Raw genomic sequence first — 57671 nt, forward strand, 5'->3', positions numbered from 1 at the left:
GCTGATAGAAACAGAAGCCACTGGAGCACCTCAAAAACACCATCATACACTAAATCAGTAAGTTGGCAGCATCACCATTAATTACTGAGATATATAGATGTGAATTATCCCCCACCCGGTCAGGCAGGGGATAACGTTTACGCCATTAATGGCAGAAGTTGCTGATAGAGGCGACGGAACGTTTCTCGTCGTGGCTGATAAGCGGCATAACGCTGCGCATCTGGTAGATGCGACTGTTCTAACGGTAGCTGCGGCAACAACTCAATGAGCGATTTCTCTGGATTCGCCGCAATCTGCGCCAGCCTTGCTGCGCCCAGTGCTGGCCCCACATCCCCCCCCGTACGGTAATCGAGCTGCTGACCGCTGATATCCGCCAGCATCTGACGCCAGTACTCACTACGCGCCCCGCCACCAATCAACGTAACACTTTGCGGTTTAATGCCGCAGGCATGCACGACATCCATGCCATCTGCCAGCGCATAACCCACGCCTTCCAGCACTGCTCGCGCCAGTTCATTGGGGCCATGTTGATGAGTCAAACCAAAGAAAACCCCCTTCGCCTGGGGATTATTGTGTGGCGTACGCTCGCCGGAAAGATAAGGCAGAAACCAAACTGGCTCGGCACTTTCATCAGCCTGTTGAGCTGCAGCGATTAAAGCTGGGACATTGCTCAGGCCGGTTAATTTCGCGGCCCAATCCAGACATGACGCTGCACTCAGCATTACAGACATTAAATGCCAACGCTGCGGTAGCGCATGGCAAAAGCTGTGTACGGCGCTTTCTGGCTTGCTTAAAAACCCTTCGCTGACAGCAAAATAGACCCCCGACGTCCCCAGCGATAACATTGCCTGATTAGCATCAACCATTCCCACACCAACCGCACCAGCTGCATTGTCGCCACCGCCTGCGATAACTGGCACCGCCGCCATACCCCACGCTTTCGCAATTTCAGGTAACAAAGCACCAGTAATTTCGCTGCCTTCGTATAATGCGGGCATCTGGTCACGAGATAAGTCGCAAGCCTGCAGCATGACGTCACTCCAGTCACGCTTTGCGACATCCAGCCACATGGTGCCAGCTGCGTCAGACATATCGCTGGCAAACTCCCCCGTCATACGCAGACGCAAGTAATCTTTCGGTAATAATACTTTGTCGATTTGACGGAATATCTCCGGCTCATGCCGCTGGATCCATAGCAATTTAGGCGCAGTAAATCCGGGCATCATCAGATTGCCGGTAATCACTCGTGATTGCGGAACTCTCGCTTCCAGCAAAGTGCACTCTTGCGCACAGCGCCCGTCGTTCCACAAAATGGCAGGGCGCAATACCCGTTGTTGAGCATCCAGTAAGGTTGCTCCATGCATCTGGCCGGCAATACCCAATGCTTTAACGTCCTGCAGAGAATGCTGATCGCCCAGAGCTTTCATTGCGCGATCAGTTGCCTGCCACCACTGTTCCGGGTCTTGTTCCGACCAGAGTGGATGCGGGCGCGAAACGGTCAGCTTTTCCGTTTGCGAAGCAACCACCTCACCCTGCTCGTTAAGCAAAATAACTTTTACGCCCGAGGTGCCAAGATCTATCCCGATATACATATCGATCGTTCCTTAAAAAAATGCCCGGTATCGCTACCGATAACCGGGCCAACGGACTGCACAGTTAGCCGTTATTTGTCGAACAGATAATGATTTACCAGATTTTCCAGTTGCTCCTGGCGACCACTCTGATGCACCGGAGACAAATTATGTTCCTGAGCATATTTGGCTAAATCTGCCAGTGACATTTGGCCTTTCAGGATTTGCTGGCCTAATTCGCTATTCCAGCCGGAATAACGCTGCGCGATGCGTTTATCCAGCTCGCCATCTTCAATCATGCGCGCTGCAATTTTCAGCGCCAGTGCCATCGTATCCATCGCGCCGATATGACCGTAAAACAGATCATATTTATCAGTACTTTGACGACGTACTTTGGCATCGAAGTTCAGACCGCCGGTGGTGAAACCGCCTGCTTTGAGAATTTCATACATTACCAGCGCATTCTCTTCCACACTGTTCGGGAACTGATCGGTGTCCCAGCCCAGTTGAGCATCGCCACGGTTCGCGTCGACAGAACCAAACAGGCCAAGCGCAATGGCGGTGGCAATTTCATGATGGAAAGAGTGACCTGCCAGCGTCGCGTGGTTAGCTTCAATGTTCAGTTTAATCTCTTTTTCCAGACCAAACTGTTTCAGGAAGCCATAGACTGTCGCAGCATCGTAATCATATTGATGTTTAGTCGGTTCTTGCGGTTTCGGTTCGATAAGCAACGTGCCCTGGAAGCCGATTTTATGTTTATGCTCAACCACCATTTGCATAAAGCGGCCCAGTTGTTCACGCTCCTGACGCAAATCGGTATTTAACAGCGTTTCGTAACCTTCACGACCGCCCCACAGGACATAGTTTTCACCACCCAATTTATGGGTTGCTTCCATCGCTGTAACAACTTGCGTTGCCGCCCAGCTGAAGACTTCTGGATCTGGGTTCGTCGCCGCACCCGCGCCATAGCGAGGGTTTGTAAAGCAGTTAGCGGTTCCCCACAGCAGCTTCACGCCGCTCTCTTCTTGCTTGCCTGCCAGGACATCAACCATTTGCGCAAAATTATTGATGTACTCTTTTAACGACGCGCCCTCAGGGGAAACATCCACATCGTGGAAGCAATAAAATGGCACATGTAACTTGTGGAAAAACTCAAATGCGACATCTGCTTTACGCTTCGCCAACGCCAGTGCCTCACCAGGCTGCTGCCACGGACGATTAAACGCCCCCACACCAAACATATCCGCCCCGTTCCAGCAGAAGGTGTGCCAGTAGCAGGCGGCAAATCGCAAGTGCTCTTCCATACGCTTGCCCAACACCAGTTCGTCGGGATTGTAGTGACGGAATGCTAACGGGTTTGAGGATTTTGAGCCTTCATAACGAACGCGATCGAGCTGGTCAAAATAGGCTTGCATATTGAACTCCATAATCAGGTAATGCCGCGGGTGATGGATGATGTCGTAATATTGGGCACTCCCTTTCAGTTGCTCAATTATGTTATTTCACACTGCTATTGAGATAATTCACAAGTGTGCGCTCGCTCGCAAAATAAAATGGAATGATGAAACTGGGTAATTCCTCGAAGATAAAAATGCAATAAGTACAATTGCGCAACAAAAGTAAGATCTCGGTCATAAATCAAGAAATAAACCAAAAATCGTAATCGAAAGATAAAAATCTGTAATTGTTTTCCCCTGTTTAGTTGCTAAAAATTGGTTACGTTTATCGCGGTGATTGTTACTTATTAAAGCTGTCCTCTAACTACAGAAGGCCCTACACCATGAAAATAAAGAACATTCTACTCACCCTTTGCACCTCACTCCTGCTTACCAACGTTGCTGCACACGCCAAAGAAGTCAAAATAGGTATGGCGATTGATGATCTCCGTCTTGAACGCTGGCAAAAAGATCGAGATATCTTTGTGAAAAAGGCAGAATCTCTCGGCGCGAAAGTATTTGTACAGTCTGCAAATGGCAATGAAGAAACACAAATGTCGCAGATTGAAAACATGATAAACCGGGGTGTCGATGTTCTTGTCATTATTCCGTATAACGGTCAGGTATTAAGTAACGTTGTAAAAGAAGCCAAACAAGAAGGCATTAAAGTATTAGCTTACGACCGTATGATTAACGATGCGGATATCGATTTTTATATTTCTTTCGATAACGAAAAAGTCGGTGAACTGCAGGCAAAAGCCCTGGTCGATATTGTTCCACAAGGTAATTACTTCCTGATGGGCGGCTCGCCGGTAGATAACAACGCCAAGCTGTTCCGCGCCGGACAAATGAAAGTGTTAAAACCTTACGTTGATTCCGGAAAAATTAAAGTCGTTGGTGACCAATGGGTTGATGGCTGGTTACCGGAAAACGCATTGAAAATTATGGAAAACGCGCTAACCGCCAATAATAACAAAATTGATGCTGTAGTTGCCTCAAACGATGCCACCGCAGGTGGGGCAATTCAGGCATTAAGCGCGCAAGGTTTATCAGGGAAAGTAGCAATTTCTGGCCAGGATGCGGATCTCACAGGTATTAAACGTATTGCTGCCGGTACGCAAACTATGACGGTATATAAACCTATTACATTGCTGGCAAATACTGCCGCAGAAATTGCCGTTGAATTGGGCAATGGTCAGGAGCCAAAAGCAGATACCTCACTGAATAATGGCCTGAAAGATGTCCCCTCCCGCCTCCTGACACCGATCGATGTGAATAAAAACAACATCAAAGATACGGTAATTAAAGACGGATTCCACAAAGAGAGCGAGCTGTAAGCGTTACGCCCCAGCGCGGAGCGGGGGCGTGATTTCTCTCCATGCCGCGTGAATGAATTGGCTTAGGTGGAGTCGTTATGCCTTATCTACTTGAAATGAAGAACATTACCAAAACCTTCGGCAGTGTGAAGGCGATTGATAACGTCAGCTTGCGGTTGAATGCTGGCGAAATCGTCTCACTCTGTGGGGAAAATGGGTCTGGTAAATCAACTCTGATGAAAGTGCTGTGTGGTATTTATCCCCATGGCTCCTACGAAGGCGAAATTATTTTTGCGGGAGAAGAGATTCAGGCGAGTCACATCCGCGATACCGAACGCAAAGGTATCGCCATCATTCACCAGGAATTGGCCCTGGTGAAAGAATTGACCGTGCTGGAAAATATCTTCCTGGGTAACGAAATAACCCACAATGGCATTATGGATTATGACCTGATGACGCTACGCTGTCAGAAGCTGCTCGCACAGGTCAGTTTATCCATTTCACCTGATACCCGCGTTGGCGATTTAGGGCTTGGGCAACAACAACTGGTTGAAATTGCCAAGGCACTTAATAAACAGGTGCGCTTGTTAATTCTCGATGAACCGACAGCCTCATTAACTGAGCAGGAAACGTCGGTTTTACTGGATATTATTCGCGATCTACAACAGCACGGTATCGCCTGTATTTATATTTCGCACAAACTCAACGAAGTCAAAGCGATTTCCGATACGATTTGCGTTATTCGCGACGGACAGCACATTGGTACGCGTGATGCTGCCGGAATGAGTGAAGACGATATTATCACCATGATGGTCGGGCGAGAGTTAACCGCGCTTTACCCTAATGAACCACATACCACCGGAGATGAAATATTACGTATTGAACATCTGACGGCATGGCATCCGGTTAATCGTCATATTAAACGAGTTAATGATGTCTCGTTTTCCCTGAAACGTGGCGAAATACTGGGTATTGCCGGACTCGTTGGTGCCGGACGTACCGAGACCATTCAGTGCCTGTTTGGTGTGTGGCCCGGACAATGGGAAGGAAAAATTTATATTGATGGCAAACAGGTAGATATTCGTAACTGTCAGCAAGCCATCGCCCAGGGGATTGCGATGGTCCCCGAAGACAGAAAGCGCGACGGCATCGTTCCGGTAATGGCGGTTGGTAAAAATATTACCCTCGCCGCACTCAATAAATTTACCGGTGGCATTAGCCAGCTTGATGACGCGGCAGAGCAAAAATGTATTCTGGAATCAATCCAGCAACTCAAAGTTAAAACGTCGTCCCCCGACCTTGCTATTGGACGTTTGAGCGGCGGCAATCAGCAAAAAGCGATCCTCGCTCGCTGTCTGTTACTTAACCCGCGCATTCTCATTCTTGATGAACCCACCAGGGGTATCGATATTGGCGCGAAATACGAGATCTACAAATTAATTAACCAACTCGTCCAGCAGGGTATTGCCGTTATTGTCATCTCTTCCGAATTACCTGAAGTGCTCGGCCTTAGCGATCGTGTACTGGTGATGCATGAAGGGAAACTAAAAGCCAACCTGATAAATCATAACCTGACTCAGGAGCAGGTGATGGAAGCCGCATTGAGGAGCGAACATCATGTCGAAAAGCAATCCGTCTGAAGTGAAATTGGCCGTACCGACATCCGGTGGCTTCTCCGGGCTGAAATCACTGAATTTGCAGGTCTTCGTGATGATTGCAGCTATCATCGCAATCATGCTGTTCTTTACCTGGACCACCGATGGTGCCTACTTAAGCGCCCGTAACATCTCCAACCTGTTACGCCAGACCGCGATTACCGGCATCCTCGCGGTAGGAATGGTGTTCGTCATAATTTCTGCTGAAATCGACCTTTCCGTCGGCTCAATGATGGGGCTGTTAGGTGGCGTCGCGGCGATTTGTGACGTCTGGCTAGGCTGGCCTTTACCACTTACCATCATTGTGACGCTGGTTCTGGGACTGCTTCTCGGTGCCTGGAACGGATGGTGGGTCGCGTACCGCAAAGTCCCTTCATTTATTGTCACTCTCGCGGGCATGTTGGCATTTCGCGGCATACTCATTGGCATCACCAACGGCACAACTGTATCCCCCACCAGCGCCGCGATGTCACAAATTGGGCAAAGCTATCTCCCCGCCAGCACCGGCTTCATCATTGGCGCGCTTGGCTTAATGGCTTTTGTTGGCTGGCAATGGCGCGGAAGAATGCGCCGTCAGGCTTTGGGTTTGCAGTCTCCGGCCTCTACCGCAGTAGTCGGTCGCCAGGCTTTAACCGCTATCATCGTATTAGGCGCAATCTGGCTGTTGAATGATTACCGTGGCGTTCCCACTCCTGTTCTGCTGCTGACGTTGCTGTTACTCGGCGGAATGTTTATGGCAACGCGGACAGCATTTGGACGACGCATTTATGCCATCGGCGGCAATCTGGAAGCAGCACGTCTCTCCGGGATTAACGTTGAACGCACCAAACTTGCCGTGTTCGCTATTAACGGATTAATGGTAGCCATCGCCGGATTAATCCTCAGTTCTCGACTTGGCGCTGGTTCACCTTCTGCGGGGAATATCGCCGAGCTGGACGCAATTGCAGCATGCGTGATTGGCGGCACCAGTCTGGCAGGCGGCGTCGGGAGCGTGGCTGGAGCGGTAATGGGGGCATTCATCATGGCTTCACTGGATAACGGTATGAGTATGATGGATGTACCGACCTTCTGGCAGTATATCGTTAAAGGTGCGATTCTGTTGCTGGCAGTATGGATGGACTCCGCAACCAAACGCCGTTCTTGATTTTGATAAAAATTTTCTCAAAGCCGGTAACGTATTACCGGTTTTGAGTTTTTGCATGATTCAGCAGGAAAAGAACCATGTTTACTAAACGTCACCGCATCACGTTACTGTTCAATGCCAATAAAGCCTATGACCGGCAGGTAGTAGAAGGCGTAGGGGAATATTTACAGGCGTCACAATCGGAATGGGATATTTTCATTGAAGAAGATTTCCGCGCCCGCATTGATAAAATCAAGGACTGGTTAGGAGATGGCGTCATTGCCGACTTCGACGACAAACAGATCGAGCAAGCGCTGGCTGATGTCGACGTCCCCATTGTTGGGGTTGGCGGCTCGTATCACCTTGCAGAAAGTTACCCACCCGTTCATTACATTGCCACCGATAACTATGCGCTGGTTGAAAGCGCATTTTTGCATTTAAAAGAGAAAGGCGTTAACCGCTTTGCTTTTTATGGTCTTCCGGAATCAAGCGGCAAACGTTGGGCCACTGAACGCGAATATGCATTTCGTCAGCTTGTCGCCGAAGAAAAGTATCGCGGAGTGGTTTATCAGGGGTTAGAAACCGCACCAGAGAACTGGCAACACGCGCAAAATCGGCTGGCAGACTGGCTACAAACGCTGCCACCGCAAACCGGGATTATTGCCGTTACTGACGCCCGGGCGCGGCATATTCTGCAAGTATGTGAACATCTACACATTCCCGTACCGGAAAAATTATGCGTGATTGGCATCGATAACGAAGAACTGACCCGCTATCTGTCGCGTGTCGCCCTTTCTTCGGTCGCTCAGGGCGCGCGGCAAATGGGCTATCAGGCGGCAAAACTGTTGCATCGATTATTAGATAAAGAAGAAATGCCGCTACAGCGGATTTTGGTCCCTCCAGTTCGCGTCATTGAACGGCGCTCAACAGATTACCGTTCGCTGACCGATCCCGCCGTTATTCAGGCCATGCATTACATTCGTAATCACGCCTGTAAAGGGATTAAAGTGGATCAGGTACTCGATGCGGTCGGGATCTCGCGCTCCAATCTTGAGAAGCGTTTTAAAGAAGAGGTGGGTGAAACCATCCATGCCATGATTCATGCCGAGAAGCTGGAGAAAGCGCGCAGTCTGCTGATTTCAACCACCTTGTCGATCAATGAGATATCGCAAATGTGCGGTTATCCATCGCTGCAATATTTCTACTCTGTTTTTAAAAAAGCATATGACACGACGCCAAAAGAGTATCGCGATGTAAATAGCGAGGTCATGTTGTAGCGATGATGAGAATTGTCGGCGTCGCATCAGGTAACTCAGCACAACCACCTGATGCGATCAAAAGCCTTATCCGACCGACAATTCGGATAAGGCTCGAGGAAATACAATTACATATGCGCCGCGATTAACCGTTGGTTATCCTGGTACATTGCGAACAGGTAGTTGTTATAACTCTTCCCTTTGGTCGAGTAGCCCTTCAGCTTGTGAATCATCGCTGTGGCAGTCACTTCCTGATCCGCTTTACGCAGCTGTGCACGCGATTTACGGAACGAAGAGTAAGCCGGATGCGTATTGAGGTTAGTGACATAGGCGCTCACCGATTCTTTGACAGAACTAAACTGTGAGTACCCTTTCACTTTACCTGGCGCATTGGTACAACGTCCTTTCATGCATTTCATGCCGAACAGGTTGTTGTTGTTGCGCGCCAACTTCGACGTTCCCCAACCGCTTTCTGCTGCAGCCATCGTCGCCACCATACTGGTGGGGATAATGTCTACGCGTTCAAGCAAGGTATTCCACGGGATTTTTCGCGTATTACCAGACCACTTCACCTTGTAGCGTTTGGCGATGTCTTTCAGACGCGCACGCTCAGCAGGTGACCATTGGCCCTGATACTGTTTTGAAATCAGCCAGTTACGTTCTGCAGTAATGGCTGCATTTTGGCTGGTAATGTAAGGCATTACGGTCCGGAGAAACGCCTTTTTCCTTGGTGTTCCGGAAGGGTATTTTCGCAAATCAGGAAGTGAACTACTCTTTGCACTATTGCGAGAATACTCTTGTTTACTGCTTACCTGTTTATTACTAGCTTTAGTTAAGTGGGACTTTTGACTCGCTGTTGTTGTGTGCGTCTTCGCTAACACCTCACTCGAAAACACCAGAGTGAGTAACATAAGAATCATCGCCCCATATCGTCGTATGGGAGTCAAAATCATCAGGTCTCCTGGTCGGATTTAATCATTCCAACACCTTATATTTTTCACAAATTTGAGAGTTGAATCTCAAATCATATCAAAAATAGCTGTCAAGAGCACCCCAAGGAATAGTCCAAATCTGAAACTATGTCACGTGTTAACGATTCAGATTGGCGCTAAATCGCAGAAAATGTGGGGTTTATCGCAAAATTCAGCCGTTTTTTGCGCGAGATCGCTCACCCTTGCTTCTCATCCTGTGGACTTACCGCTCAGGGATGAGTTTTGTTTGGCTTATCGCTGGCAAACTGTCTGAAATCGCAGCAATAAGGACTCATCCGCCATGAAACTCGCCGCCTGTTTTCTGACACTCCTTCCTGGCTTCGCCGTTGCCGCCAGCTGGACTTCTCCGGGGTTCCCTGCCTTTAGTGAACAGGGAACGGGAACATTTGTCAGCCACGCGCAGTTGCCCAAAGGTACGCGTCCACTAACGCTAAATTTTGACCAACAGTGCTGGCAGCCTGCGGATGCGATAAAACTCAATCAGATGCTTTCCCTGCAACCTTGTAGCAACACGCCGCCTCAATGGCGATTGTTCAGGGACGGCGAATATACGCTGCAAATAGACACCCGCTCCGGTACGCCAACATTGATGATTTCCATCCAGAACGCCGCCGAACCGGTAGCAAGCCAGGTCCGTGTATGCCCGAAATGGGATGGATTACCGCTCACGCTGGATGTCAGCGCCACTTTTCCGGAAGGAGCCGCCGTACGGGATTATTACAGCCAGCAAATTGCGATAGTGAAGAACGGTCAAATAACGTTACAACCCGCTGCCACCAGCAACGGTTTACTCCTGCTGGAACGGGCAGAAACTGACACATCCGCCCCTTTCGACTGGCATAACGCCACGGTTTACTTTGTGCTGACAGATCGTTTCGAAAACGGCGATCCCAGTAATGACCAGAGTTACGGACGTCATAAAGACGGTATGGCGGAAATTGGCACTTTTCACGGCGGCGATTTACGCGGCCTGACCAACAAACTGGATTATCTCCAGCAGCTGGGCGTCAATGCTTTGTGGATAAGCGCCCCATTTGAGCAAATTCACGGCTGGGTCGGCGGCGGTACAAAAGGTGATTTCCCGCATTATGCCTACCACGGTTATTACACACAGGACTGGACGAATCTTGATGCCAATATGGGCAGCGAAGCCGATCTACGGACGCTGGTTGATAGCGCGCATCAGCGCGGTATTCGTATTCTCTTTGATGTCGTGATGAACCACACTGGCTATGCCACGCTGGCGGATATGCAGGAGTATCAGTTTGGCGCGTTATATCTTTCTGGTGACGAGCTGAAAAAAACGCTGGGTGAACGCTGGAGTGACTGGAAACCTGCCGCCGGGCAAACCTGGCATAGCTTTAACGATTACATTAATTTCAGCGACAAAACAGGCTGGGATAAATGGTGGGGAAAAAACTGGATCAGAACGGATATCGGCGATTACGACAATCCTGGATTTGACGATCTCACTATGTCGCTGGCCTTTTTGCCGGATATCAAAACCGAATCAACGACCGCTTCTGGTCTGCCGGTGTTCTATAAAAACAAAACGGATACCCACGCTAAAGTCATCGACGGCTTTACCCCTCGCGATTACTTAACCCACTGGTTAAGTCAGTGGGTCCGCGACTATGGGATTGATGGTTTTCGGGTCGATACCGCCAAACATGTTGAGTTGCCCGCCTGGCAGCAACTGAAAACCGAAGCCAGCGCCGCGCTTCGCGAATGGAAAAAAGCTAACCCCGACAAAGCATTAGATGACAAACCTTTCTGGATGACCGGTGAAGCCTGGGGCCACGGCGTGATGCAAAGTGACTACTATCGCCACGGCTTCGATGCGATGATCAATTTCGATTATCAGGAGCAGGCGGCGAAAGCAGTCGATTGTCTGGCGCAGATGGATACGACCTGGCAGCAAATGGCGGAGAAATTGCAGGGTTTCAACGTGTTGAGCTACCTCTCGTCGCATGATACCCGCCTGTTCCGTGAAGGGGGCGACAAAGCAGCAGAGTTATTACTATTAGCGCCAGGCGCGGTACAAATCTTTTATGGTGATGAATCCTCGCGTCCGTTCGGTCCTACAGGTTCTGATCCGCTGCAAGGTACACGTTCGGATATGAACTGGCAGGATGTTAGCGGTAAATCTGCCACCAGCGTCGCGCACTGGCAGAAAATCAGCCAGTTCCGCGCCCGTCATCCCGCAATTGGCGCGGGCAAACAAACGACACTTTCGCTGAAGCAGGGCTACGGCTTTGTTCGTGAGCATGGCGACGATAAAGTGCTGGTCATCTGGGCTGGGCAACAGTGACTTTTCCGGCTTCCCGTTCGTCAGTACCTCGGGAAGCCGCCAACCAGGATAAAATGTCAGCCCTAATCAGCGTTGCAGGATAAAGCACCACTCACTCTTCAACAGACCGATTTGCACCCCAGCAAATGTAGCGTTATTGTTACCTTCCTTGCTACAGAGTTCGACAGATATCCCGCTATGACATTCTCCCTTTTTGGTGACAAATTTACCCGCCACTCCGGCATTACGCTGCTGATGGAAGATCTGAACGACGGTTTACGCACGCCTGGCGCGATTATGCTCGGCGGCGGTAATCCGGCGCAGATCCCGGAAATGCAGGACTACTTCCAGACGCTACTGACCGACATGCTGGAAAGTGGCAAAGCGACTGATGCACTGTGCAATTACGACGGTCCACAGGGGAAAACGGAGCTACTCACACTGCTTGCCGGAATGCTGCACGAGAAGTTGGGTTGGGATATCGAACCACAGAATATTGCACTAACAAACGGCAGCCAGAGCGCGTTTTTCTACTTATTTAATCTATTTGCCGGACGCCGTGCCGATGGTCGGGTCAAAAAAGTGCTGTTCCCGCTGGCACCGGAATACATTGGCTACGCTGACGCCGGACTGGAAGAAGATCTGTTTGTCTCTGCGCGTCCGAATATTGAACTGCTGCCTGAAGGCCAGTTTAAATACCACGTCGATTTTGAGCATCTGCATATTGGCGAAGAAACCGGGATGATTTGCGTCTCCCGGCCGACGAATCCAACAGGCAATGTGATTACTGACGAAGAGTTGCTGAAGCTTGACGCGCTGGCGAATCAACACGGCATTCCGCTGGTGATTGATAACGCTTATGGCGTCCCGTTCCCGGGTATCATCTTCAGTGAAGCGCGCCCGCTATGGAATCCGAATATCGTGCTGTGCATGAGTCTTTCCAAGCTGGGTCTACCTGGCTCCCGCTGCGGCATTATCATCGCCAATGAAAAAATCATCACCGCCATCACCAATATGAACGGCATTATCAGCCTGGCACCTGGCGGTATTGGTCCGGCGATGATGTGTGAAATGATTAAGCGTAACGATCTGCTGCGCCTGTCTGAAACAGTCATCAAACCGTTTTACTACCAGCGTGTTCAGGAAACTATCGCCATCATTCGCCGCTATTTACCGGAAGATCGCTGCCTGATTCATAAACCGGAAGGAGCCATTTTCCTCTGGCTATGGTTTAAGGATTTGCCCATTACGACCGAGCAGCTCTATCAGCGCCTGAAAGCACGCGGCGTGCTGATGGTGCCGGGGCACAACTTCTTCCCAGGGCTGGATAAACCGTGGCCGCATACGCATCAATGTATGCGCATGAACTACGTACCAGAGCCGGAGAAAATTGAGGCGGGGGTGAAGATTCTGGCGGAAGAGATAGAAAGAGCCTGGGCTGAAAGTCACTAAAAATTGCCTGATGCGCTACGCTTATCAGGCCTACATGATTTCTGCAATATATTGAATTTGGAAGAATTTGTAGGCCGGATAAGGCGTTTACGCCGCATCTGGCATAAACAAAGCGCACTATTCCGGCGTTTAGAAACGCTGGAAAACGTTTCAAACAGGCTGCTGCCGTAGCCGATGCCGCTGCACTTTCTCGACATCCATGCACTGCAACGCCTTTGTCGGGCAGGCTTCAACACAGGCCGGTCCCGTCGCCCGATGCCAGCACAGATCGCACTTAATCGCCCTCGCCTTTTTGCGCGAAGAAACGACCTCCATCGCACCAAACGGGCAAGCCAGCATACAGCTTTTACAGCCAATGCAACGTGTTTGTTCAACGAAAATATGCCCATGTTCGCGGCTTATCGCGTCAACAGGGCAGACATTCGCGCACGGTGCATCTTCACACTGATGACAGGCTACTGCCGTGGTCCAGCTGTGGTCTTTAATGACACGAATACGGGAAATAAACTCGTCTGGTGACAACGCAGCGCAATCCTGATTCTCCTGATGCGACACTGCGCAAGCCACTTCACAGGTACGGCAACCGATACATTTCGTCGCATCCGCAATAATAAACCGGTTCATGATCACTCCTTTGCACTAAAACAGCAGAGTGCCAGAGAGCGCGTCCCTACTGCTTTGATCCAACGAAGGAAATGTTAAAGTTTTGGCACTTGTCCAAAGCGTTATGTGATCGCGCCCAGGTCATCCCTGACAGTAAATCCCAGTTCATTAGAAATAGCCTGCGCGGTTTCACGCAGTGGTTTCAGGAGATTTTTCTCCCCCACCTGTTTCAGACGTGATGTCGAAAGCGAAATCGACACGGCACTACGAATTGATATGTTCCTTGCTGTAACGCCGCTTCCACGCTGCTGGCGTTAAACCGGTGTGTTTGCGAAAAATCTGCCGGAAATAGCCAACGTCATTAAACCCGCACAACGCCGCCACTTCCGTGAGCGATCGCGCTTCGCTAATTAACAGCTTTTCGGCTTCGCGCACCCGCTGGCGATGGATTGCTTCTGTTAACGTCAGATGAAACACCCGCCGGTAGACGCGCCCAAGATAATCGGCATTGCAGTACAGCTCGCGGGCCAGAAGCGCCGTAGAAAGCGGGCGATGATATTGCGTGCGGATCAGTTTCTGCGCTTTCCAGGCAAGGGTGGTGCCTGCGCCATCGGCCTGTTCATCAAGACGCGCGTCACGGGTGAGCTGCTGCAAAATGAGCAGCACAATAAACTCCAGCGCCGGAGTGCGTTGATGCTTTTCCTGTTCGCTTAAGAACTGGCGAAACAGGGCCACCAGCGCCTGCGGATCGACAACCTTCGTTTGTTGCGGCACGCTAAGATGAGTAAGCCAGCGAGGGTCGTTGTCCGGCGCTTTAACCTCAAAATGCAGCCAGTAAAATTTGAGATCGGCGGGAAAATCCTCCACCCCAACATGTTGTCGGTTCGGCCAGAGTAATAAACTCTCTCCCGCATCGACCAGAAATATCCGTTCTTCTTCCTGAATCGTTAATCGACCTTTTTCGACAAAGATAATTTCCCATGACTCCAGCCGCCTTGCAGGATGCCTCCCTACGCCACGGGAAATAAATAATCCACCATTTTGCACTTTAATCGGTAACGTCATGGATAATTCGAGCATTGATATGTAATTTCCCGCTTATTCATTAATGATTAAACACATTACCTTTTGATTATTAATCAAAAACATTAATTTCACCTGATCTATTTCACACTTTTAAATTCAGGTCGGAATCGTCACCTTTTTTTACTCTTTTCTCGCCTTGTTGATATTCCCGTTCACGGCAGAATTAATCAGGTCATTTCAATAAAACTAAAAATTGCTCCCTATTCACGAGGAATATCTATGACCTCTACACCGATTACTACCGCTGATATCGCTAAAGGTAAAATTGACGATGCGTTATCTGTACGGGAAAAAATAGGCTACGGCCTGGGTGACGCAGGCGGCACCGTAATAACTTGCCTGATCATGAATTTTCTCACCTTTTTCTACACCGACGTTTTTGGATTAACTCCGGCGCTGGTTGGCACGCTGTTTATTGCACTGCGCGTGTTTGATGCCATCTCCGACCCGGTGATGGGCGTCATTGCCGACCGGACGCAAAGTCGCTGGGGGCGCTTTCGTCCGTGGCAGCTATGGATTGCCATTCCCATCGGCATTATCGGCATCCTGACGTTCACCGTGCCAGATGCCAGCATGGGAGTAAAAATCGCCTGGGCGTTCGGTACTTACCTGCTCCTTTCAGTCGGTTATACCGCCATCAACGTACCGTACTGCGCGCTGATCAACACCATGACCACCCGCCACAATGAAGTGATCTCCTGCCAGTCCTGGCGATTCGTTCTCTGTGGCGTAGCGGGATTTCTGGTTTCGGTAGGCTTACCGTGGATGGTAGATCTCTTCGGTCAGGGTAATGCCGCGCGCGGCTATCAATTGGGCGTCGGCGTGCTGTGCGCCATTGCCGTGGTGATGTTCCTGTGCTGTTTTTTCTGGGTTCGTGAACGGGTGCCACTCTCCACAATGGGGAAATTTACCCTGCGCGAACATCTTGCCGGGCTGCGGAACAACGACCAACTGCTGCTGATGCTGGTCATGTCTTTCCTGCTGATTAACGTCTTTAACATTCGCGGCGGTGGGTATATGTACTTCATTACCTACGTCTTACAAGGCAGTACGGGCTACACGTCGCTGTTCTTCACCATGGTCACCTTCGCCTCCATTATCGGCTCGGTGATTGTCAGCCCGTTAACGCGGCGTTTCGATACCGTCAAAATTTACTACTACACCAACCTGCTCCTCGCTGCGCTGGCAGTGTTGATGTGGTTCCTGCCCTCCGGCCCGGCTTATCAAACGCTGTGGCTGGCGGTGATCCTCGGTAATGGCGTAATTCTTGGCTTCACATTGCCACTGCACTTCTCATTGATGGCCTTTGCCGATGACTACGGCGAGTGGAAAACCCGCGTACGTTCTTCCGGCATGAACTTCGCCTTCAATCTGTTTTTCATCAAGCTGGCCTGGGCCTCCAGCGCCGGGATCATCAGCCTGCTGTTTATTTTTGTCGCCTACCAGCCTGGCGTGGAAAACCAGACCGCCAGTTCGCTTGGCGGGATCGCGGCGATGGAAACATTACTGCCTGCGCTATTCCACCTGCTGCTGGCAGGGGCGATCCGCTTTTGCAAACTCAATCATCCTATGATGTCACGCATAGCTACCGACCTGCGTCAGCGTCATGTACAGCCTTAAGGAGCACAAGATGAACATTTCGGAAGTCGATCTGCATAAACTGACGGTCAGCGATCCGTTCCTCGGTCAGTACCAACAACTGGTCCGCGACGTGGTGATTCCTTATCAGTGGGATGCTTTGAACGATCGTATCCCAGAAGCGGAACCCAGCCATGCGATTGAAAACTTTCGCATTGCCGCCGGACTTCAGGAGGGTGAATTTTACGGGATGGTGTTTCAGGACAGCGACGTCGCCAAATGGCTAGAAGCAGTAGCCTGGTCGCTGTGCCAGAAGCCGGACGCCGAACTGGAAAAAACCGCCGACGAGGTGATTGAACTGGTCGCCTCCGCCCAGTGCGAAGACGGCTATCTCAATACTTACTTTACGGTAAAAGCACCCGAAGAACGCTGGAGCAATCTGGCGGAGTGTCATGAACTTTACTGCGCAGGTCATCTGATTGAAGCCGGAGTCGCCTTCTTCCAGGCCACGGGAAAACGGCGCTTGCTGGGGGTCGTTTGCCGCCTGGCCGATCATATCGACAGCGTATTTGGTCCAGATGAAAGTAAGTTACACGGTTATCCTGGTCACCCGGAAATTGAACTGGCACTAATGCGCCTGTATGAAGTGACTGAAGAGCCGCGCTACCTGGCGCTGACGAACTATTTTGTCGAACAGCGTGGTGCGCAACCGCACTATTACGACCAGGAATATGAAAAGCGCGGGCAGACATCGCACTGGCACACCTACGGCCCGGCATGGATGGTGAAAGACAAAGCCTACAGCCAGGCACATTTGCCCCTTGCGCAACAGCAAACCGCCATCGGTCACGCGGTACGTTTTGTCTATCTGATGACCGGCGTCGCGCATCTCGCGCGTTTAAGTCACGATGACAGCAAGCGTCAGGACTGCCTGCGGCTGTGGAACAATATGGCCCAGCGTCAGTTATATATTACCGGCGGCATTGGCTCGCAAAGCAGCGGCGAAGCGTTCACTAGCGATTACGATCTGCCGAATGACACGGTATACGCTGAAAGTTGCGCCTCCATCGGCCTGATGATGTTTGCCCGACGAATGCTGGAAATGGAAGGCGACAGTCAATATGCCGATGTGATGGAGCGCGCACTGTACAACACCGTGCTCGGCGGCATGGCGCTGGATGGCAAACATTTCTTCTATGTGAATCCGCTGGAAGTACATCCAAAATCGCTGAAATTCAACCATATCTACGATCACGTTAAACCGATCCGCCAGCGTTGGTTTGGCTGCGCTTGTTGTCCGCCAAATATCGCCCGCGTGCTGACCTCGATTGGTCATTATCTCTACACGCCGCGTGAAGATGCGTTGTATATCAACATATACGCAGGAAACAGCATGGAAGTGCCGGTAGAAAATGGCACGCTGCGCCTGCGGGTTAGCGGGAACTATCCGTGGCAGGAGCAGGTGACGATTGCGGTTGAATCGCCCCAGCCGGTACGTCATACGCTGGCTTTACGTCTGCCGGACTGGTGCACACAGCCGCAGATCATATTGAATGGGGAAGAGGTCGAGCAGGATATTCGTAAAGGGTATTTGCACATTACCCGCGAATGGCAGGAGGGCGATACGCTGAATCTGACTTTGCCGATGCCGGTACGCCGCGTTTACGGTAACCCGCTGGTGCGTCACGTCGCCGGAAAAGTGGCGATTCAGCGCGGCCCGCTGGTGTATTGCCTGGAACAGGCCGACAACGGCGAGTCACTGCATAATCTGTGGCTGCCCACCGATGCGCCATTTACGACATTTGAAGGCAAGGGATTGTTTAGCCATAAGATCTTAATCCAGGCACCGGGTTACCGGTATGAACAGAGCAATCCAGAGCAGCAACCGCTGTGGCATTACGACAGCGCGCCAGCCAAACGCCAGACGCAAACTCTGACCTTTATCCCATGGTTTAGCTGGGCCAACCGGGGTGAAGGCGAAATGCGGATCTGGGTGAATGAGGAAAAGCATTGCCATCCGTAGGTTGGATAAGGCACTCGCGCCGCATCCAACGTAAGGAGCACATTGCCTGATGCGACGCTTAACACGTCTTATCAGGCATACAAGTCGGTGCGAGAGCGTAGGCCAGCCGCACCGACATCCACCGGTGAATTAAAAACGCCAGCTCACGCCGGTGACAAAGGTAAAACTCTCATTACGATCAATCATCGGGCTGTCGGTAATCTCTTCCGGCAGCTCGCTGTATCCGGCGCTCGCCATCAATACGACGTGCTCTCCTATCGGGTATTTTGCCGTCAGGCTGACATAGGGCACCCAGGCATCCTGCGCGGAATAACTTGCCAGACCGCTACGACGGGACTCACTCTCTGAAATGCCATAGTAATAGTCACTGAAATTCTCGTCATAATAGAGAACGCCCAGCGCAGGTGTCAGCGACAGACGACCTATCTGCATTTTGTGGAATACCGATAGCTCCCCCACCCAGCCGTTGCTGTTATCCAGAACGTCCGCAGCTGCAGAGGCTTTCACGGTTCCCCAACGCTCGTGGTGATACCAGGCAACCCCCGCCATAGCCGTACTATCACGCTTATCAAGCTGTTGCATGGCATAATCGTCATTATCGGCAGGGTCAAATTCCAGCGGCATCCAGGATGCGGTCAGGCTAAGTTCATTTTTTTCACTTTGCGACAGAATAAAACCTAACGTGGTCTGACGAACATAAAAAGAATCACCTTCATAACTAATCAGGGGAATTGCCTTTGTATTTTCATTATAACCGCGATAAGGCGATTCATTATAAGCCGCACCAGCACCAATGGATAATTCAGAAGCAGTTGCGCTTGCCATAAAAGGCAACGCAAATAACGCTACAATATTGCGGTTAATTAACATGTCCGGTATTCCATTTTAAAATAAGATAAAAAAGAGTCGGCATAGTAATGCTTACAATTTCTCCGGTGCAAGATTCATATTTATATAGTAATATATAAAATTATATATAATTGGGCTGTTGCGATGACAAAATTACAACTTAAGTACCGGGAGTTAAAAATTATCTCGGTAATCGCTGCCAGTGAAAATATCAGCCATGCTGCGACTGTACTTGGCATCGCACAGGCCAACGTCAGCAAATACCTTGCTGATTTTGAATCAAAAGTGGGTTTAAAAGTCTTTGACCGAACCACCCGGCAGCTGATGCTCACACCTTTTGGTACCGCGCTGTTACCGTACATCAACGACATGCTGGACAGAAACGAGCAGCTTAATAATTTTATTGCAGATTATAAGCATGAGAAACGTGGTCGGGTCACCATCTACGCCCCAACCGGCATAATTACCTATTTATCCAAACATGTAATCGATAAAATTAAAGATATCGGTGATATAACCTTATCGCTAAAAACCTGCAATCTTGAGCGTAATGCCTTTTATGAAGGCGTCGAATTTCCTGATGATTGTGATGTTTTAATCAGCTACGCTCCACCAAAAGATGAATCGCTGGTTGCCAGTTTTATTACACAATATGCCGTAACCGCTTATGCCAGCCAGCGCTATCTTGAGAAACATCCTATTAGCCGTCCTGACGAACTCGAACATCACTCCTGTATTTTGATCGACTCGATGATGATCGACGACGCGAATATCTGGCGCTTCAACGTCGCCGGGAGTAAAGAGGTGCGGGATTATCGCGTGAAGGGAAATTACGTTTGCGACAACACGCAATCTGCGCTGGAGCTGGCACGAAATCACCTGGGGATTGTGTTTGCGCCAGACAAAAGTGTGCAGAGAGATCTGCAAGACGGCACGCTGGTGCCCTGCTTTCAGCACCCGTATGAATGGTGGCTGGATCTGGTGGCTATCTTCCGTAAACGGGAATACCAGCCCTGGCGGGTCCAGTATGTGCTGGATGAAATGCTGCGTGAAATTCGCCACCAGCTTGCTCAGTCGCAGCAACTGCGGCCTGAACAAGCGGCGGAAAGCGAAGATTAATGATCGAGATAAAGGTAATGCACCCAGCTGGTCATGCGTAATAACACTTTGCGCATCACCGAGACATGGCTGAAATGATCAGAGTAGACCGCCACCTGGGCGTAAATACCGTCTGGTAAAGCGCTCAAATCAGTGTGCTCATTCAGTTCAATGGTCGCGATAACGCCATCTGAACCCGGCGCTGTGTTTAACGTCTGTAAGGTGCCGGTCGACTGATAAGCTCCGCCGGGAACGGCTGGACTAATGGCTGCCAGCTTACCGCTGAATACCTTACCTGGCAGAGCATTAAACACCACTTCCGCATCGTCGCCAGGGGCCAGTCGCAGCAAGGAGTTCTGACGGAACTGCGCCACAATTTGTCGTTTCTGATCGGGTATAAACACCATCACCGGACGTAGCGGCAGCGACGCGGCATAGGTACCCGGACGAATCAGTACCTGGGTCACATAACCATCGCTCGGCGCACGCACTATCGTCTGCTCAAGGTTATATTTTGCTTCCGCGAGCTGCGCTTTCAGGCTGGCGATTTGAGAATGTTCACCCAACACCAGGCTATCCAGCTGGCTCTGGATCTGTTTTTGTTCCGCCGCCGATGACTTCACGGAGGCTTCCTGCGCCAGATAATTTTGCCGCGCCACATCGATATCGCGTTCTGAAAACGGGTTTACTTTCGCCTGGCTGCCGCGTGCGTAACGCTGATACTCTTTAGCGAATTTATCCCGCGTGGCCTTTGCCTGCTGAGTATTCGCCGCCATCTCATCTAACTCTGCGCCCAACGCCCGCTGTTTATGTTCTGCGGTAACGATATCCGCCATCAGCCGATCCACCTGCGCCTGATAACGCGTCGGGTCCAGTCGAAATAGCACCTCACCTTTTTTAATTAGCGTATTTTTCTTGTCCGTCACTTCGATCACCACGCCTGTCACCTGCGGGACAACAGGAATAGAAATAACCGCTTTTTGCGCTTTAAAGGTATACGGATGGTTATAGTTCATTAACAGAATTAAACCGCTGACAATAAATATTCCACCCAGGGCCGCGGTGGGAATGGTCCATTTATTTACAGGAATTTTGAAGATCTTAAACATTGCCCATGCGAAAGCCACATAGGTCAAAATAATCAGTAAATCCATAAGTATTACTCGGCAGAAGAGGATTTGATGTCAGCGAGCTGTTTCTCCAGCCCAGCAATACGCTGTTGTAGTTGCACAACGGAGGAGTCATGGTTTTGCATTCCCCATCCCCGCTCCGGGCGGTAAAGCGTGGCCCAAATCCACAAAAATGGCCAGATAACATGCAGCGTAAAAAGACTCACCCAACCAGCAACATGAATGGCGTCGGCATGAGGATGATTACGTTTTTTAGCAATCAGGTAGGGAATATCATGTAAAATAATAATCCCATAGAATATCACCAGAAATACAAAAATAAGCACTCCCAGTGCAAAATAGTCCAGGAACATATTTCCCTCAGAGAATATAAAAAAGAACAATTAACACATATTATGAAATGCCATGATGCAGTGCAATTTCCTTATTTATATAACGACATATTATTTTTTATATACTTTCTGAAGTGTGCTGCGTGGCTTTTCAACAGGTCGAGGTTTATCATATTGAAATAATGGAACTATTGGCCAAATTTATGATTAAAAACCGTAAAACATCCACAATGCAGATTAAGCGTATTAAACCTTCAATAATCTACCGTTTATTGCTGATTGTCCTCGGAATACCAATGGTGATTTACGGTCTGGTTTGCCCGCTCACCATCGAAACGCGAGATTAAACTCCTGGCAAAACACACCCCAGAAACGCACTTTTGTTGGCGTAGTCTGGGTTATTGCACACGTAGGTTTAAAACGTAAATTGTAACAACGTGCGCTTTGTTTATGCCGGATGCGGCGTGTACGCCTTATCCGGCCTACGGTCAGGTCCCCGTAGGCATGATAAGACGCGTAAGCGTCGCATCAGGCAATTAATACCCGATGCGACCAGCTTCTTACATCAGAACAGCCCCAACGGTTTATCTGAGTAGCTCACCAGCAGGCACTTGGTTTGCTGGTAATGCTCCAGCATCATCTTGTGGGTTTCGCGTCCAATGCCTGATTGTTTGTAGCCGCCAAACGCCGCATGTGCCGGGTAAGCGTGATAACAGTTGGTCCACACGCGCCCGGCCTGAATGCCGCGCCCCATCTTATAGGCCAGATTACCGTTGCGGCTCCAGACGCCTGCGCCCAGGCCATATTGCGTATCGTTCGCCAGCTCCAGCGCTTCTTCCATCGTTTTGAAGGTGGTCACCGCCAGCACCGGGCCAAAAATCTCTTCCTGGAACACCCGCATATTGTTCTGACCAAACAGAATCGTCGGTTCAAGGTAGTAGCCGTCTTTCAGTTCGCCTTCCAGCAGCTTGCGCCGCCCGCCGGTGAGCACGTCTGCGCCCTCTTTTTTACCGATATCAATGTAGTTGAGGATGGTTTCCAGTTGCCCGTGAGAAACCTGCGCACCCATTTGCGTCACGCTGTCGAGTGGGTTACCGCTGCGAATGCTTTCGACACGGCGGATGGCGCGTTCCATAAAGCGTTCGTAGATTGACTCCTGCACTAAGGCACGACTCGGACAGGTGCAAACTTCGCCCTGGTTAAAGGCAAACAGTGCAAAGCCTTCCAGCGCTTTATCGAAAAAGGCATCTTCTTCATCCATCACATCAGCAAAGAAGATATTTGGCGACTTACCGCCCAACTCCAGCGTCACCGGAATAATGTTTTGCGTTGCGTATTGCATAATTTGTTGGCCCACTTCCGTTGAGCCGGTAAACGCCACTTTGGCGATGCGTTTCGAGGTCGCCAGATATTCGCCAATTTCCCCACCTGCGCCATTGACCACGTTCACCACGCCCGGCGGCAGTAAATCACCGACAATTTCCATTAGCAGCAGTACAGAAAGCGGGGTAAGACGTGCGGGTTTCAGCACCACACAGTTGCCCGCCGCCAGCGCGGGAGCCATTTTCCAGCTCGCCATCAGCAGCGGGAAGTTCCACGGGATAATCTGCCCCACCACGCCTAACGGTTCATGGAAATGATAGGCCACGGTTTCGCTATCAACTTCACTGATCCCACCTTCCTGCGCCCGAATACACGAGGCGAAATAGCGGAAATGGTCAATCGCCAGCGGTACATCCGCAGCACTGGTTTCGCGAATGGGTTTGCCGTTATCCCAGGTTTCAGCTGTCGCTAACAGCTCGAGGTTTTGTTCCATTCGATCGGCAATCTTAAACAGAATCGCCGCGCGATCCTGCACCGAGGTGTGCGCCCATTTATCTTTCACTTTGTGCGCAGCATCCAGCGCCAGATCGATGTCTCGTTTGCCCGAAGACGCCACTTCGCACAGCAGCTGCCCGGTCACCGGCGTCAGGTTCTGGTAATACTCACCATCGGCAGGGGCTACCCATTCGCCGCCAATAAAGTTGTCATAGCGGTTTTTTAACTTGAGGGGGAAACCATACTCGCCGGGCTTAATCTGTGCTGAAGGGGGATTATTGGTCATGATCGTCTCCTTGCGGTGTGAGGTATAACAAGGGTAGACGTGACTGGCGAAATCTTCGCCAGTCGGTAACAGCTTTACGACAGCTATCACGAATTTACGGGCAAGGATTACAGAGATAGTTGAAAAAGCGGCTGACAATTTGCCAGCCGTTGTTGGAATGATGATTACATTGCGGCGCGATAAATCGCCACAATTTCTTCGTGAGTTGCCTGGATCGGGTTAGTAAAGCCACAGGCATCTTTCAGGGCATTAGTCGCCAGAACCGCGAAATCTTCTTCTTTCACGTTCAGGTCGCGTAGGCCTGCCGGGATATCCACTTTCTTCGCCAGTTCACGGATGGCGTTAATGCAGGCTTCAGCACCTTCCGCGTCGTTTTTACCTGTCACGTTCACGCCCATTGCAGCGGCACAGTCACGCAGACGTGCAGCGGCGACTTTGCTGTTGAATACCTGAACATGCGGCAGCAGAACGGCGTTACATACACCGTGTGGCAGGTTGTAGAAACCGCCCAGCTGGTGCGCCATCGCATGAACATAACCCAGAGAAGCATTATTGAACGCCATACCGGCGAGGAACTGGGCATAAGCCATTGCTTCACGCGCTTTCGCATTACTGCCATCTTCAACGGCTAACGGCAGGTTTTCGGCAATCATGGTCACGGCTTTCAGTGCACAAGCGTCAGTGATCGGCGTGGCGGCAATAGAAACATACGCTTCGATAGCGTGCGTTAAGGCATCCATACCCGTTGCGGCGGTCAGTGACTTCGGCATACCAATCATCAGAGAGGAGTCATTGACAGAAAGCAGCGGAGTGACATGTTTATCAACAATCGCCATTTTGATATGACGCGCTTCGTCAGTGATGATGCAGAAACGGGTCATTTCAGAGGCCGTACCCGCCGTGGTATTGATGGCGATCATCGGCAGCTGCGGTTTTGCAGAGCGGTCAACGCCTTCGTAATCGCGAATATCGCCGCCATTGGCTGCCACCAGCGCAATACCTTTTGCGCAGTCGTGCGGAGAACCACCGCCTAAGGAAATCACGCTATCGCAATTATTTTCTTTAAGTAATTTCAAACCTGCAGCGACGTTTTCCGTGGTGGGGTTAGGTTGGGTGCCATCATAAATAATGCTAAAAATATTGCGTTCTTCCAGTGCTTTTTGCACATCGCCCGCCATACCTAATTTCGTTAACATACTGTCAGTGACAATCAATGTACGGCGAAACCCATATTCTGCCATCATATTCATTGCATCAGTCAATGAATCAGCGCCGATGACATTCACAGAAGGAATAAAGAACGTTGAAGCTGCCATAACACACTCCTGAAAGTGTAAAAAAGGGCGGGCAGCTTACTGAGGATTTTCATTCGAAAATATGATCAATATTATTGTTTAGCAAAATTAATCTAATAAAAAGCACATTGTATTCATTAAACAATGTGCTTTTTTTAAAATCATAAGAATTTTGTATTAATTTATTTTAAAACTTAATTAATCATTTCCTTATTTTTCCGGAAATAATAATGCGTCGCGCAATAAATGATCATTTCCACGACGACGCGTAAAGCCAATGCGGTCAAAATATTCCAGGATTTGAATCGCCAGTTTTCGCCCAACCCCTAAGCGATCGCGGAAATCCGCCGCGCAGGTTGAACCACATTCCTGATCGAGATCGCGGATCATATTGGCAAACTCGACAATCCGATCGTTACGGTAATAACGATCTTTGACGATCGCGGTAATTATCCCCTGTTGGGCCGCCTGGCGTAGCGTCAGACGCATTGCCTGCTCGTCGGTTCCCGTCTCTTTTGCCAGGTCACGCACCCACCACGGTTCGTCACCAAACAGCGGCTCTGCTTTTTGCCAGATGGCCTGCTGCTCTTCGCTGAAGCCCGCTTTGTGATCCGGCAGATGCAGCCAACCGTGATGACTGAGGATGTCGCCGCTTTCGCGCATCTTTTCAATCAGCAACAGTACCAGCGCTTCATCTTCCATTGGCAACGCCATACGTCGCAGACGTTCGCGCCCAGGACCAGGTTCATCGCGATGTTGCTCATGATAAGTCGCTAATGTGTCGAGAATTTTCCGCTGCCAGCGGGCGGCAACTGGCGCATTCAACAAGCTATAACCAGCCTGAATATAGCCCGGCTGTTGCAGTAGTTCGCGCATCCCTTCGCCGTTGAGCTGGCGTGCCCAGGCGAAATCCGCAAGGTTAACCGCTCCGCGTTCCAGATGAACAGATAACGCATCGGCATCGCTCTGCGCCCGTGCAAGAGACGCCAGCCATTGCAGATATTCCGGCTTACGTTTACCGCGACGCGGCGGGTTAAGCATCACCACACGCGCCCCCGCCAGCGTATTGCGGGCCGAGATATCGCGCAACACTAAGCGATCGTTATCCGCCAGCCACAGCGGCGTGTCGAACACCAGCTCGGCAAGGTTATCTTCCAGCAGCGAAACGCGTCCCGTAACGTGGCTGGCGGCGTGGTGAATATGCAGCGGCTGCCACTGGGTCAGCGGCGTATGGGTTTGAAGCTCGACAATCACCCGCGTGAACGGCTCTGGCGGCACATCGGCAAGCAGCCAGTCGCCACGGTTAATCTGCTCTTTTTCCGCATCCCCCGCGATGTTAAGCGCGATACGCTGGCCGGCATGAGCGGTTTCTGTTGGCTGGTTTTGTGCATGCAGCGCACGTACACGCATCGGTTTATTTACACCAGTCAGCCATAGTGAATCGCCTACCGTCACTTCCCCGCTTAACGCCGTACCGGTGACGACCAGCCCGGCACCTTTTACGGTAAATGCGCGGTCGATCGCGAGGCGGAAACTATGTTGGCTGGCGTGTTCACGTTCTGGTAACTGAAGCAGATGCTCGCGCAGGGCATCAATTCCCCGACCCTCGGTTGCTGCGGTGATAAACAGTTTTGCCTCAGCAAAACCGTATTCCCGCAGCACCTCCTTTACCTGGCGTTCAACCTCATTAACACGCGCTTCGTCCACGCGATCGGCTTTGGTCAGCGCCACTGTCAGCATCGGGTTACCGGTCAGCTGCAAAATCGCCAGATGCTCACGGGTCTGTGCCATCACACCGTCATCGCACGCCACCACCAACAGCGCGTGATCGATACCACCAACGCCCGCCAGCATGTTGGAAAGAAACTTTTCATGACCGGGTACGTCGATAAAACCAGGCACGCGACCATCCGGCTGCGGCCAGTAGGCATAGCCGAGATCGATGGTCATGCCGCGCTTTTTTTCTTCCGGCAGACGATCGGCATTTACGCCAGTAATCGCCTGCAATAAGGTTGTTTTGCCGTGGTCAACGTGTCCGGCAGTCGCAATAATCATTTCAACAACATCTCCAAAAACCGTTGCTCATCTTCAAGGCAGCGTAAATCCAGCCACAATCGTCCGTCATAAATACGACCAATCACCGGCACTGGCAATTCACGCCAGCGGGCGGCTAATGACTCAAGGTGGCTACCGCGTCCATCATGGGGTGTAAACGTTAATGCCGCGCTCGGCAGGCGATCAACCGGCAGCGAACCACTGCCAATCTGCGAAAGACATGGCATAACCTGTACCGCAAACTCCGCGCCGTAATGTGCGGCAAGGGGAGCCTGTAAACGTTGTGCCTGGATTTGAATGACCTCTGCGCTGCGGGTAAGCAGGCGCAGGGTCGGTAATTTTTCACTCAGAGCTTCAGGGTGTAAATAAAGACGCAACGTGGCTTCCAACGCCGCGAGGGTCATTTTATCCGCGCGTAATGCACGCTTCAGCGGGTGGCTTTGCAGGCGGGCGATCATCTCTTTTTTACCAACAATAATTCCTGCCTGCGGCCCGCCTAACAACTTGTCGCCGGAGAAGCTCACCAGACTGACGCCCGCCGCAATCAACTCCTGCGGCATTGGCTCTTTCGGCAAACCGTACTGGCTAAGATCGACCAGCGAGCCACTGCCTAAATCAGTCACTACGGGAACATCCAGCTCTTTGCCGAGCGCCACCAGTTCAGCTTCGTCTATCGCTTTGGTGAACCCCTGAATGCTGTAGTTACTGGTATGTACTTTCATCAACAGTGCGGTATTTTCATTCACCGCCTGACGATAATCATTCGCGTGCGTGCGGTTGGTGGTCCCTACTTCGTGTAGGGTGCAGCCTGCCTGACGCATAACATCGGGAATACGAAACGCGCCGCCAATCTCCACCAGTTCGCCGCGAGATACCACTACCTCTTTCCCGCTGGCAATGGCCGCCAACATCAATAACACCGCCGCCGCATTGTTATTAACGATACAGGCATCTTCCGCCCCCGTAATACGGCACAGCAACTGCGCCAGCGCACGATCGCGATGTCCGCGTCCGGCGTCGTCCAGATCGTACTCGAGGGTCACTGGCGAACGCATAGCCTGCGCAACGGCTTCCACCGCGGCTTCCGCCTGTAAAGCTCGCCCAAGGTTGGTATGCAGCACGGTTCCCGTCAGGTTGATCACCGGACGCAGCGCACTCTGCGCCTCTTTCGTCAACCGGGCATCGACTTCTTGCGCCCAGTTTTCACACCACGCAGGCAGCGTCTGGCTGCCACGAATCACTTCTCGCGCTTCGTCGAGCATCTGACGCAACAATTCCACCACGCGGGTGTGACCATAAGTATCACGCAAAGAAAGGAAGGAGCTATCGCGCAATAAGCGATCAATAGCCGGAAGTTGACTATAGAGGGAACGCGTTTCGGTTGTCATAGGAAACCTGGCTGATCAAGGCCCTCTCACACGGAGAAGAGCGTTTAACATAACCACGGATTGTAACGTGAGATGGGTCAGGAGGACATATCGCGCATCAAGCCTTTGGCGGTTCGGTGCGAGCAAAACTTTCGCGGCTAAACAGGTTTTCGACCAGTTTGACTAAGTGTGGGCGGTCGACACACCAACCTGGCGCAACGCGGCGGAAATTGAGATATCCGACGGCACAGGCAATAGCGATAGTCGCCAGATTGACCGTATCGGTTTTGAGTGTGCCATCGACCAGATATCCTTCCAGCACATCCAGACTGCGGTTGATTTTCTCCCGCTGGCGTAACAATTCATCTTCAGACTGCTGCGCCGCTGGACGCGCCTGTTCACGCACCGATACCAGCCCGGCATCCATAATGCCATCCGCCAGTGCCTCAATTTTGCGCACCCGCAACGACTCCAGCGGATCGCGCGGCAACATCGCCGGAGCGACATTCATTAATTCAATATATTCAGCGATGATCGGCGAATCAAACCAGCATTCGCCCTCTTCGGTCACCAGCACCGGCACTTTTCCTAACGGGTTAAATTGCGCCACGCCGTTGTCCGCGTTATAGGGCAGTTCATTAATAAATTCGAAAGTTATGCCCTTTTCTAACAACAGAATAGAAAGTTTGCGTACAAACGGGCTGGTGTAGCTACCGACGAGTTTCATGCCGAGTCCTTTGTGCGAGGAAAAATATCAGTATGGCTCAGGCTCACGCAAAACACAGGTGATATAAGTCTCAATGATCCAAATAAAGATAATGCATCCAGCTGGTCATTCTTAGCAGCACTTTTCGCATCACCGAAACATGGCTGAAATGGTCGGAGTAAACTGCCACCTGGGCGTAAATGCCGTCGGGTAAGGCATCGATATCATCGTTAGGGTCCAGTTCAATGGTTCCCAGCACACCGTCCGTGCCGGGCACGACCGTTAATGATTGCAATACCCCCTGCGCCTGATAAGAACCGCCTGGCACGACAGGTAAAATACTGGTCAGTTTGCCGTGGAACACCTGCCCAGGTAGCGCGTTAAACACCACTTCCGCATCATCGCCAGGTTTCAGACGTAACAGCGAGTTTTGCCGAAATTGGGCGACAATTTGCCGTTTTTGCTCGGGGATGAAAACCATCACCGGACGCAACGGCAAGGCAGCTGCGTATGTGCCTGGGCGGATCAGTACCTGAGTGACGTAGCCATTGCTTGGTGCGCGAATGACGGTCTGTTCAAGGTTATATTTTGCTTCTGTAAGTTGCGCTCTTAAGCTCACAATCTGCGATTGCTCGCCGTTGACCATACTGTCGAGCTGACTCTGGATCTGCGCCTGCTCCGCCACCGAGCCTTTCACTAACGCATCCTGCGCGAGGAAATTTTGCCGCGCATCGTCGATGTCACGTTCCGAGAACGGATTCACCGCCGCCTGGCTGCCTTTCAGATAACGTTGATAATTTTTAAACAGACGGTCGCGCTCCGCTGAAACCTGGGTGGTGTTGGCCTGCGCTTCAGTGAGCTGCGCGCGCAGCGTCTTTATATTATGCGTCGCCGTCATCAGGTCAGCCTGAAGTCTGTCAACTCGCGCCTGGTAACGAACCGGGTCGAGCTTAAAAAGCACCTCGCCCTTTTGAATAAGCTGATTATTCTTGTCAGTGACTTCAGTAACAATTCCCGTCACCTGTGGCGTGATGGGGATCGCTATCACTGCCTTTTGCGCGGTAAAAGTGTAAGGGTGGTTGTAGTTCATCAACAAAATCAAACCACTCACCAGAAACACGCCTCCCAGCGCCGCCGTCGCCAGCGTCCACTGATTCACCGGAATGCGGAAGATTTTAAAGACCGCCCACGCCAACGCCACGTAAGTTAAAACAATCAATAGATCCATAATTAGATCTCCGGGAACGTGGAATAGTCAGTCTTTTTCTCGGCGGCGAGTTGGTGCTCCAGCCGGGAAATTCGGTCAGAAAGTGCGGCGATTTCCGGGTCAGTCGCTTTCTCCTGCGACGCAACATGTGACTGCATACCCCAGCCACGCTCCGGTTGATAGAGCGTCGCCCAGATCCACAGAAACGGCCAGATAACATGCAGAGTAAACAGGCTCACCCAGCCCGCCGTATGAATAGCGTCGGCATGGGGATGGTTGCGCTTTTTGGCAATCAGATAAGGGATGTCATGTATCGCGATGATTCCATAAAAAATCACCAGAAAGACGAAGATCAGCACTCCCAACGCGAAATAGTTTAGAAACATATTTGCCTCGGATTCACGTTTATCAGTGTTGTTTTTTGGCTGGCAGCCAGAAGGGAGTCAGGCTGATATTTTGACAATAATCCGGGTTCGCGATTCTCGCCATAACACCAAAGAATAATTTTTAGAGGTGATGAGTTGCTTAGTTACATAACGATTGTATGACGAAGGCATAACATGCTGTAGATCACATCAGGTGAACGCCGTAAGAAAATATCTTGTGATTCAGATCACAAAGATTCAACAAACCATCAAAACAAAAATGTGACATTAGTCACATTTAAATGCCATTTTTAGCGAAAATCGCCGCCTTGTTGCTTTTTTACACAAGCGTTTTGTGATGAACATCACGTCAATTACCTCTCTACCCCCTATATTTATGTGATTGATATCACACAAAAGGCCGTCGACTGGACAGTTAACCGATTCAGTGCCAGATTTCGCAGTATCTACAAGGTCCGGCTACCTCTGCCGCCACATTAACAAAAAACCTCGGGCTTCCAGCCTGCGCGACAGCAAACATAAGAAGGGGTGTTTTTATGTCATCCGATATTAAGATCAAAGTGCAAAGCTTTGGTCGTTTCCTCAGCAACATGGTGATGCCAAATATCGGCGCGTTTATCGCGTGGGGTATCATCACCGCGTTATTTATTCCAACAGGGTGGTTACCGAACGAGACGCTGGCGAAGCTGGTCGGGCCGATGATCACTTATCTCCTGCCGCTGCTGATCGGTTATACCGGTGGTAAGCTGGTAGGCGGCGAACGTGGCGGCGTAGTCGGTGCCATCACCACCATGGGCGTTATCGTCGGCGCAGACATGCCGATGTTCCTCGGTTCTATGATTGCAGGTCCGCTGGGCGGCTGGTGCATTAAGCACTTCGACCGCTGGGTAGACGGTAAGATCAAATCCGGTTTTGAGATGCTGGTGAATAACTTCTCCGCAGGCATCATCGGGATGATCCTCGCCATTCTGGCATTTCTCGGCATTGGCCCGATTGTTGAAGCCCTGTCCAAAATGCTGGCTGCGGGCGTTAACTTCATGGTTGTCCATGACATGCTGCCGCTGGCGTCTATCTTTGTTGAACCGGCGAAAATCCTGTTCCTCAACAACGCCATTAACCACGGTATCTTCTCGCCGCTGGGTATTCAGCAGTCCCATGAACTGGGTAAATCCATATTCTTCCTGATTGAAGCTAACCCAGGTCCGGGTATGGGCGTGCTGCTGGCGTACATGTTCTTTGGTCGTGGTAGCGCTAAACAGTCTGCGGGCGGTGCGGCAATTATCCACTTCCTGGGTGGTATCCACGAAATTTACTTCCCGTATGTGTTGATGAATCCGCGTCTGATCCTGGCCGTTATCCTCGGCGGTATGACTGGCGTGTTCACGCTGACTATCCTGGGCGGTGGTCTGGTTTCTCCGGCATCTCCGGGTTCTATCCTTGCTGTACTGGCGATGACACCAAAAGGTGCTTATTTCGCTAACATCGCGGGTGTGTGTGCGGCGATGGCTGTCTCCTTTGTTGTCTCTGCTATTTTGCTGAAAACCAGCAAAGTGAAAGAAGAAGATGATATTGAAGCAGCAACTCGTCGTATGCAGGACATGAAAGCTGAGTCTAAAGGTGCATCTCCGCTGTCTGCGGGCGATGTGACTAACGACCTGAGCCACGTACGTAAAATCATCGTTGCCTGTGACGCCGGTATGGGTTCAAGTGCGATGGGCGCAGGCGTGCTGCGTAAGAAAATTCAGGATGCAGGTCTGTCGCAGATTTCGGTCACTAACAGTGCGATCAACAACCTGCCGCCAGATGTGGACCTCGTCATCACTCACCGTGACCTGACCGAACGCGCTATGCGCCAGGTTCCGCAGGCACAGCATATTTCGCTGACCAACTTCCTCGACAGCGGCCTGTACACCAGCCTGACCGAACGTCTGGTTGCTGCCCAGCGCCATACTGAAAACGAAGTGAAAGTGAAAGACAGTCTGAAAGACAGCTTTGACGATTCCAGTGCTAACCTGTTCAAACTGGGCGCGGAGAACATCTTCCTCGGTCGCAAAGCGGCCACCAAAGAAGAAGCGATTCGTTTTGCTGGCGAGCAGCTGGTGAAAGGCGGTTACGTTGAGCCGGAATACGTTCAGGCGATGCTGGATCGTGAAAAACTGACCCCGACTTATCTGGGTGAGTCTATCGCGGTGCCACACGGTACGGTTGAAGCGAAAGATCGCGTACTGAAAACGGGCGTGGTGTTCTGCCAGTACCCGGAAGGCGTGCGCTTCGGTGAAGAAGAAGATGACATTGCCCGTCTGGTGATTGGTATTGCTGCCCGTAACAACGAGCACATTCAGGTTATCACCAGCCTGACCAATGCACTGGATGATGAGTCCGTCATCGAGCGTCTGGCACACACCACCAGCGTGGATGAAGTGCTGGAACTGCTGGCAGGTCATAAGTAATCCAATCCCACCCTCTCCACATGGAGAAGGTGGGGCTAATTGCCTAATGCGCTACGCTTATCAGGCCTACAGGATGCATCACAATTTGTTGAATTTGCACGTTCTTGTAGGCCGGATAAGGCGTTTACGCCGCATCCGGCGCGGCCCCTCTCCACATGGAGAGGGTTTGGGTGAGGGAAAAGCCTCACCCCAGCCCTCTCGGGTAAAAACATTGATGAAGGTTAATACTATGAAAGCATTACATTTTGGCGCAGGTAATATCGGTCGTGGCTTTATCGGTAAACTGCTGGCAGACGCGGGTATACAACTGACGTTTGCCGATGTCAATCAGGTGGTACTTGATGCCCTGAATGCCCGTCATAGCTATCAGGTTCATGTGGTAGGTGAAACCGAGCAGGTAGATACCGTTTCCGGCGTCAATGCTGTCAGCAGCATTGGTGATGATGTCGTTGATCTCATTGCTCAGGTTGATTTAGTCACTACCGCCGTTGGCCCGGTAGTGCTGGAACGTATTGCTCCGGCTATCGCCAAAGGGCTGGTGAAACGTAAAGAACAAGGTAATGAATCTCCGCTGAACATCATCGCTTGTGAAAACATGGTCCGCGGCACCACGCAACTGAAAGGCCATGTGATGAACGCCCTGCCGGAAGACGCCAAAGCGTGGGTAGAAGAACACGTTGGCTTTGTCGATTCCGCCGTTGACCGCATCGTACCGCCTTCGGCTTCGGCAACTAACGATCCGCTGGAAGTGACGGTAGAAACCTTCAGCGAATGGATTGTCGATAAAACTCAGTTCAAAGGCGCACTGCCGAACATCCCAGGCATGGAGTTAACCGACAACCTGATGGCATTTGTCGAACGTAAACTCTTCACCCTGAACACGGGTCATGCTATAACCGCGTACCTCGGAAAACTGGCCGGTCATCAGACCATTCGTGACGCTATTCTCGACGAGAAAATCCGCGCGGTGGTAAAAGGTGCGATGGAAGAAAGTGGCGCGGTACTGATCAAGCGTTACGGCTTTGACGCTGACAAGCATGCGGCGTACATCCAGAAAATCCTCGGTCGTTTTGAGAACCCGTATCTGAAAGATGATGTAGAGCGCGTAGGCCGTCAGCCGCTGCGTAAACTGAGCGCAGGCGACCGTCTGATCAAGCCACTGCTCGGTACGCTGGAATACGGCCTCCCGTACAAAAATCTGATTCAGGGAATTGCCGCTGCAATGCACTTCCGCAGTGAAGATGATCCACAGGCTCAGGAACTGGCAGCACTGATCGCCGACAAAGGTCCGCAGGCGTCGCTGGCACAGATTTCCGGGCTTGATGCCAACAGCGAGGTTGTATCTGAGGCGGTAACCGCTTATAAAGCAATGCAATAATGGTGGACCAGGCGCAGGACACCCTGCGCCCGAATAACAGATTGTCAGATATGCAGGCAACAATGGAACAAACCCAGGCCTTTGAAAACCGTGTGCTTGAGCGTCTGAATGCTGGCAAAACCGTGCGAAGCTTTCTGATCACCGCCGTCGAGCTCCTGACCGAGGCGGTAAATCTTCTGGTGCTTCAGGTATTCCGCAAAGACGATTACGCGGTGAAATATGCTGTAGAACCGTTACTCGACGGCGATGGTCCGCTGGGCGATCTTTCTGTGCGTTTAAAACTCATTTACGGGTTGGGCGTCATTAACCGCCTGGAATACGAAGATGCGGAGCTGCTGATGGCATTGCGTGAAGAACTAAATCACGACGGCAACGAGTACGCCTTTACCGACGACGAGATCCTTGGACCCTTTGGTGAACTGCACTGCGTGGCGGCGTTACCACCGCCGCCACAGTTTGAACCAGCAGACTCCAGTTTGTATGCAATGCAAATTCAGCGCTATCAACAGGCTGTGCGATCAACAATGGTCCTTTCACTGACAGAGCTGATTTCCAAAATCAGCTTAAAAAAAGCCTTTCAAAAGTAAGCAACGTCTGCTTACTGCCCCTCTACCTGCTTCGGCCGATAAAGCCGACGATAATACTCCAGACGTTGTAGATATAACGGCACGCTTTCATCGGGTATTCCGGACGGAATCGCGTTACGGGGAGGAAGTTTTTTCAGATACTCCCGGAACGCCTGACTTGATGCCATGAAATCTACGGCTTTATCGATAAGAAGCGGAACGTTTTCACCTAATTTGCCCATGATGATATCTCCGTATTACCCCGCGCCGGGAATGCGCGGCCGCCAATTTTAGTTTAGGTTCCCGGTAAAGATGACATTAAGGAAAACGTGCTGAATCCTCAATAATCATCCGCTTCTGTTTATTATCTTTTTTCTATAGATTTCTTAATTAATCAATAAATTGCGTAGTTTTTAAGCATATTAATGATTACGTTGCAGAACTATTGCAATGTCATCAGTTGTGAACAAAGCACCTGGTCGCGCATACTAGGGGCTATAAATTTATCTTTATCAGAAGCCATCACATGAAAGAAGTCGAAAAAAACGAAATCAAACGTCTCAGCGATCGTCTGGACGCCATCCGCCACCAGCAGGCCGATCTGTCGCTGGTTGAAGCCGCAGACAAATATGCCGAGCTGGAAAAAGAGAAAGCCACGCTGGAAGCAGAAATTGCCCGCCTGCGTGAAGTTCACAGCCAGAAACTGAGTAAAGAAGCACAGAAGCTGATGAAGATGCCGTTTCAGCGCGCAATTACCAAAAAAGAGCAGGCTGATATGGGCAAGCTGAAGAAAAGTGTTCGCGGACTGGTGGTTGTTCACCCAATGACCGCGCTGGGCCGCGAAATGGGCCTGGAAGAGATGACCGGCTTCTCAAAGACCGCGTTTTAAGTCCCCTACTGGTCAATACAACTAAAGTTTCCTCATTTTTATTCGCTCCTGCTGGCACATGCAGGAGCATATTTCAGATATCGAAATCTATTAACATTATCTTTTCAATTCTTCCCACTCACCTGAATAATTTTAGCAGGTTAAAATCTGAAAATATGTTACGCAATAAAAGTTAATATATAATTTACAACTATAAATATCAGCATAAACATGCTTATATCATAACTATTTATTTATATTTTCCAACTCAAACCGTCCTTGTCATCATAAAACATTCACCATATAAATATTATCCTTTGCCTTTTTCTCACCTTATCCCTTTAAAAATTTGACATCGATTGACACCAATCATTAGAATCCGCGCGATTAATATAATAATCGGCAACAAACTAAAATATTTCCGCATTGAATAACACATTCACAGTAACGACCAATTAAAAATATTATAAATTTTCACCGTGAATTTATTTAGCTTAATCATTCATAAAACAAATGATTGTAAAGTAATTTTCAACGCATCAGGATTATGAAAAGGAATTCATCCTATGAATCTAAAAAAGACACTATTAAGCGTGTTAATGATATCGCCACTCTGCATATTGACAGGGTGTGACTATATTGGAAAAGCAAAACTAATCGACGATCTCTCCAAACAACAAGAGTTGCAAAAAGGTAAAATAGAGCAACTTGAAAAACAACAAGAACAAGATAAACGCAAGATAGAACTATTTGAAAAACAGCAAACTGCCATCATAAATAGTACCAAAACGCTTGCTAGTGTGGTGAAGGCGGTTAAAGAAAAGCAGGATGAATTTGTCTTCACAGAATTTAACCCAGCACAAACACAATACTTCATTTTAAATAACGGCTCTGTCGGTTTGGCGGGTCGGGTGCTGGCTATTGATGCAGTTGAAAACGGCAGCGTTATTCGTATTTCGCTGGTCAACCTATTAAGCGTTCCCGTATCAAATATTGGTTTTCATGCTACATGGGGCAATGAAAGGCCCACCGATGCCAAAGCTCTGGCGAAGTGGCAACAATTACTTTTCAATACCACCCTGAATTCCACTCTGCAATTAATGCCTGGTCAATGGCAAGACATTAATCTGACATTAAAAGGCGTTTCGCCTAATAACCTGAAGTATCTGAAGTTGTCCATCAATATGGACAATCTCCAGTTCGACACAGTTCAACCTGCTGAAACTCGGCAGCGAAAAAACAAAAAATAAATGCAGCTTCTGCGCTTATATCAAGGAATAGAGAACATCAATAATGAACAAAATATTTAAAGTAATCTGGAATCCGGCGACGGGCAGTTATAGCGTTGCCAGCGAAACGGCGAAGAGCCGTGGTAAGAAATCTGGTCGCAGTAAGCTGTTAATTTCTGCACTGGTTGCGGGTGGAATGTTGTCGTCGTTTGGGGCAAATGCCAGTGCGACACTTGATGGAGGTTCATCTATTGAAGACCCATCAATGGGTACTCGCTGGCTTGCAATCGGTGAGGGCGCAAAAGCAACATCCGCGTTACAAGGTGATGGATATACCGTTGCGATAGGGCTTAATGCACTAGCAGATGGTCAGGGTAGTCTTGCATTCGGCTACGATACCCACTCATCGGGTGATCGTTCTATCTCTATTGGCCAATATGCTGAATCCGCAGGAAACAGAACCATTGCTTTCGGTAGTGGGTCCAAGGCAATAGGAGACTATTCGCTTGCATTAGGAGGAACTACCTATACAGGTGGTGACTACTCCATTGCAGTGGGTAGGGATTCGAGGGTAGAAGACGATGCTGATTACGCCTCCTCTTTTGGTTACGGCGCCAAGGCAGGCGGGGTCTATAGCATGGCATTCGGTTTCGAAACTAAAGCTAATGCCGTTGACAGCCTGGCAATGGGACGACTAGCTACAGCCAGTGCAGCAAACGCTATTGCGATAGGTGCAGAGGCTGAAGCCGCTGAAAATGCGATGGCTATTGGCAATAATGCGAAGGCAAAAGGGACTAATAGCATGGCAATGGGGTTCGGAAGCCACGCCGATAAAGTCAATACTATCGCATTAGGAAATGGCAGCCAGGCTCTGGCAGATAATGCAATCGCCATAGGCCAGGGCAACAAAGCTGATGGCGTGGATGCCATCGCTCTGGGTAATGGTAGCCAGTCGAGAGGCTTAAACACCATTGCCTTAGGCACAGCCAGTAATGCAACTGGTGATAAGAGTCTTGCGCTTGGTAGTGATACCACTGCCAACGGTATTAACTCCGTCGCATTGGGTGCAGGTTCCACTGCGGATTTAGACAATACCGTCTCTGTCGACAATAGTTCATTAAAACGCAAGATCGTTAATGTGAAAAATGGCGCGATCAAGTCTGACAGTTACGATGCCATTAATGGTTCACAGCTTTATGCCATTAGCGACTCGGTAGCACAAAGGCTTGGGGGAGGATCATCAGTAGATGTTGATGACGGTACTGTTACAGCACCAACCTACAATTTAAAAAATGGTAGCAAAAAGAACGTAGGGGCTGCGCTCACTGTACTTGATGAAAACACCCTGCAATGGGACCAAATCAAAGGCAAATACAGCGCTGCTCATGGTACTAGTAGCCCAACTGCCAGCGTAATCACCGATGTTGCGGATGGCACGATTTCAGCCTCCAGTAAGGATGCGGTTAACGGCTCCCAACTGCAAGCTACCAATGACGATGTTGAGGCCAACACCACCAATATCGCTACTAATACCAGCAACATTGCCACGAATACGGCAAATATTGCCACCAACACCACCAATATCACCAACCTGACGGATTCCGTTGGTGACCTTCAGGCTGATGCCCTGCTCTGGAACGAAACTAAAAAGGCATTCAGTGCAGCTCACGGCCAGGATACCACCAGCAAAATCACCAACGTTAAAGATGGCGACCTGACGGCTGGCAGCACTGATGCCGTTAACGGCTCTCAGCTGAAAACCACCAACGATGCTGTGGCGACGAATACCACCAATATCGCCAATAACACTTCCAATATTGCCACTAACACCACCAACATCTCTAACCTGACTGAGACGGTGACTAACCTTGGTGAAGATGCGCTGAAATGGGATAAGGACAATTGTGTCTTCACGGCAGCTCATGGCACCGATGCCACCAGCAAAATCACCAATGTTAAAGATGGCGACCTGACGGCTGGCAGCACTGATGCCGTTAACGGCTCTCAGCTGAAAACTACCAACGATGCTGTGGCGACGAATACCACCAATATCGCCAATAACACTTCCAATATTGCCACTAACTCCACCAACATCTCTAACCTGACTGAGACGGTGACTAATCTTGGTGAGGATGCTCTGAAATGGGATAAGGACAATGGTGTCTTCACGGCAGCTCACGGCACCGAGGCCACCAGCAAAATCACCAACGTTAAAGATGCCGACCTGACGGCTGACAGCACCGATGCCGTTAACGGCTCTCAGCTGAAAACCACCAACGATGCCGTGGCGACGAATACCACCAATATCGCCACTAACACTTCCAATATTGCCACTAACACCACCAACATCTCTAACCTGACTGAGACGGTGACTAACCTTGGTGAAGATGCGCTGAAATGGGATAAGGACAATGGTGTATTCACGGCAGCTCACGGCACAGAAGCCACCAGCAAAATCACCAACGTTAAAGATGCCGACCTGACGGCTGGCAGCACTGATGCCGTTAACGGCTCCCAGCTGAAAACCACCAACGATGCTGTGGCGACGAATACCACCAATATTGCCACTAACACCACCAACATCTCTAACCTGACTGAGACGGTGACTAATCTTGGTGAGGATGCGCTGAAATGGGATAAGGACAATGGTGTATTCACGGCAGCTCATGGCAACAACACCGCCAGCAAAATCACCAATATCCTGGACGGCACAGTCACTGCAACCAGTTCCGATGCCATTAACGGCAGCCAGCTTTATGACTTAAGCAGCAATATCGCCACCTACTTCGGCGGCAATGCTTCTGTGAATACTGACGGTGTGTTTACCGGTCCAACCTACAAAATCGGTGAAACAAATTATTATAACGTCGGCGATGCACTGGCTGCGATTAACTCCTCATTTAGCACGTCTCTCGGCGATGCCCTGCTTTGGGACGCTTCCGTAGATAAATTTAGTGCCAAACACGGTACTAATGGTGACGCAAGCGTGATCACTGATGTCGCAAACGGGGATGTTTCAAGCACAAGCTCTGATGCTGTGAACGGCTCGCAACTCTATACCACCAATAAGTACGTCGTAGATGCGCTGGGTGGTGGTGCCGAAGTCAATGCAGACGGCACCATCACTGCGCCGACGTACACCATTGCTAATGCTGATTACGATAACGTCGGTGATGCCCTGAACGCCATCGACACCACTCTCGATGATGCTCTGCTCTGGGATACGGACGCCGGTGAAAATGGTGCATTTAGCGCCGCTCACGGAAAAGATAAAACTGCCAGTGTAATCACTAACGTCGCAAACGGTGCAATTTCCTCCACCAGCAGCGATGCTGTTAACGGCTCACAACTCTATACTACCAATCAGTACATAGTCGATGCGCTGGGTGGTGACGCAGAAGTTAACGCTGACGGCACCATCACCGCACCGACTTACACCATTGCGAATACCGATTACAACAACGTCGGTGACGCCCTGGATGCGCTTGATGATAACGCCCTGCTGTGGGATGAGACTGCCAATGGCGGTGCAGGAGCCTACAATGCCAGCCATGACGGTAAAGCCAGCATCATCACTAATGTCGCTGATGGCAGTATTAGTGAGGACAGCACCGATGCAGTGAACGGTTCTCAGTTGAATGCGACGAATATGATGATTGAGCAGAACAGCCAAATCATCAATCAGCTTGCTGGTAATACCGACGCAACCTATATCGAAGAAAATGGCGCTGGTATCAACTACGTTCGTACTAACGACAACGGTTTAGCCTTTAACGATGCAAGCGCCTCTGGTGTCGGCGCTACAGCTGTAGGTTATAACGCTGTCGCGTCTGGTGCCAGCAGCGTAGCCATTGGTCAGAACAGCAGCAGCACCGTTGATACCGGTATTGCGCTGGGTAGCAGCTCCGTTTCCAGCCGTGTAATTGCCAAAGGTTCTCGTGACACTAGCGTAACGGAAAATGGCGTGGTGATTGGTTATGACACCACTGACGGCGAACTGCTAGGTGCATTGTCAATTGGTGATGACGGTAAATACCGCCAAATCATCAACGTAGCTGATGGTTCAGAAGCCCATGACGCCGTTACGGTTCGTCAGTTGCAGAACGCTATTGGAGCGGTCGCCACTACGCCAACCAAGTACTTTCACGCCAACTCAACGGCAGAAGACTCACTGGCCGTTGGTGAAGACTCGCTGGCAATGGGTGCGAAAACTGTCGTTAATGGTAATGCAGGTATTGGTATCGGTTTGAACACTCTGGTTCTGGCTGATGCGATCAACGGCATTGCTATCGGCAGTAACGCACGCGCAAACCATGCAAACAGTATTGCAATGGGTAACGGTTCTCAGACCACCCGTGGTGCACAGACTGGCTACACCGCCTACAACATGGACGCACCGCAGAACTCTGTAGGTGAGTTTTCTGTTGGTAGTGAAGACGGTCAACGTCAGATCACCAACGTCGCAGCTGGTTCAGCGGATACCGATGCGGTTAACGTGGGTCAGTTGAAAGTCACTGATGAGCGCGTAGCGCAAAATACCCAGAGCATTACTAACCTGAACAATCAGGTCACTAATCTGGATACTCGCGTTACTAATATCGAAAACGGTATTGGCGATATCGTGACCACCGGTAGCACCAAGTACTTCAAGACCAACACCGATGGCGTAGATGCCAACGCCCAGGGTAAAGATAGCGTTGCGATTGGTTCTGGTTCCATTGCTGCCGCTGACAACAGCGTCGCACTGGGTACAGGCTCCGTGGCCAACGAAGAAAACACGATCTCTGTGGGTTCTTCTACCAACCAGCGCCGTATCACCAACGTAGCTGCCGGTGTTAATGCCACCGATGCGGTTAACGTGTCGCAGCTGAAATCTTCTGAAGCAGGCGGCGTTCGCTACGACACCAAAGCTGATGGCTCTATCGACTACAGCAACATCACTCTTGGTGGTGGCAACGGAGGTACGACTCGCATCAGCAACGTTTCCGCAGGTGTGAACAACAACGACGCGGTGAACTACGCGCAGTTGAAGCAAAGCGTGCAGGAAACAAAGCAATACACCGATCAGCGCATGGTTGAGATGGATAACAAACTGTCTAAAACTGAAAGCAAGTTGAGCGGGGGTATCGCTTCTGCAATGGCAATGACCGGTCTGCCGCAGGCTTACACTCCAGGTGCCAGCATGGCTTCTATTGGTGGCGGTACTTACAACGGTGAATCGGCAGTTGCTTTAGGTGTATCGATGGTGAGCGCCAATGGTCGTTGGGTCTACAAATTACAAGGTAGTACCAATAGCCAGGGTGAATACTCCGCCGCACTCGGTGCCGGTATTCAGTGGTAATGATCCATTAAGTTAGTGTGACTAAGGGCAAACGCCAAATTGCCTGATGCGCTACGCTTATCAGGCCTACAGGGTGATTCTGCACATTCCTATAGGCCGAGTAAGGTGTTCACGCCGCATCTGGCAAGATAAGGCGCACCGGGTCAACAATCTAAGGGCAATTCTCTGATGAGGATTGCCCTTTTCTTTACCAGACATCTCCCCCCACAAGAATTGGCCCTACCAATTCTTCGCTTATCTGACCTCTGGTTCACAATTCCCCAATTAAAACTCACATCAATGTTGCCAATACATAACATTTAGTTAACCATTCATTGTCATTATCCCTACACAACACAATTGGCAGTGCCACTTTTACACAACGTGTGACAAGGAGATGAGCAACAGACTCATTACACGATGTGCGTGGACTCCAGGAGACCTGCAATGAATCTCTGGCAACAAAACTACGATCCCGCCGGGAATATCTGGCTTTCCAGCCTGATAGCATCGCTTCCCATCCTGTTTTTCTTCTTTGCGCTGATTAAGCTCAAACTGAAAGGATACATCGCCGCCTCATGGACAGTGGCAATCGCCCTTGCCGTGGCTTTGCTGTTCTATAAAATGCCGGTCGCTAACGCGCTGGCCTCGGTGATTTATGGCTTCTTCTACGGGTTGTGGCCCATCGCGTGGATCATTATTGCAGCGGTGTTCGTCTATAAGATCTCGGTGAAAACCGGGCAGTTTGACATCATTCGCTCGTCTATTCTTTCGATAACCCCTGACCAGCGTCTGCAAATGCTGATCGTCGGTTTCTGTTTCGGCGCGTTCCTCGAAGGAGCTGCAGGCTTTGGCGCACCGGTAGCAATTACCGCCGCATTGCTGGTCGGTCTGGGCTTTAAACCACTGTACGCCGCCGGGCTGTGCCTGATTGTTAACACCGCGCCAGTGGCATTTGGCGCGATGGGCATTCCAATCCTGGTTGCCGGACAGGTAACAGGTATCGACAGCTTTGAGATTGGCCAGATGGTGGGGCGGCAGCTACCGTTTATGACCATTATCGTGCTGTTCTGGATCATGGCGATTATGGACGGCTGGCGCGGTATCAAAGAGACGTGGCCTGCGGTCGTGGTTGCGGGCGGCTCGTTTGCCATCGCTCAGTACCTTAGCTCTAACTTCATTGGGCCGGAGCTGCCGGATATTATCTCTTCGCTGGTATCACTGCTCTGCCTGACGCTGTTCCTCAAACGCTGGCAGCCAGTGCGCGTATTCCGTTTTGGTGATTTGGGGGCGTCACAGGTTGATATGACGCTGGCCCACACCGGTTACACTGCGGGTCAGGTGTTACGTGCCTGGACACCGTTCCTGTTCCTGACCGCTACCGTAACACTGTGGAGTATCCCGCCGTTTAAAGCCCTGTTCGCATCGGGTGGCGCGCTGTATGAGTGGGTGATCAATATTCCGGTGCCGTACCTCGATAAACTGGTTGCCCGTATGCCGCCAGTAGTCAGCGAGGCTACAGCCTATGCCGCCGTGTTTAAGTTCGACTGGTTCTCTGCCACCGGTACCGCCATTCTGTTTGCTGCGTTGCTCTCGGTTGTCTGGCTGAAGATGAAACCGTCTGACGCTATCAGCACCTTCGGCAGCACGCTGAAAGAACTGGCTCTGCCCATCTACTCCATCGGTATGGTGCTGGCATTCGCCTTTATTTCGAACTATTCCGGACTGTCATCAACACTGGCGCTGGCACTGGCGCACACCGGTCATGCATTCACCTTCTTCTCGCCGTTCCTCGGCTGGCTGGGGGTATTCCTGACCGGGTCGGATACCTCATCTAACGCCCTGTTCGCCGCGCTGCAAGCCACCGCAGCACAACAAATTGGCGTCTCTGATCTGTTGCTGGTTGCCGCCAATACCACCGGTGGCGTCACCGGTAAGATGATCTCCCCGCAATCTATCGCTATCGCCTGTGCGGCGGTAGGCCTGGTGGGCAAAGAGTCTGATTTGTTCCGCTTTACTGTCAAACACAGCCTGATCTTCACCTGTATGGTGGGCGTGATCACCACGCTTCAGGCCTATGTCTTAACGTGGATGATTCCTTAATGATTGTTTTACCCAGACGCCTGTCAGACGAGGTTGCCGATCGTGTGCGGGCGCTGATTGATGAAAAAAACCTGGAAGCGGGCATGAAGTTGCCCGCTGAGCGCCAACTGGCGATGCAACTCGGCGTATCACGTAATTCACTGCGCGAGGCACTGGCAAAACTGGTGAGCGAAGGCGTGCTGCTCAGTCGACGCGGCGGCGGGACGTTTATTCGCTGGCGTCATGACACATGGTCGGAGCAAAACATCGTCCAGCCGCTAAAAACGCTGATGGCCGATGATCCGGATTACAGTTTCGATATTCTGGAAGCCCGCTACGCCATTGAAGCCAGCACCGCATGGCATGCGGCAATGCGCGCCACACCTGGCGACAAAGAAAAGATTCAGCTTTGCTTTGAAGCAACGCTCAGCGAAGACCCGGATATCGCCTCACAAGCGGACGTTCGTTTTCATCTGGCGATTGCCGAAGCCTCACATAACATCGTGCTGCTGCAAACCATGCGCGGTTTCTTCGATGTCCTGCAATCCTCAGTGAAGCATAGCCGTCAGCGGATGTATCTGGTGCCACCGGTTTTTTCACAACTGACCGAACAACATCAGGCTGTCATTGACGCCATTTTTGCTGGTGATGCCGACGGGGCGCGTAAAGCAATGATGGCGCACCTTAGTTTTGTTCACACCACCATGAAACGATTCGATGAAGATCAGGCTCGCCACGCACGGATTACCCGCCTGCCCGGTGAGCATAATGAGCATTCGAGGGAGAAAAACGCATGATTATTTCCGCAGCCAGCGATTATCGCGCCGCAGCGCAACGCATTCTGCCGCCGTTCCTGTTCCACTATATGGATGGGGGTGCATATTCTGAATACACGCTGCGCCGCAACGTGGAAGATTTGTCAGAAGTGGCGCTGCGCCAGCGTATTCTGAAAAACATGTCCGACTTAAGCCTGGAAACGACGCTGTTTAATGAGAAATTGTCGATGCCGGTGGCGCTAGGTCCGGTAGGTTTGTGTGGCATGTATGCGCGACGCGGCGAAGTTCAGGCAGCCAAAGCGGCGGATGCGCATGGCATTCCGTTTACTCTCTCGACGGTTTCCGTTTGCCCGATTGAAGAAGTCGCGCCAGCCATCAAGCGCCCAATGTGGTTCCAGCTTTATGTACTGCGCGATCGCGGCTTTATGCGTAACGCGCTGGAGCGAGCAAAAGCAGCGGGTTGTTCGACGCTGGTTTTCACCGTGGATATGCCGACACCGGGAGCGCGTTATCGTGATGCGCATTCTGGAATGAGCGGCCCGAACGCGGCAATGCGCCGCTATTTGCAGGCGGTGACGCATCCGCAATGGGCGTGGGATGTGGGCCTGAACGGTCGTCCGCATGATTTAGGAAATATTTCGGCTTACCTCGGCAAACCGACCGGACTGGAAGATTACATCGGCTGGCTGGGGAATAACTTCGATCCGTCCATCTCATGGAAAGACCTTGAGTGGATCCGCGATTTCTGGGATGGCCCGATGGTGATCAAAGGGATCCTCGATCCGGAAGATGCGCGCGATGCAGTACGTTTTGGTGCTGATGGGATTGTAGTTTCTAACCACGGTGGCCGCCAGTTGGACGGTGTACTCTCTTCCGCTCGTGCGTTGCCCGCTATTGCAGATGCGGTGAAAGGTGATATAGCCATTCTGGCGGATAGCGGAATTCGTAACGGGCTTGATGTCGTGCGTATGATTGCGCTCGGTGCCGACACCGTACTGCTGGGTCGTGCTTTCTTGTATGCGCTGGCAACAGCTGGCCAGGCGGGTGTAGCTAACCTGCTAAATCTGATCGAAAAAGAGATGAAAGTGGCGATGACGCTGACTGGCGCGAAATCGATCAGCGAAATTACGCAAGATTCGCTGGTGCAGGGGCTGGGTAAAGAGTTGCCTGCGGCACTGGCTCCCATGGCGAAAGGGAATGCGGCATAGTCGTTTGCGCCCCCTCACCCTAACCCTCTCCCTCAGGGAGAGGGGAACGTTCGGCGCTGTATGTACTCCCTCACTCTGAAACGACACCGCACTCTTTTTTTCTCCCTCGCCCCTCTGGGGAGAGGCCGGGGTGAGGGGAAAAGGCCGCACGGCTCACCAATTTTCTGCTATCCTGCCCCCGCACTAAGGGGGCAGTATGCTAAACATCGTACTTTACGAACCAGAAATTCCGCCAAATACTGGCAACATCATCCGTCTTTGCGCTAATACCGGCTTTCGTCTGCATATCATCGAACCGATGGGATTTGCCTGGGACGATAAGCGCCTGCGCCGCGCAGGGCTGGACTATCACGAATTTACCGCCGTTACGCGTCATCATGACTATCGCGCGTTCCTCGAAGCAGAAAATCCCCAACGGCTGTTTGCCCTTACGACCAAAGGTACGCCCGCACATAGCGCCGTAAGCTATCAGGATGGCGACTATCTGATGTTTGGCCCGGAAACGCGCGGCCTGCCAGCGAGCATTCTTGATGCCCTGCCCGCTGAACAAAAAATTCGTATTCCAATGGTGCCGGACAGCCGCAGCATGAACCTGTCCAATGCGGTGTCGGTGGTGGTGTATGAAGCCTGGCGCCAGCTGGGGTATCCGGGAGCGGTGTTGAGAGATTAGTTACGCCAGGCCGGATAAGATGCGTTATGAACTGCATCGCATCCGGCACGATCACAAGGCGTCAGATCCCATCCCCATACTCAAATGTATGGTTAATACCGTTGAAATGCTGGTCCATATCCATTGATGGCTTATCGCTGTCTGGTTTACCGACAATGCGTGCCGGAACGCCAGCGGCGGTGGTATGCGGCGGCACCGGTTGCAGCACTACAGAACCTGCACCAATCTTCGCGCCGCGCCCAACTTCAATATTGCCGAGAATTTTCGCGCCCGCGCCAATCATCACACCTTCACGAATTTTCGGGTGACGGTCACCACCAGATTTACCCGTACCGCCAAGCGTCACAGATTGCAGAATCGATACGTCGTTTTCAATCACCGCCGTTTCACCAACGACGATGCCTGTCGCGTGGTCAAGCATGATACCGCGACCAATTTTTGCTGCCGGGTGAATATCAACCTGGAACATCACAGAAACCTGGTTTTGCAGAAAGATTGCCAGTGCGCGACGCCCCTGATTCCACAACCAGTGACCGATGCGATAGGCCTGCAAGGCATGAAAACCCTTCAGGTATAACAACGGGGTTGAGTATTTATCGACTGCCGGGTCGCGGGTACGCACCGCCTGAATATCACAGGCCGCAGAGGCGATCATTTCCGGGTCAGCGGCGTAGGCTTCTTCCACCACTTCACGGATAGCAATAGCAGGCATAATTGGCGATGACAGCTTGTTCGCCAGCATGTAGCTCAGTGCACTGCCAAGGTTTTCGTGCTTGAGTAGCGTCGCGTGGTAAAAACTGGCCAGCATTGGCTCACAGTCCGCCAGCGTTCTGGCTTCGGCTTTAATATTGTTCCAGACAATTTCCAGTTCTTCACACGACATTGCTTACTCCACACGATGAGATAATGACCGGCCCGTTCTGCGCGGGCCGGGTCATAGCGGTAACAAAGGTTCCCTGGGGTTAGTGGCTGCTGCGCTCGTCCTTGCGTGCACGACCTAATAACGTCAATGCTGCCTCGCGCGCGTTTTTTCCGCAATATAATACTTGATAAATTTCCTCGGTTATTGGCATTTCAACGCCGAAGCGATGCGCCAGTTCGCGGACTTCTTTCGTATTGCGGTAGCCTTCCACCACCTGACCAATCTTCTCCTGCGCGCTTTGTACATCCATGCCCTGACCGAGCATCATGCCAAAACGGCGGTTACGCGACTGGTTGTCGGTACAGGTAAGCACCAGATCCCCCAGCCCCGCCATGCCCATAAAGGTGGCAGGATCGGCACCCAGCGCCGCGCCAAGACGCGACATTTCAGCCAGCCCACGGGTGATCAGCGCCGTACGCGCATTCGCACCAAAACCGATACCGTCGGACATCCCCGCACCAATGGCAATGACGTTTTTCACCGCGCCGCCAAGCTGCACGCCAATGAAATCCGGGTTACTGTAAACGCGGAAACTTTTGCCGCAGTGCAGCAGCTGCTGAAGATCATCAGCAAAGGTCTGATCGGTCGAGGCCAGCGAAATAGCTGTCGGTAAACCTGCCGCCAGTTCTTTCGCAAACGTTGGGCCAGAGATAACCGCCAGCGGAATTTGATCGCCTAACGCCTCGCGGGCCACGTCCTGTAACAGACGCCCGGTTTCCGCTTCCAGCCCTTTGGTCGCCCACACCAGACGCGCATCAGGACGCATCAGCGGTTTAATCTGGCGCAGCACTTCACCAAAGACATGGCTGGGTACGACGACGAGAATATTACGGCTGGCTGCCAGCGCAGTGGCGAGATCGCTTTCAAGATGGAGCGTATCGGGAAAAGGCACATCGGGGAGAAACGCGGCGTTACAGCGGTCGCGTTCAAGCGTTGCGATATGTTCAGGGTCATGGCCCCAGAGGACAACCTCGTGGCCATTTCTTGCCAGGGTGATGGCAAGAGCGGTGCCGTACGAGCCGGCACCGATCACAGTCATTGAAGCATTACGTTGGTTCATCAGGCATCCTGATGTTCTTCAGTACCTTCGCCAGCCTGCTGCTGCAAATAGTTCATGAACAGCGCATCGAAGTTAACCGGCGCAAGGTTCAGTTGCGGGAATGTACCGCGGGATACCATGCTGGTGATGCACTCACGAGCATACGGGAACAGAATGTTCGGGCAGTATGCGCCCAGGCAATGTGCCATCTGGGTGCCTTCGATACCCGCGATGGAGAAAATACCGCCCTGCTGAACTTCACACAGGAACGCGGTTTCTTCGCCCAGGGAGGCCGTTACGGTAACACGCAGTACCACTTCGTAAACGTCATCTGCCAGTTGAGTAGATGCCGTATCCAGATCAAGTTTAACTTCTGGCTGCCAATCTTTCTGGAAAACGTGCGGCGCGTTCGGCGCTTCGAAAGAAATATCCTTGGTATAAATACGTTGGATCTGGAAAGTCATTTCGGTGTTGTTTTGTTCTGACATGTGTAGAAAACCCTTAAGTGTTGTCCTTAAATACTGCGCAATGTAATGCCAACGTTCACACGTTATTTCAGCAGGGGATCCAGTCCACCACGTGCATCCAATGCATACAAGTCATCACAGCCGCCAATGTGCTGTGCGTCAATAAAAATCTGGGGAACCGTGGTGCGACCGCTGCGTTTGATCATCTCTTCACGCTTGGCGGCGTTGCCATCGATCGGCAGCTCCTGGAAACTCACGCCTTTGCTGCTCAGCAGTGCTTTTGCACGATGGCAATACGGGCAGGTTTCTTTGGTATAGATTTCAACATTGGCCATAAATTAGCTCCTGTTTTTTTACCCTGAAATTTCATGTTGCAGGGCGGCAGCAAAATGGAGTGTCCCCAGAAGCTTATAACAATAAGTCGCTGGGGGCCTAATTGCAGCTAACGGCCTGCATCATGAAAGACGACAGGTAAATTATTTGCCGCGCACCAAAGGCAAGTTTTCGCCAGCCCAGCCAGCGACGCCTTCTTTCAGCACGAATACTTGCGCAAAACCAGCTTTCGTCAGTGCGTTTGCAGGCTCCTGGCACTGCATGCCAGAACCGTCTACCACGATAACCGGTTTGTCTTTGTGCTTCTCAAGCTCACCAACATTGTTGGCTTTGATTTCGCTCGGCAACAGATTAATAGAACCTGCGATATGGCCTTTACGGAAGTCATCACGCTGACGTAAATCCACAACCACAGCGTCTTCTTTGTTGATCAGACGCGTAGCTTCACCACGACTAATCACCTTCACTTTCGAGGTCAGGCTCTTAAACGTAGTCACAAGAACCGCCACCAGTAACGCGATCCAGGCGATACTCAGTATGGGATGACGGCCAACAAATTGCATAATTTCTTGCATGGGGGGTAACAACTCCCGACGTAGTGATTAAAAAAACCAGGAAAGGAGTATACCTGCGCGGTGCGGCAAATACAGCCAGCGCGTTAACTGGAATGCAATTTTGCGGGGCGCGACGAAAAAAAAGCGTAAATCTGGCATCGGCTTGCCGCGAGCGGTCGTATATTTTGATCTTCAGAGGCTATTTTATCGATTCAGCTGTAGTAAAATTACGCAAATTTTGACTCTTGAGTATGAGGTTGTCGCAATGTCGGTTTCTAAAAAACCTATGGTACTGGTGATTCTGGATGGCTATGGCTATCGCGAAGAACAGCAGGATAACGCCATTTTTAGTGCTAAAACCCCGGTAATGGATGCACTGTGGGCCAATCGTCCGCATACCCTGATCGACGCTTCCGGTCTGGAAGTCGGTCTGCCTGACCGTCAGATGGGTAACTCCGAAGTAGGCCACGTTAACCTGGGTGCCGGCCGCATCGTGTATCAGGACCTGACTCGTCTGGACGTTGAAATCAAAAATCGCGCTTTCTTTGCTAATCCAGTGCTGACTGGCGCGGTAGATAAAGCGAAAAACGCAGGCAAAGCGGTACACATTATGGGTCTGCTCTCCGCAGGCGGCGTACACAGCCACGAAGATCACATCATGGCGATGGTAGAACTGGCAGCTGAACGCGGCGCAGAAAAAATCTACCTGCACGCATTCCTTGACGGTCGCGACACTCCGCCGCGCAGTGCTGAATCCTCGCTGAAAAAATTCGAAGAGAAATTTGCCGCGCTGGGTAAAGGCCGCGTAGCGTCCATCATTGGTCGTTACTACGCGATGGACCGCGATAACCGTTGGGATCGCGTTGAAAAAGCTTATGACCTGCTGACTCTGGCGCAGGGTGAGTTCCAGGCCGATACCGCCGTTGCTGGTTTGCAGGCTGCTTATGCTCGCGACGAAAACGACGAGTTCGTGAAAGCGACCGTTATTCGTGCAGAAGGTCAGCCAGATGCGGCAATGGAAGACGGCGATGCGCTGATTTTCATGAACTTCCGTGCTGACCGTGCGCGTGAAATCACTCGTGCTTTCGTGAACGCTGATTTCGATGGCTTCGCGCGTAAGAAAGTGGTTAACGTCGATTTCGTGATGCTGACCGAATACGCCGCTGACATCAAAACTGCGGTTGCTTACCCACCCGCTTCCCTGGTTAACACCTTCGGCGAGTGGATGGCGAAAAACGACAAAACTCAGTTGCGTATTTCCGAAACCGAAAAATATGCCCACGTTACTTTCTTCTTCAACGGTGGCGTAGAAGAGTCGTTCAAAGGCGAAGATCGCATTCTGATCAACTCACCGAAAGTGGCTACCTACGATCTGCAACCGGAAATGAGCTCCGCAGAGCTGACCGAAAAACTGGTTGCGGCCATCAAGAGCGGCAAATACGACACCATCATCTGTAACTATCCGAACGGCGACATGGTAGGTCACACCGGGGTGATGGAAGCGGCGGTTAAAGCGGTTGAAGCACTGGATCACTGCGTGGAAGAAGTCGCGAAAGCGGTTGAGTCCGTGGGTGGACAACTGCTGATCACCGCTGACCACGGTAACGCTGAGCAGATGCGCGATCCGGCAACGGGTCAGGCACATACGGCACACACCAACCTGCCAGTTCCGCTGATTTACGTTGGCGATAAGAACGTGAAAGCGGTTGAAGGCGGCAAACTTTCTGACATCGCGCCGACCATGTTGTCGCTGATGGGTATGGAAATCCCGCAAGAGATGACTGGTAAGCCGCTGTTCATCGTGGAATAATCCCTCCCCATGAGGGGAAAGGCGATTAATACCATGACACGGGCCGTGAAACCGCGCAGGTTTGCAATCAGGCCCATCATCTACGCCAGCGTTCTTAGCGCTGGCGTATTGTTGTGCGCCTTTTCCGCCCACGCGGATGAGCGTGACCAACTCAAATCTATTCAGGCCGATATCGCCGCGAAAGAGCGCGCGGTACGCCAAAAGCAACAACAACGCGCAAGCCTGCTCGCACAATTGAAAAAGCAGGAAGAAGCGATCTCTGAATCCACCCGTAAGCTGCGCGAAACGCAAAACACGCTCAATCAACTCAATAAACAGATTGATGAGATGAACGTGTCGATTGCCAAACTGGAGCAGCAAAAAGCCGCCCAGGAGCGCAGCCTCGCCGCACAACTGGATGCCGCATTCCGTCAGGGCGAGCATACCGGTATTCAGCTGATTCTCAGCGGTGAAGAAAGCCAGCGTGGACAGCGTTTACAGGCTTATTTCGGCTATCTCAACCAGGCGCGACAAGAAACCATTGCCCAGTTGAAGCAAACGCGTGAAGAAGTCGCCATGCAGCGTGCTGAACTGGAAGAGAAACAGAGCGAGCAACAAACGCTGTTATATGAGCAGCGCGCCCAACAGGCGAAACTGACTCAGGCGCTGAACGAGCGTAAAAAGACGCTGGCAGGGCTGGAGTCTTCCATCCAGCAAGGTCAGCAACAGTTGAGCGAGCTGCGCGCCAACGAATCCCGTCTGCGTAACAGCATTGCCCGTGCGGAAGCCGCGGCGAAAGCGCGTGCAGAACGAGAAGCACGTGAGGCCCAGGCGGTTCGCGACCGCCAGAAAGAAGCGACGCGTAAAGGCACCACCTACAAACCGACTGAAAGCGAAAAATCGCTGATGTCCCGTACCGGTGGTCTGGGCGCGCCGCGTGGTCAGGCATTCTGGCCGGTTCGCGGGCCGACGCTGCATCGCTATGGCGAACAGCTACAGGGTGAATTACGCTGGAAAGGGATGGTGATTGGTGCCTCTGAAGGTACTGAAGTTAAAGCGATTGCCGACGGTCGGGTGATTCTGGCTGACTGGCTGCAAGGCTACGGTCTGGTGGTGGTGGTTGAGCATGGTAAAGGCGACATGAGTCTTTACGGCTATAATCAGAGCGCACTGGTGAGCGTTGGTTCGCAGGTTCGCGCGGGCCAGCCAATTGCACTGGTGGGCAGCAGTGGCGGTCAGGGTCGGCCTTCACTCTATTTCGAAATTCGCCGCCAGGGTCAGGCGGTCAATCCACAGCCGTGGTTGGGAAGATAAGTTTTGTTTCCATTTCGTCGTAACGTTCTTGCATTTGCCGCTCTGTTGGCGCTCTCCTCCCCCGTAATTGCTGGCAAACTTGCCATCGTCATTGATGATTTTGGGTATCGCCCGCACAACGAAAACCAGGTGCTGGCGATGCCTTCCGCTATCTCCGTCGCTGTATTACCCGATTCACCGCACGCCAGAGAGATGGCGACCAAAGCGCATAACAGCGGTCACGAAGTGTTGATTCATCTCCCGATGGCACCGTTGAGTAAACAGCCGCTGGAGAAAAATACGCTACGCCCGGAGATGAGCAGCGACGAAATTGAGCGCATTATTCGTAGTGCGGTCAATAACGTGCCCTATGCCGTGGGGATCAACAACCACATGGGCAGCAAGATGACCTCTAACCTGTTTGGTATGCAGAAAGTGATGCAGGCGCTGGAGCGTTACAATCTTTACTTCCTCGACAGCGTAACCATTGGTAATACCCAGGCGATGCGCGCCGCGCAAGGCACTGGCGTGAAGGTTATTAAACGGAAGGTGTTCCTCGACGATTCACAGAACGAAGCGGACATCCGTGTGCAGTTCAATCGCGCAATTGATCTGGCGCGTCGCAACGGTTCAACCATTGCCATTGGGCATCCTCACCCTTCAACGGTACGCGTGCTACAACAGATGGTTTATAACCTGCCGCCAGACATTACGCTGGTAAAAGCCAGCAGCTTGCTGAATGAACCGCAGGTTGATACGTCTACACCGCCGAAAAACACTGTGCCCGACACACCGCGTAATCCGTTCCGTGGCGTGAAGCTGTGCAAACCGAAGAAACCGATAGAACCTGTTTATGCTAATCGCTTCTTTGAAGTATTAAGCGAAAGCATCAGCCAGAGCACGCTGATCGTTTACTTCCAGCATCAGTGGCAAGGCTGGGGCAAACAGCCCGAAGCGGCGAAACTTAACGCTAGCGCAAATTAAAGGCGCTACGCGTAATGCGATGGTGCGACCGCGTTTTGTCGCGCCATTGCCATAAGCGGAAAGACCACAGTAACGCCTGGTAACCCACCTTCACGCTGCGCACATTGGTAATCAGGCGCTTATACATACCGGAAGTAAATATCTCGGCAATCATCCGTTGGCGGGTAAGAATATCCGGCTCTTTGCGCACCGCATGGCAAACACGCAATGCTTCGTAAGTTATTTGCTGATGAAATTCCGGATAAATCGTAATTTTGTCGGCATAATTTCGATTTAATTTCTCCAGCAGGCGGGTAATCTTAATATAGTGACGTTGATAATTAAGGTTTTTATTCCCTTGTCTATGCAACCGACTCACTGACGTATTATGCAGATAATATTTATATAATGATTGCTCGGTATATCGCGCACGCAGCGCATTAAACATGAATTCTGTTGTCCAGACAATATCCTGATGATGTAATCCGGCAATAAATTTAATGTTATTTTTAACAATAACATCGCGGCGATAAACCCCCATCCAGACAACGTGAGTCCAACGGCGCGAAGAAAGCCCCATCCGCAGCCAGTCCGGGCCGGTTAAGACACCGGTTGAGCGAAGGCGATCGCTGGGGATGGATTGCCAGGTTTCTCCCGTTTCACGAAAACACCAGTCAGCGTTGCACTGCGCCACGTCGAGGTCGTCCTCTAACGCCATGGTCATCAGCGTTTCGTACATGGTGGGATAGACTTCATCGTCAGCATCGACAAAAGCGACATATTTGCCCGTTGCCACTTCAATCCCACGATTACGCGCCACCGATGCGCCAGCATTCGCCTGATGCAACAAACGAACGTGCGGATAGTTTTCTGCGTAATGCTTTGCTATTTCAACAGAATTATCCGTTGAACCATCGTTAATAATAATGATTTCCAGAGCAGTCCAGGTTTGCGTAATTAAAGATTCCATACAAGTGCGGAAATCATCGCCCGCATTATATAACGGAATAATAACACTAAGTTTATTGGTGCTGTTCATCATAAATTACCGACAACCTCTGAAGTTATCCTGACGTTTTACAGGCTTTGTATTAAGAAACTATTAAGCCTGTGAGATATTCTTTTTACAGGTGAGAGAGTCACTTCAGGGTAGAGAGATAATGAGAGCAGCTATATAAGAGATCAGCACAATTACGAACTCTTTATTACACTGACAGGATTTTACATATTTAACAGATTATCCTCAGATAAAAGGGCTGGAATACCAGCCCTTGTTCGTGTTAATCCCAGCTCAGAATAACTTTCCCGGACTGGCCCGAACGCATAGCGTCAAAGCCCTTCTGGAAATCATCGATAGAGAAACGATGGGTAATGATCGGCGAGAGATCGAGGCCAGACTGAATCAGCGCCGCCATCTTGTACCAGGTTTCAAACATCTCACGACCGTAAATGCCTTTAATGAACAAGCCCTTAAAGATCACTTTTGTCCAGTCTATCGACATGTCAGAAGGTGGAATACCCAGCATCGCAATGCGACCGCCGTGGTTCATGGTGTCGAGCATGGTACGAAACGCTGGCGGCGCACCAGACATTTCCAGACCGACATCAAAGCCTTCGGTCATGCCTAACTCCGCCATCACGTCATTGAGATTTTCTTTGGCGACGTTAACCGCACGGGTGATACCCATTTTACGCGCCAGCTCAAGGCGGTATTCATTAACATCCGTGATCACCACGTTGCGTGCACCAACGTGTTTCGCCACCGCCGCAGCCATGATACCTATCGGCCCTGCACCAGAGACCAGCACATCCTCGCCAACCAGATCGAACGACAGCGCGGTATGCACGGCGTTACCGAAGGGATCAAAAATGGAAGCCAGGTCGTCGGAGATATTGTCTGGGATTTTGAAGGCGTTGAACGCCGGGATCACCAGATATTCGGCGAAGCAGCCCGGACGGTTAACGCCGACGCCGATCGTGTTGCGGCACAGATGGGTACGACCGCCACGACAGTTGCGACAGTGACCGCAAGTGATATGGCCTTCGCCAGAAACGCGATCGCCAATCTTGAAGCCTTTCACTTCCTGACCAATACCTACCACTTCACCGACATATTCATGGCCCACGACCATCGGCACCGGGATGGTTTTTTGCGACCACTCATCCCAGTTATAGATGTGAACGTCAGTCCCGCAGATGGCTGTTTTACGGATTTTAATCAGCAGATCGTTATGCCCGAGTTCCGGTACAGGAACGTCGGTCATCCAGATGCCCTCTTCCGCTTTCAGTTTGGATAACGCTTTCATCTCACATCCTCAGGCAATAACGCCCAGTTGTTTACCAATACGCGTGAATGCTTCTACTGCACGCGTAATTTGCTCAGGGGTATGCGCCGCAGACATCTGGGTACGAATACGCGCCTGACCTTTCGGAACGACCGGATAGAAGAAACCGGTGACGTAAATGCCCTCTTTTTGCAGCTCACGGGCAAATTTCTGCGCCACTACCGCATCACCAAGCATGACCGGAATAATGGCGTGATCGGCTCCCGCCAGGGTAAAGCCCGCCGCCGACATTTGCTCACGGAACTGACGCGCGTTCGCCCACAGACGGTCACGCAGCTCGCTACCCGCTTCGACCATCTCCAGTACTTTGATGGATGCGGCAACAATGGCTGGAGCCAGCGAGTTGGAGAACAGATACGGACGAGAACGCTGGCGCAGCCACTCAACCACTTCTTTGCGCGCCGCGGTATAACCACCAGAAGCCCCGCCCAGCGCTTTACCAAGCGTACCGGTGATAATATCGACCCGGCCCATCACATCGCAGTATTCATGGGAACCACGACCATTTT

General features: G+C 51.1%; 47 protein-coding genes and 1 pseudogene (1 of these 48 running past the window's edge). 23 read left to right on the forward strand and 25 right to left on the reverse strand.

From position 1 onward, the window contains the following. Nucleotides 1-137: 137 nt before the first annotated feature. A complete protein-coding gene (gene xylB / locus OQV04_RS12000) occupies nucleotides 138-1592 on the reverse strand; it encodes a xylulokinase (protein WP_032281817.1) in 1455 nt (484 codons plus the stop codon). A gap of 71 nt (nucleotides 1593-1663) precedes the next feature. After that, complete coding sequence (xylA, locus tag OQV04_RS12005) at nucleotides 1664-2986, reverse strand: xylose isomerase (RefSeq protein ID WP_001149592.1); 1323 nt, start codon at nucleotides 2984-2986, stop codon at nucleotides 1664-1666. A gap of 365 nt (nucleotides 2987-3351) precedes the next feature. Between xylA and xylF the strand changes: the two genes are divergently transcribed. From xylF to xylR, 4 genes are all read left to right on the forward strand, one after another. Next, complete coding sequence (xylF, locus tag OQV04_RS12010) at nucleotides 3352-4344, forward strand: D-xylose ABC transporter substrate-binding protein (protein ID WP_032281819.1); 993 nt, start codon at nucleotides 3352-3354, stop codon at nucleotides 4342-4344. A 77-nt stretch (nucleotides 4345-4421) separates the two neighbouring features. Further along, a complete protein-coding gene (gene xylG, locus OQV04_RS12015) occupies nucleotides 4422-5963 on the forward strand; it encodes a D-xylose ABC transporter ATP-binding protein (RefSeq protein WP_001146509.1) in 1542 nt (513 codons plus the stop codon). After that, complete coding sequence (xylH, locus tag OQV04_RS12020; RefSeq protein ID WP_032281820.1) at nucleotides 5941-7122, forward strand: xylose ABC transporter permease XylH; 1182 nt, start codon at nucleotides 5941-5943, stop codon at nucleotides 7120-7122. Before xylG ends, xylH begins: the two co-directional genes overlap by 23 nt. A gap of 77 nt (nucleotides 7123-7199) precedes the next feature. Further along, a complete protein-coding gene (gene xylR, locus OQV04_RS12025; protein WP_000494484.1) occupies nucleotides 7200-8378 on the forward strand; it encodes a D-xylose utilization transcriptional activator XylR in 1179 nt (392 codons plus the stop codon). Nucleotides 8379-8485: 107 nt separating this feature from the next. Here the strand turns inward: xylR and OQV04_RS12030 are convergent, their stop codons facing one another. Beyond that, nucleotides 8486-9310, reverse strand: a complete 825-nt coding sequence (locus tag OQV04_RS12030; protein WP_001297957.1) for a protein bax — start codon at nucleotides 9308-9310, stop codon at nucleotides 8486-8488. A gap of 319 nt (nucleotides 9311-9629) precedes the next feature. Between OQV04_RS12030 and malS the strand changes: the two genes are divergently transcribed. After that, nucleotides 9630-11660 (forward strand): alpha-amylase, encoded by a 2031-nt coding sequence (gene malS / locus OQV04_RS12035; RefSeq protein WP_032281821.1) that lies wholly within the window; start codon nucleotides 9630-9632, stop codon nucleotides 11658-11660. 177 nt (nucleotides 11661-11837) lie between these two features. Next, entirely contained in the window at nucleotides 11838-13091 is a 1254-nt protein-coding gene (gene avtA, locus OQV04_RS12040; RefSeq protein ID WP_001614073.1) for a valine--pyruvate transaminase, read from the forward strand. Between the two features lie 150 nt (nucleotides 13092-13241). On the opposite strand, the gene OQV04_RS12045 is transcribed toward avtA, so the two are convergent. From OQV04_RS12045 to OQV04_RS12055, 3 genes and pseudogenes are all read right to left on the reverse strand, one after another. Further along, on the reverse strand, nucleotides 13242-13715 hold the full coding sequence (locus tag OQV04_RS12045) for a 4Fe-4S binding protein (RefSeq protein WP_032083849.1): 474 nt from the start codon (nucleotides 13713-13715) through the stop codon (nucleotides 13242-13244). Nucleotides 13716-13816: 101 nt separating this feature from the next. Continuing rightward, a pseudogene (locus tag OQV04_RS12050) lies at nucleotides 13817-13957 on the reverse strand (IclR family transcriptional regulator C-terminal domain-containing protein); the annotation flags it as partial. A gap of 1 nt (nucleotide 13958) precedes the next feature. Beyond that, on the reverse strand, nucleotides 13959-14774 hold the full coding sequence (locus tag OQV04_RS12055; protein ID WP_000891834.1) for an AraC family transcriptional regulator: 816 nt from the start codon (nucleotides 14772-14774) through the stop codon (nucleotides 13959-13961). Between the two features lie 225 nt (nucleotides 14775-14999). Here OQV04_RS12055 and OQV04_RS12060 point away from each other — a divergent pair, with 225 nt between their 5' ends. Beyond that, nucleotides 15000-16400 (forward strand): MFS transporter, encoded by a 1401-nt coding sequence (locus tag OQV04_RS12060; protein ID WP_033815104.1) that lies wholly within the window; start codon nucleotides 15000-15002, stop codon nucleotides 16398-16400. Nucleotides 16401-16410: 10 nt separating this feature from the next. Next, nucleotides 16411-18381, forward strand: coding sequence for a glycoside hydrolase family 127 protein (locus OQV04_RS12065; protein WP_001626245.1), 1971 nt, complete (start codon nucleotides 16411-16413; stop codon nucleotides 18379-18381). Nucleotides 18382-18510: 129 nt separating this feature from the next. Here the strand turns inward: OQV04_RS12065 and OQV04_RS12070 are convergent, their stop codons facing one another. Beyond that, nucleotides 18511-19251: a MipA/OmpV family protein gene (locus OQV04_RS12070; RefSeq protein ID WP_000906806.1), complete on the reverse strand. Its 741-nt coding sequence runs from the start codon at nucleotides 19249-19251 to the stop codon at nucleotides 18511-18513. Nucleotides 19252-19374: 123 nt separating this feature from the next. Between OQV04_RS12070 and OQV04_RS12075 the strand changes: the two genes are divergently transcribed. Then, entirely contained in the window at nucleotides 19375-20349 is a 975-nt protein-coding gene (locus OQV04_RS12075; RefSeq protein ID WP_032281825.1) for a LysR family transcriptional regulator, read from the forward strand. On the opposite strand, the gene OQV04_RS12080 is transcribed toward OQV04_RS12075, so the two are convergent. Beyond that, nucleotides 20346-21482 carry an HlyD family secretion protein gene (locus OQV04_RS12080; protein WP_032281826.1) on the reverse strand — a complete coding sequence of 379 codons (1137 nt, stop codon included), beginning with the start codon at nucleotides 21480-21482 and terminating at the stop codon, nucleotides 20346-20348. The two genes, OQV04_RS12075 and OQV04_RS12080, sit on opposite strands and share 4 nt — an antisense overlap. A gap of 5 nt (nucleotides 21483-21487) precedes the next feature. Next, complete coding sequence (locus OQV04_RS12085) at nucleotides 21488-21811, reverse strand: DUF3302 domain-containing protein (protein ID WP_000478193.1); 324 nt, start codon at nucleotides 21809-21811, stop codon at nucleotides 21488-21490. A 182-nt stretch (nucleotides 21812-21993) separates the two neighbouring features. Between OQV04_RS12085 and OQV04_RS12090 the strand changes: the two genes are divergently transcribed. Further along, a complete protein-coding gene (locus OQV04_RS12090; RefSeq protein ID WP_152936587.1) occupies nucleotides 21994-22137 on the forward strand; it encodes a hypothetical protein in 144 nt (47 codons plus the stop codon). Nucleotides 22138-22355: 218 nt separating this feature from the next. Here OQV04_RS12090 and aldB read toward each other — a convergent pair whose 3' ends face one another. The 7 genes from aldB to OQV04_RS12125 all read right to left on the reverse strand — a co-directional run bounded on the left by aldB (nucleotide 22356) and on the right by OQV04_RS12125 (nucleotide 30910). Continuing rightward, a complete protein-coding gene (aldB, locus tag OQV04_RS12095) occupies nucleotides 22356-23894 on the reverse strand; it encodes an aldehyde dehydrogenase AldB (protein WP_001359414.1) in 1539 nt (512 codons plus the stop codon). A 164-nt stretch (nucleotides 23895-24058) separates the two neighbouring features. Further along, complete coding sequence (gene yiaY / locus OQV04_RS12100; RefSeq protein ID WP_032281829.1) at nucleotides 24059-25210, reverse strand: L-threonine dehydrogenase; 1152 nt, start codon at nucleotides 25208-25210, stop codon at nucleotides 24059-24061. A gap of 189 nt (nucleotides 25211-25399) precedes the next feature. After that, nucleotides 25400-27244, reverse strand: a complete 1845-nt coding sequence (selB, locus tag OQV04_RS12105; protein ID WP_032281830.1) for a selenocysteine-specific translation elongation factor — start codon at nucleotides 27242-27244, stop codon at nucleotides 25400-25402. Next, on the reverse strand, nucleotides 27241-28632 hold the full coding sequence (gene selA / locus OQV04_RS12110) for an L-seryl-tRNA(Sec) selenium transferase (RefSeq protein WP_032281831.1): 1392 nt from the start codon (nucleotides 28630-28632) through the stop codon (nucleotides 27241-27243). Before selA ends, selB begins: the two co-directional genes overlap by 4 nt. A 97-nt stretch (nucleotides 28633-28729) precedes the next feature. Continuing rightward, entirely contained in the window at nucleotides 28730-29338 is a 609-nt protein-coding gene (locus OQV04_RS12115) for a glutathione S-transferase (protein WP_000779792.1), read from the reverse strand. A 70-nt stretch (nucleotides 29339-29408) separates the two neighbouring features. After that, the gene (locus OQV04_RS12120) at nucleotides 29409-30545 is read right to left on the reverse strand and encodes an HlyD family secretion protein (protein WP_000364939.1); all 1137 of its coding nucleotides are present in this window, start codon (nucleotides 30543-30545) and stop codon (nucleotides 29409-29411) included. Nucleotides 30546-30547: 2 nt separating this feature from the next. Next, on the reverse strand, nucleotides 30548-30910 hold the full coding sequence (locus OQV04_RS12125) for a DUF3302 domain-containing protein (protein WP_000479624.1): 363 nt from the start codon (nucleotides 30908-30910) through the stop codon (nucleotides 30548-30550). Nucleotides 30911-31446: 536 nt separating this feature from the next. Between OQV04_RS12125 and mtlA the strand changes: the two genes are divergently transcribed. From mtlA to mtlR, 3 genes are all read left to right on the forward strand, one after another. Continuing rightward, nucleotides 31447-33360: a PTS mannitol transporter subunit IICBA gene (mtlA, locus tag OQV04_RS12130; RefSeq protein ID WP_000093251.1), complete on the forward strand. Its 1914-nt coding sequence runs from the start codon at nucleotides 31447-31449 to the stop codon at nucleotides 33358-33360. 229 nt (nucleotides 33361-33589) lie between these two features. After that, complete coding sequence (mtlD, locus tag OQV04_RS12135) at nucleotides 33590-34738, forward strand: mannitol-1-phosphate 5-dehydrogenase (RefSeq protein WP_032281832.1); 1149 nt, start codon at nucleotides 33590-33592, stop codon at nucleotides 34736-34738. Beyond that, entirely contained in the window at nucleotides 34738-35325 is a 588-nt protein-coding gene (gene mtlR / locus OQV04_RS12140) for a mannitol operon repressor MtlR (protein ID WP_032281833.1), read from the forward strand. The genes mtlD and mtlR overlap by 1 nt, the downstream gene beginning before the upstream one ends. A gap of 11 nt (nucleotides 35326-35336) precedes the next feature. On the opposite strand, the gene yibT is transcribed toward mtlR, so the two are convergent. Continuing rightward, on the reverse strand, nucleotides 35337-35546 hold the full coding sequence (gene yibT, locus OQV04_RS12145; protein ID WP_000517100.1) for a protein YibT: 210 nt from the start codon (nucleotides 35544-35546) through the stop codon (nucleotides 35337-35339). Between the two features lie 284 nt (nucleotides 35547-35830). Here yibT and OQV04_RS12150 point away from each other — a divergent pair, with 284 nt between their 5' ends. The 7 genes from OQV04_RS12150 to trmL all read left to right on the forward strand — a co-directional run bounded on the left by OQV04_RS12150 (nucleotide 35831) and on the right by trmL (nucleotide 47457). Further along, complete coding sequence (locus OQV04_RS12150; RefSeq protein ID WP_000665676.1) at nucleotides 35831-36193, forward strand: YibL family ribosome-associated protein; 363 nt, start codon at nucleotides 35831-35833, stop codon at nucleotides 36191-36193. A 545-nt stretch (nucleotides 36194-36738) separates the two neighbouring features. Beyond that, entirely contained in the window at nucleotides 36739-37422 is a 684-nt protein-coding gene (locus OQV04_RS12155; RefSeq protein WP_032281835.1) for a DUF3251 domain-containing protein, read from the forward strand. 43 nt (nucleotides 37423-37465) lie between these two features. Further along, on the forward strand, nucleotides 37466-42742 hold the full coding sequence (locus OQV04_RS12160) for a YadA-like family protein (RefSeq protein WP_112933307.1): 5277 nt from the start codon (nucleotides 37466-37468) through the stop codon (nucleotides 42740-42742). 426 nt (nucleotides 42743-43168) lie between these two features. After that, nucleotides 43169-44824 (forward strand): L-lactate permease, encoded by a 1656-nt coding sequence (lldP, locus tag OQV04_RS12165; protein ID WP_001055289.1) that lies wholly within the window; start codon nucleotides 43169-43171, stop codon nucleotides 44822-44824. Then, nucleotides 44824-45600 carry a transcriptional regulator LldR gene (gene lldR, locus OQV04_RS12170; RefSeq protein ID WP_000636500.1) on the forward strand — a complete coding sequence of 259 codons (777 nt, stop codon included), beginning with the start codon at nucleotides 44824-44826 and terminating at the stop codon, nucleotides 45598-45600. Before lldP ends, lldR begins: the two co-directional genes overlap by 1 nt. After that, the gene (gene lldD / locus OQV04_RS12175; RefSeq protein ID WP_000586976.1) at nucleotides 45597-46787 is read left to right on the forward strand and encodes a quinone-dependent L-lactate dehydrogenase; all 1191 of its coding nucleotides are present in this window, start codon (nucleotides 45597-45599) and stop codon (nucleotides 46785-46787) included. The genes lldR and lldD overlap by 4 nt, the downstream gene beginning before the upstream one ends. Before the next feature lie 196 nt (nucleotides 46788-46983). Next, nucleotides 46984-47457: a tRNA (uridine(34)/cytosine(34)/5-carboxymethylaminomethyluridine(34)-2'-O)-methyltransferase TrmL gene (gene trmL / locus OQV04_RS12180; protein WP_000932347.1), complete on the forward strand. Its 474-nt coding sequence runs from the start codon at nucleotides 46984-46986 to the stop codon at nucleotides 47455-47457. 61 nt (nucleotides 47458-47518) lie between these two features. On the opposite strand, the gene cysE is transcribed toward trmL, so the two are convergent. The 5 genes from cysE to OQV04_RS12205 all read right to left on the reverse strand — a co-directional run bounded on the left by cysE (nucleotide 47519) and on the right by OQV04_RS12205 (nucleotide 50793). Continuing rightward, nucleotides 47519-48340, reverse strand: coding sequence for a serine O-acetyltransferase (gene cysE, locus OQV04_RS12185; RefSeq protein WP_032281836.1), 822 nt, complete (start codon nucleotides 48338-48340; stop codon nucleotides 47519-47521). Between the two features lie 79 nt (nucleotides 48341-48419). Beyond that, a complete protein-coding gene (gene gpsA, locus OQV04_RS12190; RefSeq protein WP_001076194.1) occupies nucleotides 48420-49439 on the reverse strand; it encodes an NAD(P)H-dependent glycerol-3-phosphate dehydrogenase in 1020 nt (339 codons plus the stop codon). Continuing rightward, nucleotides 49439-49906: a protein-export chaperone SecB gene (gene secB, locus OQV04_RS12195; protein WP_000003382.1), complete on the reverse strand. Its 468-nt coding sequence runs from the start codon at nucleotides 49904-49906 to the stop codon at nucleotides 49439-49441. The genes gpsA and secB overlap by 1 nt, the downstream gene beginning before the upstream one ends. Nucleotides 49907-49968: 62 nt before the next feature. After that, a complete protein-coding gene (gene grxC / locus OQV04_RS12200) occupies nucleotides 49969-50220 on the reverse strand; it encodes a glutaredoxin 3 (protein WP_000024392.1) in 252 nt (83 codons plus the stop codon). Between the two features lie 141 nt (nucleotides 50221-50361). Beyond that, nucleotides 50362-50793 (reverse strand): rhodanese-like domain-containing protein, encoded by a 432-nt coding sequence (locus OQV04_RS12205; RefSeq protein WP_001368341.1) that lies wholly within the window; start codon nucleotides 50791-50793, stop codon nucleotides 50362-50364. 244 nt (nucleotides 50794-51037) lie between these two features. On the opposite strand from OQV04_RS12205, the gene gpmM reads away from it, so the two are divergent. Genes gpmM through OQV04_RS12220 form a run of 3 tightly spaced genes read left to right on the forward strand, consistent with a single transcriptional unit; the run spans nucleotide 51038 to nucleotide 54838 of the window. Continuing rightward, nucleotides 51038-52582, forward strand: a complete 1545-nt coding sequence (gene gpmM / locus OQV04_RS12210; RefSeq protein WP_032281838.1) for a 2,3-bisphosphoglycerate-independent phosphoglycerate mutase — start codon at nucleotides 51038-51040, stop codon at nucleotides 52580-52582. Between the two features lie 33 nt (nucleotides 52583-52615). After that, complete coding sequence (gene envC, locus OQV04_RS12215) at nucleotides 52616-53875, forward strand: murein hydrolase activator EnvC (protein ID WP_274446631.1); 1260 nt, start codon at nucleotides 52616-52618, stop codon at nucleotides 53873-53875. Between the two features lie 3 nt (nucleotides 53876-53878). After that, nucleotides 53879-54838: a divergent polysaccharide deacetylase family protein gene (locus OQV04_RS12220; protein WP_032281840.1), complete on the forward strand. Its 960-nt coding sequence runs from the start codon at nucleotides 53879-53881 to the stop codon at nucleotides 54836-54838. Here OQV04_RS12220 and waaH read toward each other — a convergent pair. The 3 genes from waaH to kbl form a co-directional block, all read right to left on the reverse strand. Then, a complete protein-coding gene (waaH, locus tag OQV04_RS12225; RefSeq protein ID WP_000982091.1) occupies nucleotides 54825-55859 on the reverse strand; it encodes a UDP-glucuronate:LPS(HepIII) glycosyltransferase in 1035 nt (344 codons plus the stop codon). The two genes, OQV04_RS12220 and waaH, sit on opposite strands and share 14 nt — an antisense overlap. A 238-nt stretch (nucleotides 55860-56097) precedes the next feature. Beyond that, entirely contained in the window at nucleotides 56098-57123 is a 1026-nt protein-coding gene (gene tdh, locus OQV04_RS12230; RefSeq protein WP_000646014.1) for an L-threonine 3-dehydrogenase, read from the reverse strand. Between the two features lie 9 nt (nucleotides 57124-57132). Further along, nucleotides 57133-57671, reverse strand: the 3' end of a protein-coding gene (kbl, locus tag OQV04_RS12235; protein WP_001213834.1) for a glycine C-acetyltransferase. It continues 658 nt past the right edge of the window; 539 of the gene's 1197 nt are visible here — the last part of the coding sequence; the start codon falls outside the window, past its right edge — the gene reads right to left on this strand; the stop codon is at nucleotides 57133-57135.

Origin of the sequence: Escherichia sp. Lx600-2, from assembly GCF_036662595.1 — a bacterium.
GTDB classification, from domain to species: Bacteria; Pseudomonadota; Gammaproteobacteria; order Enterobacterales; family Enterobacteriaceae; genus Escherichia; species Escherichia coli.

Bases quoted from the DNA above. Each gene is read 5' to 3' on its own strand.
- OQV04_RS12150 (WP_000665676.1), top strand. From the start codon at position 35,831: ATGAAAGAAGTCGAAAAAAACGAAATCAAACGTCTCAGCGATCGTCTG.
- selB (WP_032281830.1), bottom strand. From the start codon at position 27,244: ATGATTATTGCGACTGCCGGACACGTTGACCACGGCAAAACAACCTTA.
- yibT (WP_000517100.1), bottom strand. From the start codon at position 35,546: ATGGGCAAATTAGGTGAAAACGTTCCGCTTCTTATCGATAAAGCCGTA.
- aldB (WP_001359414.1), bottom strand. From the start codon at position 23,894: ATGACCAATAATCCCCCTTCAGCACAGATTAAGCCCGGCGAGTATGGT.
- OQV04_RS12120 (WP_000364939.1), bottom strand. From the start codon at position 30,545: ATGGATCTATTGATTGTTTTAACTTACGTGGCGTTGGCGTGGGCGGTC.
- mtlR (WP_032281833.1), top strand. From the start codon at position 34,738: ATGGTGGACCAGGCGCAGGACACCCTGCGCCCGAATAACAGATTGTCA.
- OQV04_RS12155 (WP_032281835.1), top strand. From the start codon at position 36,739: ATGAATCTAAAAAAGACACTATTAAGCGTGTTAATGATATCGCCACTC.
- xylB (WP_032281817.1), bottom strand. From the start codon at position 1,592: ATGTATATCGGGATAGATCTTGGCACCTCGGGCGTAAAAGTTATTTTG.
- gpmM (WP_032281838.1), top strand. From the start codon at position 51,038: ATGTCGGTTTCTAAAAAACCTATGGTACTGGTGATTCTGGATGGCTAT.
- tdh (WP_000646014.1), bottom strand. From the start codon at position 57,123: ATGAAAGCGTTATCCAAACTGAAAGCGGAAGAGGGCATCTGGATGACC.
- OQV04_RS12080 (WP_032281826.1), bottom strand. From the start codon at position 21,482: ATGGATTTACTGATTATTTTGACCTATGTGGCTTTCGCATGGGCAATG.
- lldD (WP_000586976.1), top strand. From the start codon at position 45,597: ATGATTATTTCCGCAGCCAGCGATTATCGCGCCGCAGCGCAACGCATT.
- xylF (WP_032281819.1), top strand. From the start codon at position 3,352: ATGAAAATAAAGAACATTCTACTCACCCTTTGCACCTCACTCCTGCTT.
- OQV04_RS12055 (WP_000891834.1), bottom strand. From the start codon at position 14,774: ATGCTCGAATTATCCATGACGTTACCGATTAAAGTGCAAAATGGTGGA.
- envC (WP_274446631.1), top strand. From the start codon at position 52,616: ATGACACGGGCCGTGAAACCGCGCAGGTTTGCAATCAGGCCCATCATC.
- OQV04_RS12125 (WP_000479624.1), bottom strand. From the start codon at position 30,910: ATGTTTCTAAACTATTTCGCGTTGGGAGTGCTGATCTTCGTCTTTCTG.
- secB (WP_000003382.1), bottom strand. From the start codon at position 49,906: ATGTCAGAACAAAACAACACCGAAATGACTTTCCAGATCCAACGTATT.
- xylH (WP_032281820.1), top strand. From the start codon at position 5,941: ATGTCGAAAAGCAATCCGTCTGAAGTGAAATTGGCCGTACCGACATCC.
- OQV04_RS12205 (WP_001368341.1), bottom strand. From the start codon at position 50,793: ATGCAAGAAATTATGCAATTTGTTGGCCGTCATCCCATACTGAGTATC.
- cysE (WP_032281836.1), bottom strand. From the start codon at position 48,340: ATGTCGTGTGAAGAACTGGAAATTGTCTGGAACAATATTAAAGCCGAA.
- OQV04_RS12160 (WP_112933307.1), top strand. From the start codon at position 37,466: ATGAACAAAATATTTAAAGTAATCTGGAATCCGGCGACGGGCAGTTAT.
- lldR (WP_000636500.1), top strand. From the start codon at position 44,824: ATGATTGTTTTACCCAGACGCCTGTCAGACGAGGTTGCCGATCGTGTG.
- malS (WP_032281821.1), top strand. From the start codon at position 9,630: ATGAAACTCGCCGCCTGTTTTCTGACACTCCTTCCTGGCTTCGCCGTT.
- grxC (WP_000024392.1), bottom strand. From the start codon at position 50,220: ATGGCCAATGTTGAAATCTATACCAAAGAAACCTGCCCGTATTGCCAT.
- gpsA (WP_001076194.1), bottom strand. From the start codon at position 49,439: ATGAACCAACGTAATGCTTCAATGACTGTGATCGGTGCCGGCTCGTAC.
- OQV04_RS12070 (WP_000906806.1), bottom strand. From the start codon at position 19,251: ATGTTAATTAACCGCAATATTGTAGCGTTATTTGCGTTGCCTTTTATG.
- selA (WP_032281831.1), bottom strand. From the start codon at position 28,632: ATGACAACCGAAACGCGTTCCCTCTATAGTCAACTTCCGGCTATTGAT.
- waaH (WP_000982091.1), bottom strand. From the start codon at position 55,859: ATGATGAACAGCACCAATAAACTTAGTGTTATTATTCCGTTATATAAT.
- OQV04_RS12045 (WP_032083849.1), bottom strand. From the start codon at position 13,715: ATGAACCGGTTTATTATTGCGGATGCGACGAAATGTATCGGTTGCCGT.
- yiaY (WP_032281829.1), bottom strand. From the start codon at position 25,210: ATGGCAGCTTCAACGTTCTTTATTCCTTCTGTGAATGTCATCGGCGCT.
- OQV04_RS12085 (WP_000478193.1), bottom strand. From the start codon at position 21,811: ATGTTCCTGGACTATTTTGCACTGGGAGTGCTTATTTTTGTATTTCTG.
- xylA (WP_001149592.1), bottom strand. From the start codon at position 2,986: ATGCAAGCCTATTTTGACCAGCTCGATCGCGTTCGTTATGAAGGCTCA.
- lldP (WP_001055289.1), top strand. From the start codon at position 43,169: ATGAATCTCTGGCAACAAAACTACGATCCCGCCGGGAATATCTGGCTT.
- mtlA (WP_000093251.1), top strand. From the start codon at position 31,447: ATGTCATCCGATATTAAGATCAAAGTGCAAAGCTTTGGTCGTTTCCTC.
- trmL (WP_000932347.1), top strand. From the start codon at position 46,984: ATGCTAAACATCGTACTTTACGAACCAGAAATTCCGCCAAATACTGGC.
- xylR (WP_000494484.1), top strand. From the start codon at position 7,200: ATGTTTACTAAACGTCACCGCATCACGTTACTGTTCAATGCCAATAAA.
- OQV04_RS12030 (WP_001297957.1), bottom strand. From the start codon at position 9,310: ATGATTTTGACTCCCATACGACGATATGGGGCGATGATTCTTATGTTA.
- OQV04_RS12065 (WP_001626245.1), top strand. From the start codon at position 16,411: ATGAACATTTCGGAAGTCGATCTGCATAAACTGACGGTCAGCGATCCG.
- OQV04_RS12115 (WP_000779792.1), bottom strand. From the start codon at position 29,338: ATGAAACTCGTCGGTAGCTACACCAGCCCGTTTGTACGCAAACTTTCT.
- OQV04_RS12090 (WP_152936587.1), top strand. From the start codon at position 21,994: ATGATTAAAAACCGTAAAACATCCACAATGCAGATTAAGCGTATTAAA.
- avtA (WP_001614073.1), top strand. From the start codon at position 11,838: ATGACATTCTCCCTTTTTGGTGACAAATTTACCCGCCACTCCGGCATT.
- mtlD (WP_032281832.1), top strand. From the start codon at position 33,590: ATGAAAGCATTACATTTTGGCGCAGGTAATATCGGTCGTGGCTTTATC.
- OQV04_RS12060 (WP_033815104.1), top strand. From the start codon at position 15,000: ATGACCTCTACACCGATTACTACCGCTGATATCGCTAAAGGTAAAATT.
- OQV04_RS12075 (WP_032281825.1), top strand. From the start codon at position 19,375: ATGACAAAATTACAACTTAAGTACCGGGAGTTAAAAATTATCTCGGTA.
- xylG (WP_001146509.1), top strand. From the start codon at position 4,422: ATGCCTTATCTACTTGAAATGAAGAACATTACCAAAACCTTCGGCAGT.